The 53,644-nt window shown below is 35.5% G+C and carries 81 protein-coding genes and 1 pseudogene; 9 read left to right on the top strand and 73 right to left on the bottom strand.

The window, feature by feature from the left end:
- The 9 genes from AC1DKZ_RS27675 to AC1DKZ_RS27715 form a co-directional block, all read right to left on the bottom strand.
- A partial coding sequence (locus tag AC1DKZ_RS27675; protein WP_476997459.1) for a RecT family recombinase occupies positions 1-845 on the bottom strand: 845 nt, incomplete at its 3' end.
- Positions 838-1,083, bottom strand: coding sequence for a hypothetical protein (locus AC1DKZ_RS27680; protein ID WP_476997460.1), 246 nt, complete (start codon positions 1,081-1,083; stop codon positions 838-840). The genes AC1DKZ_RS27680 and AC1DKZ_RS27675, both read right to left, overlap by 8 nt.
- The gene (locus tag AC1DKZ_RS27685) at positions 1,073-2,164 is read right to left on the bottom strand and encodes an AAA family ATPase (RefSeq protein ID WP_476997461.1); all 1,092 of its coding nucleotides are present in this window, start codon (positions 2,162-2,164) and stop codon (positions 1,073-1,075) included. The genes AC1DKZ_RS27680 and AC1DKZ_RS27685 overlap by 11 nt, the downstream gene beginning before the upstream one ends.
- A 15-nt stretch (positions 2,165-2,179) precedes the next feature.
- A complete protein-coding gene (locus AC1DKZ_RS27690; RefSeq protein ID WP_476997462.1) occupies positions 2,180-2,608 on the bottom strand; it encodes an AAA family ATPase in 429 nt (142 codons plus the stop codon).
- A 111-nt stretch (positions 2,609-2,719) separates the two neighbouring features.
- Positions 2,720-3,439, bottom strand: a complete 720-nt coding sequence (locus tag AC1DKZ_RS27695) for a hypothetical protein (protein ID WP_476997463.1) — start codon at positions 3,437-3,439, stop codon at positions 2,720-2,722.
- Between the two features lie 220 nt (positions 3,440-3,659).
- On the bottom strand, positions 3,660-3,791 hold the full coding sequence (locus AC1DKZ_RS27700) for a hypothetical protein (RefSeq protein ID WP_476997464.1): 132 nt from the start codon (positions 3,789-3,791) through the stop codon (positions 3,660-3,662).
- A gap of 116 nt (positions 3,792-3,907) precedes the next feature.
- Positions 3,908-4,090: a hypothetical protein gene (locus AC1DKZ_RS27705; RefSeq protein ID WP_476997465.1), complete on the bottom strand. Its 183-nt coding sequence runs from the start codon at positions 4,088-4,090 to the stop codon at positions 3,908-3,910.
- Entirely contained in the window at positions 4,087-4,824 is a 738-nt protein-coding gene (locus AC1DKZ_RS27710) for an antA/AntB antirepressor family protein (RefSeq protein ID WP_476997466.1), read from the bottom strand. The genes AC1DKZ_RS27705 and AC1DKZ_RS27710 overlap by 4 nt, the downstream gene beginning before the upstream one ends.
- Before the next feature lie 17 nt (positions 4,825-4,841).
- Positions 4,842-5,063: a helix-turn-helix domain-containing protein gene (locus AC1DKZ_RS27715; RefSeq protein WP_476997467.1), complete on the bottom strand. Its 222-nt coding sequence runs from the start codon at positions 5,061-5,063 to the stop codon at positions 4,842-4,844.
- A 174-nt stretch (positions 5,064-5,237) separates the two neighbouring features.
- Here AC1DKZ_RS27715 and AC1DKZ_RS27720 point away from each other — a divergent pair, with 174 nt between their 5' ends.
- Positions 5,238-5,585, top strand: coding sequence for a helix-turn-helix domain-containing protein (locus AC1DKZ_RS27720; RefSeq protein ID WP_416493294.1), 348 nt, complete (start codon positions 5,238-5,240; stop codon positions 5,583-5,585).
- A gap of 35 nt (positions 5,586-5,620) precedes the next feature.
- Here AC1DKZ_RS27720 and AC1DKZ_RS27725 read toward each other — a convergent pair whose 3' ends face one another.
- The 3 genes from AC1DKZ_RS27725 to AC1DKZ_RS27735 form a co-directional block, all read right to left on the bottom strand.
- Positions 5,621-5,746 carry a hypothetical protein gene (locus AC1DKZ_RS27725; RefSeq protein WP_416493293.1) on the bottom strand — a complete coding sequence of 42 codons (126 nt, stop codon included), beginning with the start codon at positions 5,744-5,746 and terminating at the stop codon, positions 5,621-5,623.
- 153 nt (positions 5,747-5,899) lie between these two features.
- Positions 5,900-6,037, bottom strand: a complete 138-nt coding sequence (locus tag AC1DKZ_RS27730) for a hypothetical protein (RefSeq protein WP_476997468.1) — start codon at positions 6,035-6,037, stop codon at positions 5,900-5,902.
- A gap of 40 nt (positions 6,038-6,077) precedes the next feature.
- Entirely contained in the window at positions 6,078-7,262 is a 1,185-nt protein-coding gene (locus AC1DKZ_RS27735; protein ID WP_476997469.1) for an AimR family lysis-lysogeny pheromone receptor, read from the bottom strand.
- A gap of 569 nt (positions 7,263-7,831) precedes the next feature.
- Between AC1DKZ_RS27735 and AC1DKZ_RS27740 the strand changes: the two genes are divergently transcribed.
- On the top strand, positions 7,832-8,149 hold the full coding sequence (locus tag AC1DKZ_RS27740; protein ID WP_476997470.1) for a helix-turn-helix domain-containing protein: 318 nt from the start codon (positions 7,832-7,834) through the stop codon (positions 8,147-8,149).
- Positions 8,150-8,468: 319 nt separating this feature from the next.
- Positions 8,469-9,032 carry a hypothetical protein gene (locus AC1DKZ_RS27745; RefSeq protein WP_476997471.1) on the top strand — a complete coding sequence of 188 codons (564 nt, stop codon included), beginning with the start codon at positions 8,469-8,471 and terminating at the stop codon, positions 9,030-9,032.
- Between the two features lie 184 nt (positions 9,033-9,216).
- Here AC1DKZ_RS27745 and AC1DKZ_RS27750 read toward each other — a convergent pair whose 3' ends face one another.
- The 3 genes from AC1DKZ_RS27750 to AC1DKZ_RS27760 form a co-directional block, all read right to left on the bottom strand.
- Positions 9,217-9,411 (bottom strand): ABC transporter permease, encoded by a 195-nt coding sequence (locus AC1DKZ_RS27750; protein WP_476997472.1) that lies wholly within the window; start codon positions 9,409-9,411, stop codon positions 9,217-9,219.
- 134 nt (positions 9,412-9,545) lie between these two features.
- Complete coding sequence (locus AC1DKZ_RS27755; protein ID WP_098143951.1) at positions 9,546-9,752, bottom strand: hypothetical protein; 207 nt, start codon at positions 9,750-9,752, stop codon at positions 9,546-9,548.
- Between the two features lie 198 nt (positions 9,753-9,950).
- Positions 9,951-10,310, bottom strand: coding sequence for a hypothetical protein (locus AC1DKZ_RS27760; RefSeq protein WP_476997473.1), 360 nt, complete (start codon positions 10,308-10,310; stop codon positions 9,951-9,953).
- Positions 10,311-11,907: 1,597 nt separating this feature from the next.
- Here AC1DKZ_RS27760 and prgP point away from each other — a divergent pair.
- From prgP to AC1DKZ_RS27775, 3 genes are all read left to right on the top strand, one after another.
- A complete protein-coding gene (prgP, locus tag AC1DKZ_RS27765; protein WP_085313717.1) occupies positions 11,908-12,855 on the top strand; it encodes a ParA superfamily DNA segregation protein PrgP in 948 nt (315 codons plus the stop codon).
- Entirely contained in the window at positions 12,839-13,090 is a 252-nt protein-coding gene (locus AC1DKZ_RS27770) for a hypothetical protein (RefSeq protein WP_476997524.1), read from the top strand. The genes prgP and AC1DKZ_RS27770 overlap by 17 nt, the downstream gene beginning before the upstream one ends.
- Before the next feature lie 239 nt (positions 13,091-13,329).
- A complete protein-coding gene (locus AC1DKZ_RS27775) occupies positions 13,330-13,662 on the top strand; it encodes a hypothetical protein (RefSeq protein ID WP_476997525.1) in 333 nt (110 codons plus the stop codon).
- Positions 13,663-13,741: 79 nt separating this feature from the next.
- Here AC1DKZ_RS27775 and AC1DKZ_RS27780 read toward each other — a convergent pair whose 3' ends face one another.
- The 4 genes from AC1DKZ_RS27780 to AC1DKZ_RS27795 all read right to left on the bottom strand — a co-directional run bounded on the left by AC1DKZ_RS27780 (position 13,742) and on the right by AC1DKZ_RS27795 (position 16,735).
- The gene (locus tag AC1DKZ_RS27780) at positions 13,742-14,332 is read right to left on the bottom strand and encodes a MerR family transcriptional regulator (protein WP_476997474.1); all 591 of its coding nucleotides are present in this window, start codon (positions 14,330-14,332) and stop codon (positions 13,742-13,744) included.
- Between the two features lie 82 nt (positions 14,333-14,414).
- Entirely contained in the window at positions 14,415-14,903 is a 489-nt protein-coding gene (locus tag AC1DKZ_RS27785) for a hypothetical protein (protein WP_000190044.1), read from the bottom strand.
- Positions 14,904-14,922: 19 nt separating this feature from the next.
- Positions 14,923-15,468 (bottom strand): replication-relaxation family protein, encoded by a 546-nt coding sequence (locus tag AC1DKZ_RS27790; protein ID WP_476997526.1) that lies wholly within the window; start codon positions 15,466-15,468, stop codon positions 14,923-14,925.
- On the bottom strand, positions 15,440-16,735 hold the full coding sequence (locus AC1DKZ_RS27795) for an FtsK/SpoIIIE domain-containing protein (RefSeq protein WP_476997475.1): 1,296 nt from the start codon (positions 16,733-16,735) through the stop codon (positions 15,440-15,442). The genes AC1DKZ_RS27790 and AC1DKZ_RS27795 overlap by 29 nt, the downstream gene beginning before the upstream one ends.
- A gap of 300 nt (positions 16,736-17,035) precedes the next feature.
- On the opposite strand from AC1DKZ_RS27795, the gene AC1DKZ_RS27800 reads away from it, so the two are divergent.
- Both AC1DKZ_RS27800 and AC1DKZ_RS27805 read left to right on the top strand, forming a co-directional pair.
- Positions 17,036-17,269 (top strand): helix-turn-helix domain-containing protein, encoded by a 234-nt coding sequence (locus tag AC1DKZ_RS27800; protein WP_476997476.1) that lies wholly within the window; start codon positions 17,036-17,038, stop codon positions 17,267-17,269.
- 89 nt (positions 17,270-17,358) lie between these two features.
- Complete coding sequence (locus AC1DKZ_RS27805) at positions 17,359-17,712, top strand: YolD-like family protein (RefSeq protein WP_476997477.1); 354 nt, start codon at positions 17,359-17,361, stop codon at positions 17,710-17,712.
- A 32-nt stretch (positions 17,713-17,744) separates the two neighbouring features.
- Here the strand turns inward: AC1DKZ_RS27805 and AC1DKZ_RS27810 are convergent, their stop codons facing one another.
- The 23 genes from AC1DKZ_RS27810 to AC1DKZ_RS27920 all read right to left on the bottom strand — a co-directional run bounded on the left by AC1DKZ_RS27810 (position 17,745) and on the right by AC1DKZ_RS27920 (position 40,386).
- Complete coding sequence (locus AC1DKZ_RS27810; protein WP_476997478.1) at positions 17,745-19,826, bottom strand: right-handed parallel beta-helix repeat-containing protein; 2,082 nt, start codon at positions 19,824-19,826, stop codon at positions 17,745-17,747.
- Positions 19,827-19,914: 88 nt separating this feature from the next.
- Complete coding sequence (locus tag AC1DKZ_RS27815) at positions 19,915-20,979, bottom strand: N-acetylmuramoyl-L-alanine amidase (protein WP_476997479.1); 1,065 nt, start codon at positions 20,977-20,979, stop codon at positions 19,915-19,917.
- Positions 20,958-21,158, bottom strand: a complete 201-nt coding sequence (locus AC1DKZ_RS27820; RefSeq protein ID WP_476997527.1) for a holin — start codon at positions 21,156-21,158, stop codon at positions 20,958-20,960. Before AC1DKZ_RS27820 ends, AC1DKZ_RS27815 begins: the two co-directional genes overlap by 22 nt.
- A 58-nt stretch (positions 21,159-21,216) precedes the next feature.
- Positions 21,217-21,450, bottom strand: coding sequence for a hemolysin XhlA family protein (locus tag AC1DKZ_RS27825; RefSeq protein WP_426940673.1), 234 nt, complete (start codon positions 21,448-21,450; stop codon positions 21,217-21,219).
- A 36-nt stretch (positions 21,451-21,486) separates the two neighbouring features.
- Entirely contained in the window at positions 21,487-21,924 is a 438-nt protein-coding gene (locus tag AC1DKZ_RS27830) for a hypothetical protein (RefSeq protein ID WP_426940672.1), read from the bottom strand.
- 37 nt (positions 21,925-21,961) lie between these two features.
- Positions 21,962-23,935: a phage tail spike protein gene (locus AC1DKZ_RS27835; protein ID WP_476997480.1), complete on the bottom strand. Its 1,974-nt coding sequence runs from the start codon at positions 23,933-23,935 to the stop codon at positions 21,962-21,964.
- A 65-nt stretch (positions 23,936-24,000) separates the two neighbouring features.
- A complete protein-coding gene (locus tag AC1DKZ_RS27840) occupies positions 24,001-25,074 on the bottom strand; it encodes an SGNH/GDSL hydrolase family protein (RefSeq protein WP_476997481.1) in 1,074 nt (357 codons plus the stop codon).
- A gap of 54 nt (positions 25,075-25,128) precedes the next feature.
- Positions 25,129-26,814 carry a hypothetical protein gene (locus tag AC1DKZ_RS27845; protein WP_476997482.1) on the bottom strand — a complete coding sequence of 562 codons (1,686 nt, stop codon included), beginning with the start codon at positions 26,812-26,814 and terminating at the stop codon, positions 25,129-25,131.
- 13 nt (positions 26,815-26,827) lie between these two features.
- A complete protein-coding gene (locus AC1DKZ_RS27850) occupies positions 26,828-27,637 on the bottom strand; it encodes a distal tail protein Dit (protein WP_476997483.1) in 810 nt (269 codons plus the stop codon).
- Positions 27,634-31,590: a tape measure protein gene (locus AC1DKZ_RS27855; RefSeq protein WP_476997484.1), complete on the bottom strand. Its 3,957-nt coding sequence runs from the start codon at positions 31,588-31,590 to the stop codon at positions 27,634-27,636. Before AC1DKZ_RS27855 ends, AC1DKZ_RS27850 begins: the two co-directional genes overlap by 4 nt.
- Positions 31,591-31,831: 241 nt before the next feature.
- Positions 31,832-32,194 (bottom strand): hypothetical protein, encoded by a 363-nt coding sequence (locus AC1DKZ_RS27860; RefSeq protein WP_476997485.1) that lies wholly within the window; start codon positions 32,192-32,194, stop codon positions 31,832-31,834.
- Between the two features lie 4 nt (positions 32,195-32,198).
- Entirely contained in the window at positions 32,199-32,771 is a 573-nt protein-coding gene (locus AC1DKZ_RS27865; RefSeq protein ID WP_137059801.1) for a major tail protein, read from the bottom strand.
- The gene (locus tag AC1DKZ_RS27870) at positions 32,772-33,101 is read right to left on the bottom strand and encodes a hypothetical protein (RefSeq protein ID WP_476997486.1); all 330 of its coding nucleotides are present in this window, start codon (positions 33,099-33,101) and stop codon (positions 32,772-32,774) included.
- Positions 33,098-33,454 carry an HK97 gp10 family phage protein gene (locus AC1DKZ_RS27875; protein WP_476997487.1) on the bottom strand — a complete coding sequence of 119 codons (357 nt, stop codon included), beginning with the start codon at positions 33,452-33,454 and terminating at the stop codon, positions 33,098-33,100. Before AC1DKZ_RS27875 ends, AC1DKZ_RS27870 begins: the two co-directional genes overlap by 4 nt.
- A complete protein-coding gene (locus AC1DKZ_RS27880; protein ID WP_476997488.1) occupies positions 33,447-33,746 on the bottom strand; it encodes a phage head closure protein in 300 nt (99 codons plus the stop codon). The genes AC1DKZ_RS27875 and AC1DKZ_RS27880 overlap by 8 nt, the downstream gene beginning before the upstream one ends.
- A complete protein-coding gene (locus AC1DKZ_RS27885; RefSeq protein ID WP_476997489.1) occupies positions 33,743-34,015 on the bottom strand; it encodes a head-tail connector protein in 273 nt (90 codons plus the stop codon). The genes AC1DKZ_RS27880 and AC1DKZ_RS27885 overlap by 4 nt, the downstream gene beginning before the upstream one ends.
- A 2-nt stretch (positions 34,016-34,017) precedes the next feature.
- Positions 34,018-34,308, bottom strand: a complete 291-nt coding sequence (locus tag AC1DKZ_RS27890) for a hypothetical protein (RefSeq protein WP_476997490.1) — start codon at positions 34,306-34,308, stop codon at positions 34,018-34,020.
- Positions 34,309-34,344: 36 nt separating this feature from the next.
- Positions 34,345-35,508 carry a phage major capsid protein gene (locus tag AC1DKZ_RS27895; protein WP_476997491.1) on the bottom strand — a complete coding sequence of 388 codons (1,164 nt, stop codon included), beginning with the start codon at positions 35,506-35,508 and terminating at the stop codon, positions 34,345-34,347.
- Positions 35,509-35,521: 13 nt separating this feature from the next.
- Positions 35,522-36,106, bottom strand: a complete 585-nt coding sequence (locus tag AC1DKZ_RS27900) for an HK97 family phage prohead protease (protein ID WP_476997492.1) — start codon at positions 36,104-36,106, stop codon at positions 35,522-35,524.
- The gene (locus AC1DKZ_RS27905; protein ID WP_476997493.1) at positions 36,072-37,292 is read right to left on the bottom strand and encodes a phage portal protein; all 1,221 of its coding nucleotides are present in this window, start codon (positions 37,290-37,292) and stop codon (positions 36,072-36,074) included. Before AC1DKZ_RS27905 ends, AC1DKZ_RS27900 begins: the two co-directional genes overlap by 35 nt.
- A gap of 15 nt (positions 37,293-37,307) precedes the next feature.
- Positions 37,308-38,996 carry a terminase large subunit gene (locus AC1DKZ_RS27910; protein WP_476997494.1) on the bottom strand — a complete coding sequence of 563 codons (1,689 nt, stop codon included), beginning with the start codon at positions 38,994-38,996 and terminating at the stop codon, positions 37,308-37,310.
- The gene (locus AC1DKZ_RS27915; RefSeq protein ID WP_476997495.1) at positions 38,993-39,367 is read right to left on the bottom strand and encodes a hypothetical protein; all 375 of its coding nucleotides are present in this window, start codon (positions 39,365-39,367) and stop codon (positions 38,993-38,995) included. The genes AC1DKZ_RS27910 and AC1DKZ_RS27915 overlap by 4 nt, the downstream gene beginning before the upstream one ends.
- 131 nt (positions 39,368-39,498) lie before the next feature.
- The gene (locus tag AC1DKZ_RS27920; RefSeq protein ID WP_476997496.1) at positions 39,499-40,386 is read right to left on the bottom strand and encodes an HNH endonuclease; all 888 of its coding nucleotides are present in this window, start codon (positions 40,384-40,386) and stop codon (positions 39,499-39,501) included.
- A 100-nt stretch (positions 40,387-40,486) separates the two neighbouring features.
- Here AC1DKZ_RS27920 and AC1DKZ_RS27925 point away from each other — a divergent pair, with 100 nt between their 5' ends.
- Positions 40,487-40,630 (top strand): ribbon-helix-helix domain-containing protein, encoded by a 144-nt coding sequence (locus AC1DKZ_RS27925; protein ID WP_476997497.1) that lies wholly within the window; start codon positions 40,487-40,489, stop codon positions 40,628-40,630.
- Position 40,631: 1 nt separating this feature from the next.
- Here AC1DKZ_RS27925 and AC1DKZ_RS27930 read toward each other — a convergent pair whose 3' ends face one another.
- The 31 genes and pseudogenes from AC1DKZ_RS27930 to AC1DKZ_RS28080 form a co-directional block, all read right to left on the bottom strand.
- Complete coding sequence (locus AC1DKZ_RS27930; protein ID WP_476997498.1) at positions 40,632-40,934, bottom strand: HNH endonuclease signature motif containing protein; 303 nt, start codon at positions 40,932-40,934, stop codon at positions 40,632-40,634.
- A 143-nt stretch (positions 40,935-41,077) separates the two neighbouring features.
- The gene (locus AC1DKZ_RS27935; protein ID WP_476997499.1) at positions 41,078-41,293 is read right to left on the bottom strand and encodes a hypothetical protein; all 216 of its coding nucleotides are present in this window, start codon (positions 41,291-41,293) and stop codon (positions 41,078-41,080) included.
- 56 nt (positions 41,294-41,349) lie between these two features.
- Positions 41,350-41,598, bottom strand: coding sequence for a hypothetical protein (locus AC1DKZ_RS27940; protein WP_476997500.1), 249 nt, complete (start codon positions 41,596-41,598; stop codon positions 41,350-41,352).
- Positions 41,599-41,644: 46 nt separating this feature from the next.
- The gene (locus AC1DKZ_RS27945) at positions 41,645-41,848 is read right to left on the bottom strand and encodes a hypothetical protein (RefSeq protein WP_476997501.1); all 204 of its coding nucleotides are present in this window, start codon (positions 41,846-41,848) and stop codon (positions 41,645-41,647) included.
- A gap of 321 nt (positions 41,849-42,169) precedes the next feature.
- Positions 42,170-42,364 (bottom strand): hypothetical protein, encoded by a 195-nt coding sequence (locus AC1DKZ_RS27950; RefSeq protein ID WP_476997502.1) that lies wholly within the window; start codon positions 42,362-42,364, stop codon positions 42,170-42,172.
- Between the two features lie 44 nt (positions 42,365-42,408).
- Positions 42,409-42,591: a hypothetical protein gene (locus tag AC1DKZ_RS27955; RefSeq protein WP_476997503.1), complete on the bottom strand. Its 183-nt coding sequence runs from the start codon at positions 42,589-42,591 to the stop codon at positions 42,409-42,411.
- Positions 42,592-42,852: 261 nt separating this feature from the next.
- Positions 42,853-43,086, bottom strand: a complete 234-nt coding sequence (locus tag AC1DKZ_RS27960) for a hypothetical protein (RefSeq protein ID WP_476997504.1) — start codon at positions 43,084-43,086, stop codon at positions 42,853-42,855.
- On the bottom strand, positions 43,083-43,253 hold the full coding sequence (locus tag AC1DKZ_RS27965; protein ID WP_476997505.1) for a hypothetical protein: 171 nt from the start codon (positions 43,251-43,253) through the stop codon (positions 43,083-43,085). Before AC1DKZ_RS27965 ends, AC1DKZ_RS27960 begins: the two co-directional genes overlap by 4 nt.
- Before the next feature lie 105 nt (positions 43,254-43,358).
- Positions 43,359-43,685: a DUF1878 domain-containing protein gene (locus AC1DKZ_RS27970; RefSeq protein ID WP_476997506.1), complete on the bottom strand. Its 327-nt coding sequence runs from the start codon at positions 43,683-43,685 to the stop codon at positions 43,359-43,361.
- 936 nt (positions 43,686-44,621) lie between these two features.
- On the bottom strand, positions 44,622-45,041 hold the full coding sequence (locus AC1DKZ_RS27975; RefSeq protein ID WP_476997507.1) for a hypothetical protein: 420 nt from the start codon (positions 45,039-45,041) through the stop codon (positions 44,622-44,624).
- Between the two features lie 14 nt (positions 45,042-45,055).
- On the bottom strand, positions 45,056-45,439 hold the full coding sequence (locus AC1DKZ_RS27980; protein WP_476997508.1) for an ArpU family phage packaging/lysis transcriptional regulator: 384 nt from the start codon (positions 45,437-45,439) through the stop codon (positions 45,056-45,058).
- Positions 45,440-45,771: 332 nt separating this feature from the next.
- Entirely contained in the window at positions 45,772-46,188 is a 417-nt protein-coding gene (locus tag AC1DKZ_RS27985; RefSeq protein WP_476997509.1) for a RusA family crossover junction endodeoxyribonuclease, read from the bottom strand.
- On the bottom strand, positions 46,181-46,522 hold the full coding sequence (locus AC1DKZ_RS27990) for a permease (RefSeq protein WP_476997510.1): 342 nt from the start codon (positions 46,520-46,522) through the stop codon (positions 46,181-46,183). Before AC1DKZ_RS27990 ends, AC1DKZ_RS27985 begins: the two co-directional genes overlap by 8 nt.
- Positions 46,523-46,553: 31 nt before the next feature.
- Complete coding sequence (locus AC1DKZ_RS27995; RefSeq protein WP_476997511.1) at positions 46,554-46,814, bottom strand: PadR family transcriptional regulator; 261 nt, start codon at positions 46,812-46,814, stop codon at positions 46,554-46,556.
- 18 nt (positions 46,815-46,832) lie between these two features.
- Positions 46,833-47,006 (bottom strand): hypothetical protein, encoded by a 174-nt coding sequence (locus AC1DKZ_RS28000; RefSeq protein WP_180226843.1) that lies wholly within the window; start codon positions 47,004-47,006, stop codon positions 46,833-46,835.
- 34 nt (positions 47,007-47,040) lie between these two features.
- A complete protein-coding gene (locus tag AC1DKZ_RS28005) occupies positions 47,041-47,367 on the bottom strand; it encodes a hypothetical protein (protein WP_476997512.1) in 327 nt (108 codons plus the stop codon).
- 36 nt (positions 47,368-47,403) lie between these two features.
- Positions 47,404-48,060, bottom strand: coding sequence for a hypothetical protein (locus AC1DKZ_RS28010; protein WP_476997513.1), 657 nt, complete (start codon positions 48,058-48,060; stop codon positions 47,404-47,406).
- A 39-nt stretch (positions 48,061-48,099) separates the two neighbouring features.
- Positions 48,100-48,432, bottom strand: a complete 333-nt coding sequence (locus AC1DKZ_RS28015) for a nucleoside triphosphate pyrophosphohydrolase family protein (protein WP_476997514.1) — start codon at positions 48,430-48,432, stop codon at positions 48,100-48,102.
- Positions 48,433-48,549: 117 nt separating this feature from the next.
- Positions 48,550-48,753, bottom strand: a complete 204-nt coding sequence (locus AC1DKZ_RS28020) for a hypothetical protein (protein WP_476997515.1) — start codon at positions 48,751-48,753, stop codon at positions 48,550-48,552.
- Between the two features lie 13 nt (positions 48,754-48,766).
- Positions 48,767-49,003: a glutaredoxin family protein gene (locus tag AC1DKZ_RS28025; protein ID WP_476997516.1), complete on the bottom strand. Its 237-nt coding sequence runs from the start codon at positions 49,001-49,003 to the stop codon at positions 48,767-48,769.
- Between the two features lie 66 nt (positions 49,004-49,069).
- Entirely contained in the window at positions 49,070-49,264 is a 195-nt protein-coding gene (locus AC1DKZ_RS28030) for a glyoxalase (protein ID WP_476997517.1), read from the bottom strand.
- Positions 49,264-49,668 (bottom strand): YopX family protein, encoded by a 405-nt coding sequence (locus tag AC1DKZ_RS28035; RefSeq protein WP_476997518.1) that lies wholly within the window; start codon positions 49,666-49,668, stop codon positions 49,264-49,266. Before AC1DKZ_RS28035 ends, AC1DKZ_RS28030 begins: the two co-directional genes overlap by 1 nt.
- Positions 49,655-49,795, bottom strand: a complete 141-nt coding sequence (locus tag AC1DKZ_RS28040; protein WP_086415118.1) for a Fur-regulated basic protein FbpA — start codon at positions 49,793-49,795, stop codon at positions 49,655-49,657. Before AC1DKZ_RS28040 ends, AC1DKZ_RS28035 begins: the two co-directional genes overlap by 14 nt.
- 8 nt (positions 49,796-49,803) lie before the next feature.
- Complete coding sequence (locus tag AC1DKZ_RS28045; protein WP_476997519.1) at positions 49,804-50,523, bottom strand: hypothetical protein; 720 nt, start codon at positions 50,521-50,523, stop codon at positions 49,804-49,806.
- Between the two features lie 11 nt (positions 50,524-50,534).
- Positions 50,535-50,804, bottom strand: a complete 270-nt coding sequence (locus AC1DKZ_RS28050) for a hypothetical protein (protein ID WP_476997520.1) — start codon at positions 50,802-50,804, stop codon at positions 50,535-50,537.
- Complete coding sequence (locus tag AC1DKZ_RS28055) at positions 50,801-51,088, bottom strand: helix-turn-helix domain containing protein (RefSeq protein ID WP_098810639.1); 288 nt, start codon at positions 51,086-51,088, stop codon at positions 50,801-50,803. The genes AC1DKZ_RS28050 and AC1DKZ_RS28055 overlap by 4 nt, the downstream gene beginning before the upstream one ends.
- Positions 51,003-51,266, bottom strand: coding sequence for a hypothetical protein (locus tag AC1DKZ_RS28060; protein WP_476997521.1), 264 nt, complete (start codon positions 51,264-51,266; stop codon positions 51,003-51,005). The genes AC1DKZ_RS28055 and AC1DKZ_RS28060 overlap by 86 nt, the downstream gene beginning before the upstream one ends.
- A gap of 12 nt (positions 51,267-51,278) precedes the next feature.
- Complete coding sequence (locus AC1DKZ_RS28065) at positions 51,279-52,160, bottom strand: AAA family ATPase (RefSeq protein WP_476997528.1); 882 nt, start codon at positions 52,158-52,160, stop codon at positions 51,279-51,281.
- A complete protein-coding gene (locus AC1DKZ_RS28070; RefSeq protein WP_476997522.1) occupies positions 52,111-52,971 on the bottom strand; it encodes a conserved phage C-terminal domain-containing protein in 861 nt (286 codons plus the stop codon). Before AC1DKZ_RS28070 ends, AC1DKZ_RS28065 begins: the two co-directional genes overlap by 50 nt.
- Positions 52,972-53,196, bottom strand: a complete 225-nt coding sequence (locus AC1DKZ_RS28075) for a hypothetical protein (RefSeq protein ID WP_476997523.1) — start codon at positions 53,194-53,196, stop codon at positions 52,972-52,974. It abuts the gene before it with no gap.
- A gap of 169 nt (positions 53,197-53,365) precedes the next feature.
- A pseudogene (locus AC1DKZ_RS28080) lies at positions 53,366-53,644 on the bottom strand (RecT family recombinase); the annotation flags it as partial.

The following is a 53,644-nucleotide window of genomic DNA, read 5'->3' on the forward strand; positions in this document are numbered from 1 at the left end:
AGGTCGATGAATTTAGAAAGTGCAGTGATTTGTTGTAATGTTAGTTCCGCTGGTTTTTGATTGAACTTTTCTGCAATGATTGATTTCAAATCATTTTTAGTCATTCCGAAACCTTTAAGTTTCTTATTAATTTCTTCCCATTTGTTTTTCAGTACTTCTTCTGGATCAACCGTTTCACCATCTTCAACCTGAATCTGATTTGGTTTATTTGGCGTGATATCTACACGTTTTTCTGAGTCATAAGATTGAACATTATCCATAGGACTTGATGAGACTGCTTCGTCTTCGTTAATTTCAATGCCGTACTGTAATTTAGCCGCACGTTTCATTGCATGTTTCTTGAACATATCGTTGAACCAGTTATTCCACATATGCTTGTTTGTGCCGTTCTTCATGTGAATTACTTCGTCTGTTTCCATCATGACTACAACATCTTTGAAACCATCACGTTGAGCTACTGCATAGCAACCAATTACTTTTCCACGAGGGAATTTAACTTGGTGCTTTCTAATAATCCATTCACCTTCTTGAGAACGATCAGCTTCAAACTCATCGTTTTCATGAACCGTTTGAACATCGATACCTTTATATCCGTTCTTTTGTCTTGCTAGGTGAAGCACACCTTCCACTGATACTTGGATACTCATTTTCCCGCCGTACACGATGCAATAAATGTGATTTAGGAAAGGATTAAGTTCTGAGTTAACGCAAGTTTGGACGAATAAAGCAAATTGTTCATTGCTTGTACCTGTTGCGATTGTACTTTTGATTGTGTCTAGCTCCATTTTCGTAAAGTTACCGATTACCTTTTCTGTATTTGGCGCTGCCGTTACTTGATTAGTCATTGATTACTTCCTCCAATTCCTCTTTCAAATCTTCTATTTCGCTTGTTAAAGAATCGATTTGATCTTGTTTTTCGCTTAATTCATTTTCAACGTGGTCATCAATTTCTTCCGCGAGCTTTTCTAAAGCTTCAATCATATTAATGCTTAAATCTTCCTTGTTATAATCGATAAAAGATTCTACTAGTGAACCTACGTCTGTACTGCGACTTTGTGCCGAACCAACTAGATTAATTGTCATTGTTCATTTCCTCCTTTTGGATACCTTCTGATTTAATCGTGAACTCTGTATCTTCAACCTTCGCAATGATTAGCTGTCCTACTGGCTTTGTGAAATGTAGGATACTTTCAGCGTTATCAACGAATGTTGGGAGCACTAATTGAGATTGCTTACTCAATACTTCAACAAGCTCTAGTCCTGCTTTAATCTTTTCTGCTGTAGAAAGTCTGCTGTATGGTTTCTCGTCCATTAGTATTTCAAATGTTGCTCTCTCTTCGCCGTTTTTAAGAGTTTCATAGAGCTGTACATCGATGTTTGTAAATAAACTTTGAATCTTGCTTACCATCAATTCAGAACGTTTTGTACGGAAGTCTTTAATCGCATCAATGATTGCTATCGATTCGTTCTTTTCTTTGCGTATCTTCGCTTGTACGTTTGCTGCATCATCAATTTCTTTCTGTAGTAGCTCTAACTGTTGAGATTGTTTAAGTAATCCGTTTAACTCGTAAATCTTTTCGTCTATTTCTCTTGTCTGAGTTGGATCTACTTCTTCAGCAGTCATTTCTTTTATAGAAGCTTCTAGTTCTTTTAGTTTCTTAACCATGTTTGAACCAATCTGTTTTGCTTCTTCAAAGCGATTAATTTTGTTCTGTTTAACCTGTTCAACTGCTTCATCTTGCAAGGCTTGTCCACATGTGTGGCAGGTGTCTTGTAATTCCTCGTCACGTATACCAAGTACTACATTCTTCTGATTTAAAACCTGCTGCTTCATACCTTCAATTTGATACTGTACTTGATTGAACTGTTGCTGTTTTTGCTGTGAATCTCTAACCGTTTTATCGATTTCTGAACGTTTCGCTTGTAATTCGGATAGTTGCGATTCAATTTCTTCTTTATTAACATCTGTACTTTCTGCTTTTTGCTTTTCGTACTGTTCTTTTAATGTGATAACTCGTTCACTTGCACGCTCATATGATTTCTCATGTGTTTTCTTACGTTCTATATGAACTTTCTGTAAGTCTTCTATTGAAAGTTTCTTTAAGTTTTCTTCTAATAACTCAACTTGTATTTTTGGTAACTCTGCGAATACTTCTTTTTTCAATGGTTCTCCAACATATTATAGAAGTTGTTCACGTTGTATCTGCCAATGTTGTGAACTGAAGAATCCAGGATTGAATAGTGATAGAAATGCTTGTTTATCAAACAACTCGTCTATAAAGGATTCGAATTCCTTTGCTTTCTTAGGAACTTCATTAATGAAGTATTTTGCTGCTTTCTTTTGAGCTTTACCAATCAAAATGTCTTTATCATCTACTTGGATAAGAAGTTCAACTTTCGTTTCTGCTTCTTCATTACCAATAGGTTTAGGTTCGTTCTTAGTTCCGTATGGATCAATACCGTATAAAACCCATGTAATTGCTTCACCTATTGATGATTTACCTGCTCCATTCGGGCCACTAATTGTTGTTATTTCACCGAATGCTACATTGAGACTGTCATGATTTTTAAAGTTAGCAATACGTAGTTCTTTAAAGTTGATTTTCATTATTTTTCCTCCTTGTTTTGAGGAGAAACCATTTGGTATAATAGAGGTGCGTTATGTTTTATAGTTTCTCCAAACCGTCCTAGGCGTAGGGCGGTTTTTATTTTGTTTTGATCAATCGTATTCTGGATTAGTTACTTCAAGCTCAACTGCATCTTCATCAATAATTAGCTTCGCTTTACGTGCATACATTTTAAATAAAGTTTGTTCCATTCCGTAAAAGCCACCCATGATTGTTTTTGCATCAAATTCTTTGAATTCTTTTGTATCTCTGTAGTGACGTCTTTGTTCACGAATTTTAATATTTTCAACAACATTGCTCTTTTGATTTACACAAATTTGGTATTTGCAATCGTATTTGTCTTTATCGGATTCTGCATCGAAGTACACATAAGTGAAGCAATAACTATTTTCTACATGCATCGACATTTCATGGTAGTCTTCGTAACCCATTTCATCTAAATCTTCAATTTCTTTCACTAGATCCTTCATAATCTCAGACAGCTTATATTCTTCTTTTGAATGTAGAAGCAGTTCATCTAACTGTTCCTTCATGCGATTAACGCCCTGTTCATGTAAAACCGCATTAAAATGGTCTTGAATAGTTGAAACAATAAAGTGGTTATAAGACGGGATATCTAATTCACTAAGATTAATTTGAAGTTGTTCTTTTACCTGTTTTTCAAGCATTTCGCCAAAATCGCTATAACTTCTTAAAGAACGGTCAATTACATTTTTAATCGTTTCTTCTAATTGAGCTTTTACGATTTTTTCAACATAACCTTCATCTTTTAACTTCGCTAAAGAGTCATTAATCATTAAATTTAAATCCATTTTCAATTCCCCATTTCTCTCATTTCTTGATGCTTTCACGCATCGGAATATCCAGGAACCCATTTGCTAGGTGGGGGATACCATTGAATTCCTGAATATTCCGACAAGCAAAGGCTTGCCTATATTTGTAAATTCGTGGTATCATCAGGTCATAAGGTTGGTGACTCGACCTTATACCCTTATACGATGAGTCTTGAGCTTCACACTCAAGGCTCTTTTTCTATTTTGCTAGAGTTATATAATGGTACTTCTCGATGACTGCCACGCAGTTATGTAACTCTTTAGCTTTTAACTCTCGTACCATTTTGATGATATTTGCTTTGTCTTCCTTATCCTTCTGCTGTTTATCCATCACTGTTCATCCTTCATAAATCTTTTGTCTATCCGATCCATCAAATACACGAACCCTTTGAAAACTATGACTGCCACCAACACCATGCATAATGAGAATGTGCTTTCTTCCATTGTTTATGCCTCCTCGTGTTCCCATAAATGATTTAAAGCCGTTTCAATCAATGATTCTAGATGCTCAGTTCTATTAACGATGCTAGGGAATGAACCATGTTCATTAGTGAGTGTTGCTGGATATCGTTCTCTAACATCTGAGAAAGCTGATTCTAATATTTCAATAGCTTCTTTTAGTTGACTCATGCTGTAGCACTTCCTTTATTTAGAAGCTTGTCAGCTACTCGAACCGCATCTTCTAACTGATTTGTCATTGATAAGTACTGTGGTCTTGTTAAATCTTTAAGACCATGCTTTTCTTTGTAGTTTGTGATGCGTAATTTCAAGTTAGTTTTGTATGCTGTGTTAAATGCATCTGTGAAAGCTCTCCATGCATTTGGGATAGTCATTTTCTCTTGTTGTGCATGTCGTCTAATCATTTTGTTTAAGCGTTGCTGCAAGTCACCAACTGTATCGATTCTGTCGATGTTGTCTAATCGGTGATTCACTGTTGTTACTTGCTGTTCTAGCTGAACCATTCTTTTTTCACTTTCCATATTTTGTTGAGCTAACATATAGATCAACTCAGCTGGTGACTTTACTTGTTGTTGGCGGAATCGTTTTTCTACTTCAATGAAGTATTTTCTGATTGCTCGTCCCGCTTCGTTATTTTGAACCATCGCAAACTCTTTTCCGGTGTCTAATGTAAGCCAATACTCATGTTTAGTAACATTTTGACGTTCCCCAATTTTGGTGAGCGTTAAATAGTAATCTTCATTCTCTGTAAATCCGTAATTTTTAATTCTTTCCTTAACCCATGTTGTGAAATCTTTCTTCACTAACATTTGTTCATGTAACTCTCGAGCATTTACGAATTTCTCACCATTTTCATTTTGATAAACCGGAAGCATTTCATTCGCGATTACCTTTAATTGATTCATTTTCTTTCCTCCTTTTATCAAATGATAAATTTTTTATCATTAAATACCGCAAAATATTCAGGGAATAACTCGGTAACACTTATATTAAATACATCCTGATACTTAACCATTATGTCAGGTCTAGGTAAATATCCATTTTCGATTTTACGAACATAAACCGTTGATATACCAAGCCTTTCAGCTAATTCACTTTGAGTTAATTTCATTGTTTTTCTTTCTTGCTTTAGATCGACTTTCATTTAACCACCTTCCGTTCTTAACACGTTTCTTTCGATGTCTTTAGTATAGATGATAAAAAATTTATCGTCAACAATTTTTATAAATTTTTTATCATTTTTACGAAAAGGGGTTTAAAGTGATAAAATTTGTATCTATAATGTAATTAAGGATTCACTGAGAGGGGAAAATTAAAAATGACTTTTGGAGATAAATTAAAACAATTGAGGGGAAAGCGTACACAAGGTGATATAGCTAATTCATTAAATATATCTCGTGCGACGTATTCACACTTGGAAAACAATCGAATAGAACCTAGTATGACTGTACTTAATGCGCTTGCTGATTTGTTTTGCGTAACATCTGATTACTTATTAGGGAGATCGTCAGACTCACGTTTAACTGAATCAGAGGATAAAGTTACTAATGATATGGCTAAACGTTTTGCAGAGTTAGTTGCGGATTTACCAGAGGATGAACAAGAAAATGCTTGGAAGCAAGCTTTAATGTACGTCAATTTCACAAAAGCAAAAGATAATGATTAATGTAAACAAAAAGCTAACCAAATGGTTAGCTTTTTTTATTTCGTTATTTCATTTTTATATGTACCTGAATCGAGGGATTTTAACACCTCTTCAGCGTTAGTTCCCTTATTTTCCAAAAACCACTTCACCATTAATTCTTTTGCTAATTGCTCTTTTGTCATTATAAATCCCCCTTGCATCCTCTTTTGTATATTTTTGGAATTAATTCGGTTTTTCTTCAAAAACCAAAATACCGAATTTTTCTTAAAAACACGAAATGCGACCGCCTAATTATAGACAATCGCATTTCATAATATATATTTAAATGTATTTAATTACCATCCTGTTCCCGGATCAGTCATATATGAAACAACATTTTTTGTTGGAGTAGCTTCTTTCTTCAATGGAACCGGATTAAAAATAACAGCTCCGACAAACGCTATAATTGGGATTAATACAAGAATTTTCTTCATTTAGAAAATCACCTCTCTTAATGATAATTATACCATTTATTCATATTAAGCCCAACTCTTTTTTAGGTAAAAATGAGAAAAATATGTTCCCATTCTCCTCACACATTCTAAGGCTTTTCTTCAGTAATTCTTTATCTGAATTTCGCGCTAAAGCTAATACAAATGTTTGCAAGTCAGAAAGTTTTCCGTTCTTTCTCTCTAAATCCAACAAAACATTTTCCGCTTCTGTGTTTCTTCCTTGCCTAACTAAGAATAAAGCTAATTCCATTCCTTTTAATACCTTTTCGAGATCCACAATATCCTTCCAATGGTACACCTTCAAAAAATGCAAAGTTTCAATAATTTGTTCTTTCTTTTTCTCTAACCCGATACTATAAGGCATACTATCTATTTTTTTTATAGCGACCTCTAAGTAATTTTTTGAAACAAAAAAATCCTCAAACAGATATGACTCTCCAAGCTTCCCTAAAGATGTAATTTCAGCAATCCTATAAGTCGTATCTGATTCGCAAATTTTCAATATTTCAAGGCAAGCTTTTCGAGACTTTTGGATTTCGCCACGTTGCAAAGTAACTACACCAATCGCATCTTGTAGTCTTACTTTGAAAGTCTTCTTTATATATTTATTCGTAATTGTACTTATATTTTTCTTTATATCCTTTAATCGTTCAGCAATTAAATTGTAATTCCCACATTGATAAAGAGCTTGGCAAAGAATTAGCTCAATCAAAATATTCATTTCAAGACTTTTTACATGTTTTTCTTTTTCTTTAATTCGTTTATACAGCCAAGTGTAATCCGCATCTTTTGTATATCTTTCTGAAAGCAAATCATAGACTTCTCCCCACTCTTTATTACCCTTAACCTTTACTTTTTCTATTACTTTATTTAGTGTTTTGAAATCACCACTTAAAGCTAAATATTCCATTGTTTCTTGAAGATTTTCTAATTTTGCTGATTTTATGTAATCTGAGATGTCACTCGCTTTACTATTGCTTCCCTTTTTTAACAAATCGTGTGTTCTAGATAAATAACAAAAACTCATTTGAGTTCTTCCTTTAAAAACATCTGTAACGACACTAGGACTAACTCCCCAATGTGTTGCTAAATCTTTCTTTTTAATACCAGCCACACAACGTTCTCCATCCAGCCTATTTAATAAATTACTCATTAATACTTTATTAAATTCTATCTCTTTCTGTTTTTCTGCTAATTTACTAGTCATTCGTTTGCTCCTCCTATGGAATGGAACAAAGACGCTTCGCTCTTTTTCTCAACTTTAAAAATAGGAAATTCATACCATGTAATGATTTAATAATATCGGCATGTTATAATGTAAGTGTTACTCGTGTAGTAACCGAAAAGAGACTTATGGCAGATGTTCCCCTTTGTGAGTCGGGCGAACGGTACAAGTAGTGCTCGCAACACTCTTGTACACGCTGTGAGTCTTTTTTTCGTTCCTTTTATTTTGTATTAATAATAACACAAATTTCCCAACATTCAGTCATAGAGTTATCAGATAAATGTTGATAAAGTTTGAGAAACGCTGTATATCAACGTTTCTCGTGTTTTACGGAATGAAATATGTAATCATGCATATTGTCATATGAAGAACCTATATGAATATTTTACCACAATAAACAGAACTTATGTTCTTTTTATTTTTATATGATTCAAAATAAGTCATATTAATAACCAAATGTTTCGTAATTAATCGTTTTATCCAAATATATACCATTCACTTCTCTTGTTCGCTTATAATTGTCAAAGATTATAAAGGGCGGTGAATAGTCATTGCTTAGCGAAAGACTAGTATATTTTCGTAAGAAAAATAAATTAACACAAAACGATGTTGCTCACCATCTAAATGTGGTTCGTTCAACTTATACTAACTGGGAAGCAGGTCGATCGGAGCCAGATATATCGACTCTTATCAAAATTTGCGATCTTTATAATATTTCTTTGGATAACCTGGTGGGTAGGACATATCGTATGCCACCGCAATTTGAAGTTATTTTAGATCAAATATCCGATTTAGACACGGAACCACAAAAGAAGGCTTTGAATCTGTTAGTCGAGTACACTTACTTGATTAAAAAGTATTTCATGTAGACTTCACACTCCTTATTTTAACGTACAAGCGTTTTAAATTAGATTGTAATCCGAAACTACTTAAATGAATCAGAAACAGAATACGTGGCATTGCAGTGCTTTGTATTCCGAATTTGGAATGTTGTATTTGATTTGATTGTAGAAGAAAACATTTCCAATATCTAGTGGTAAAATTTGACATAATTTGACCATTTCAACCATTGAGGGCTTAGGCTCTCTTTTTTTATTTTCATTCGACAAAATATGACAAAATAGTTGTAACTGTTTCTGTTATGATTTCTATAAATATTACAATTTTACATAATTGGAGGATGCATAAATGAAGAAACCGTTCTATAAAAAGTGGTGGTTCTGGGGAATTATCATCTTTTTTATTTTAGGAATAACTGGAACGCACGATAAAAAAGAAGAAGCAAAGAAAAACGCCGCAAAAGAAGTAGTAGCAGAAAATAAACAAGAAGTTAAAAAAGAAGACTTACTTGAGGATAAAGTTAAAAAGGCAGTGAATAAAAAGTTAGGAGAAAAGAATGTAGAATCTGTTAATGTTAGCGATAAACCAGACACTACAAATCCGAATGAGAAAATCGTGCTGATTACTGCTGGAGAGAATAGTAGTGTTACAATTAATCTTACAAAAATAGGAATGTGGAAAAACACCATAGATATACTAAAAGAATTAAAAAGCGAAAAAAATATTAGCGAAATTACATTCAATTATAAATTTCCAATGATAGATACATACGGGAATAAATCGAAAGAGATTGTTATGAAAATTACACTTGATCGTGAAACGCTTGATAAAATCAATTATGATAATCTCCCAAGAGAAAATCTACCTATAATAGCTAAGAAATATTGGATGCATCCAGGATTCAAAGACTGAAACTAATAAGTAATATAAATTATGGATTCATGCTATATTTCTCAATGACCAACATTGCTTAAAGTGGTAAAATAATATTCGGATGGGGATCCAACATATATTATTAAAATTAAAGTGGTTTAAGTCGGAGGAAGGCACCTTAGGGTGTCTTTTCTTTATACATAAAAACACGTCAAATTAACTTTTAAACGTGTTTTTCGGTAAAATGATATTTAATATAATCTATCCCTAGGCTAACTAATGGGATAAGTATTGCTAAACTTAATGCATAAACCATCGTTTTTAAACCTGTATAATTTAGAAATTTATCCGCTATAACTAACGCTAAAATAAATAATATTGTTGATTTAATAAATAGTTTAAAAAAATCAATCTTCATATTGGTTCCTCCTTTACATCATAAAAAGAAAAATGAAAAATTCTTCAAATGAGTGTATAATATACATTAGACAGAGGCACAATTGCAAGAGAACAGAGTGGTTGAGACACCCTGTTCTATGTAATACTCACTAATTAGTGAGTGAACGGAACATAACTAAAAGTAACTATCTTTAGCACTCTTAGCCACTCTACAGCTACGTTCATAGCTTGAGTGGTTTTTACATATGTAAAAATAGATAAATTCCGCGTTTTTTGTTCTATATATTCAACGAAAGGCTCAATTAAGTACCTTTCCATGAAAAACAACAATACAGCGCCTATCAATTCTTTCACATGCATCACCTCCTTCTGATAAGAACTAAAAATCAACAGCAATTGTTGTTTTAGATTGCTTGATTTTAGTTAACTTACCAGAGGTAGGCTGACAATCCCACTCGATTAACTATCATTACTGGAATAATGTAGCATATATTTGTAAATTTGTACATGTCAGAATTTTAAGCAAAAAGAAACATAAAACGCTTTAAATATGCTATATCAATACATTTGTTGTTTTGCTTCTTTATTTAATAAATCTTGAGAAACAACAGCCCATCGTCCATTGGGTAATTTAAAGATAGCTTCATCACCATCGTCTACCATATAACCCATTACAGTTTGTCCACCCTCTAAATCTTCTGTAGTAACTCTACCCATTTTTAATAATGTCTCAATAATTGCTTCCTTATCTTGATCATCAATAAAATAATACTTAAAAATAGCTTCATCATTTTCAAATAACATTATTTCTTCCCAATCTAATATATTCACATCGCATTCAAAATGATTAGAAATCACTGCAATATCATCTCTTGAAAATCCTTTTTCTTTAAGTTCTATTTCTAACAGCATATTCATTCGATCAATCCCCTTTTCTATTAATTTATCTAATAATAGGATAACACCCTCATATCAATTTTTGTTGACGATAATGGAAACTTATTTGAATAAATTTCACGTACTATATCTGATTGATAAAACACAATTCCGTAATAAGGCATATTCTAACCGGCCGTCCCCTTATCCTCTACCCAAGTAAGTAGTAAATCCCTTAATTATTCTTCTATCTTAGTAAGTAGTTCCCCCAGCTATTAAACAATCTCAAGTTTTTCATCTTTTCTTCGAATTTAATCTTGACTGAAGGTCTTGAGGGTTTTTATCATGTGGGAACGATTATGGAATACGGCTGGAAGGCAGATTTATCCCCTACTTTGAAAGACTACAAAAAAGTAATCAATCAAAATAGATGGATAAGCGTCTTGTTTTCGCCATGCGGTCACTTATAAGGTATCCGTATGTATAGACCCTGTTCACTCAGCGATCTTCACCGCATACATCCTTTTTCTATGGCTTGTCCTTGTAATATCGTCCCTACACGACAAACTGAATGTACTCCCTAGCACCGTAATGCTAACGATAACCACCCGAACCTTTTAGAGAATCGTCCCTGGGCAAGTTCTCGCCCTCCCTCACCAAAAGAACAGGATTCCAGTGAGGGGTGCTGTTTTTGTAGGCGTATACTTTGTACCCCCTGCACGACTAACAGCTAGCCACGCCGTAACACGTTCCCTCTATATAGAAGCACGGAATTACGGCTTATCAGTTTTTATCTACGTGGTATCAGGCAATTCCACGCGAACAAAAAAACAAAAAAGACATCTCCAATTCCTAAATGGCCTGTACATTCACAAGACTTCTAGGTTTAGTGATGCCCGGTATATATCTTTTGGACTACAAAATAATCAAAACTAGTATTTACTAGTTGATATTTATCCAAACAATAGATAAAATGGGTATATCAAAGAAGCCTCGTGAAAAGGCATAGTTGTTTAAGGCTAGTGATGGTACACTACTTAAACGTAAACACTGTGGGTTAATACAGTTCATTCTAGTAAGTGTTAGTAGCAATTACTAGAACTGAGTCACTCCGCTAAAGGTTGGTAGCCGATAGCAATTGGAGTGGCTTTTTTGTTTTCTGTTCATATTCAATTGTTGTATGAATCTTCGTTTATGTAAAGTATCAAATTATGTTTTGTTTTGTAGAATGATGCTTGTTGTGTACTACGTTACAACAAGCTTTTTTGTTTGTAAATGCCTCTATAATTGGGTTTATGGCATCCAAATAATTTAATTGAAGGATAAAAAGATACAAAGATAGAAAGATACATTTATCTTTAGATACAAAGATACATAGTTTACCTTCGTGTATCTTTAGATACAAAGATAAAAAGATACAAAGATAAAAAGATACATCAATTAACGTTGAATTCATGGGATTCTTATCATAATTTCTGTACACGAAAAATGAGGTGAATCTATTAAACATAAAAAAGATACATTTATCCTTTTACTTTTTGTACAAGCTCATGTTATTATCAATTCGAGAATAAAAAGATAAAAAGATACATTTATCCTTTGTTACATTTATATTACAATTTTAAAAGGAGCGATTCCTGTGAAAAAAGGATACGTAATAATCAACGCCCAACAAAAAGGTGGAGTTGGAAAAACAACTGATTCGTGTATGGAATCTCTTGTTGCTTCTTTAATCTTTAATAAGAAAGTTTTATTTATTGATACTGATCTTCAAGGGAACGGTACAACGTTCTTAGCAAAATCATTTAATATTACCGAAATGCAAAAGACATTAATGAAGTGTCTTGAAGAAGGAGACTTATCATCAGGTGTTGTGCAGCTGCATGAAAATCTAGATATGATCCCATGCGGATATGATATGAGGAAATACACTGACTTCTTAATCGAGAATTTCAACACGATTGAGGACAGAACTTTCTATCTTTCTAGGTTGCTAGAAAAAATTAAATTCAACTACGATTACATATTCATCGACATTCCACCTTCAACAGATTTAAAAGTGGATAATGCGATGGTGGCAAGTGACTATATTATAGTAGTTCAAGAGACACAACAATTTTCATACGAGGGAAGCCAACGTTTAATCTTTGAATACATCCAAACATTAGTTGATGATTTTGGATCACTTGTAAAGATGCAAGTCGCTGGAGTACTTCCTGTATTGCTACAACAAAAACGTGCTTTACACAAAGAAATTGTAAAAAGTACAATCACTACTTTTGGTGAAGAGAATGTATTTACTACGATTATTAACAATCACGCACGTTTAGAATGGTATCCACGAATTGGCTTACAATTTGAAGACCATCATGATAAAAGAATGCTAGCTTTATTCTGTGATATTTTCTGTGAATTAGAAGAAAGAATTCACCTTTTCGAAACTGAGGGAGATATAGAAGCTGGATATAGATATACTCCAAGGTATTTAGTGGACAACAAGCTGACGAAATTAGGGAAGGGGATTGACATAAGTGGCTTTAATCAAAAGGGAAACACCGCAAGAACCGAAGATAGCACAATCTGCTAATACGGAAAGAAATTTTCAAACTGATAGCAGTCCCAAAAAGAAATCGATGAAAGCTCATGAACGTAAAAATATAAAAGTCTCACCTGAAACATTTAGTAAAATCAAAACAATTTGTACAATGAAGAGCATGAAAAATTACGAATTTATTGATGAAATTTTAGAGTTTTACATCACTAATAATTTAACTGAACGTGAGCAACGTATACTTAAAAATATAACTTCTAGTAACAAGTAGCTATAAGGAAATCCCTTCCCCATAGCTTTTCTTTTTTGTATCTTTGTATCTAAAGATACATGTATCTTTTTTTGAAAAACACTAGTATTCATACTGTACATCAAATGAAGTTGAAGAAAGGTCAAAAATAGGTATAAGGTTTAACTTTATACCTATCTAAATACACACATTAATAATTTTATAAAAACTAAATAGGAGTGGTACCTGTGGAAAATAAGAGTAATTCTTTTGTAGTGACTTTGACGCCTATTACCGAAAGTTTAGATTTAACTATTCAAAGCGATCATACTGACATGGAAAAGGAAGAGCAAGACCGAACTTTCCCAGAAGAGGACAAGCTCTTTGAAAAGCCTAAGAGAAAACTTACTACGAAAGAGTTGCCGAAATCTTTCCGTGTCTCATTAGAAACACATACAGCTATTTCAACGCTTGCTACAATTGAAGATATGAAAATTTATGAAGTTATAAATATGTTAATCGAAGAAAAAGTTGCTGCATTACCTGTACCAAAACAAGAGCTAGTGAGAAATGCTGTAAAACAAGTACTTGAAGTAAAGAAAAGTCGAGAATAGGTATGGATTTATAAAATTATGTCTGTAAGAAAAGAAGCCCTACTTTTTGTAGGGCTTATCATTTTAAGCAATTAAATTTTCACCAAAACCTCCACCACGGCTTTTTCTTCTCTTTCGCAACAGCAACCTCATCCCGAAATTCCTGCATCATTTTCTTCGCTTCCTGCATCTCGCGAAGTGTCTTCATCAAAGTCTCATCTCGCGCTTCTAATCGTTTTTCTACTCGTTCATTATGCGCTTCTACACTCGCTTTGATTTCCTCGTTACTTTGCTTCGCCTGCTCGCTTAATCGCTTCTCCATCGCTAACATACCTTGATTCATTTCTTGTGCCATAACGTTGTACTGCTGCTGGAGCTGTTCTTGAATGTGGAATGGGATTAGATCAGTTCCCTGCGATTCCTCTGTCTCCGCATTAGGATTGGCGATTTCTAATCGCTGCGCAATCATCTTCGCTGCCTTCTCTAACGTCATGCCGTCATGCTTGCTAAGTTCAATCAACTTATCAATCACCATAACGTCATGCTCTGTGTATTGGCGTCTGCCACGATTATCCTTCTTTACAACGAATCCCTCTCGTTGCAATACTTCCATGTACTTTCTTAGGGTGCTATCACTTATTCCTAGTCGTTTGTATACTTCACTAGCGGAATAAACAATTTCGTCCGTCATAGCGTCACAACACCTCCTAGTGACAGTATTCCATGATGGTTAAGATTTTCCTGCAAAGAAAAAAGCCCCACAATAAGCAGGACTAAATAGCCTTTGCAATCTCAACAAGCAACCTCATAAATAACGGAATCATTTGGACCACTATATAACCAATCCCAGCGCGACTTATTAACGAAAAACCACGCTCCTGGCTACCAACCATAATGAACAGGCCACCGCATAACGCTACAACGGATGCTATAGGATATGATACTGCTTTAATCAAGAAGATAACCGGTTCGAATGCATTTACAATACGATTGTATAACTGACCATCTATATAATTCTTTATTGCTCCATCATTGGACTGCACATCTTTAAATACTTCATTTACATCCGGATTATTTCCATCAGCAAAAACATGAGGAATATCTATAATTTGGCTGAATATAATAGCACTACCGATCACAATACTTATTCGCGCCGCCACGGGTGCGTATTTTTTTGCTTTCTTTTTGAACAAGCTCCACTTCTTCTTTGCTCCGTAGTTACCATCCATAAAATCTTTGATGCTCATTGTCTCAGTTGCCATATGGACCATCTCCTTATTGTTAATGGAAATCAGTAACCGTAAATATGTTGCAATCCAATCCCTCGCAAAGTTTCTGAAGTTGTTTTCTGCGGTATTCTGTTGTTGTGTACCAAATAAATTTAGGTGCCTTCTCAAACACATTGCATTCCATCAATTTTCTATACTTCTGCATCTTGATACGGTTCGCGCTCATTTTTTGCTCATGATCCACCTCTACAATGTGATAACGGCCATTATCCGTGAATAGCGCATCCGCAATAATAGAGACGATACTTTTCACATTCATTTTAACTTCCTGCTTCCACGTCTTCGGGCATTCGTAAGCAATATAGATATCGTTCCTCATAATGTAATGTCGAAATTGATTCGAACGTTTGAGTATTTTCTTACTCCCGATACGTTCACGGCCCTCTTTGTTGAGATAATAAACCTTCTCACCATCCCTAAAGCTAGATACATATTCTTCAATTCCTTTCATTACACGAGAAGCATTCCTGTCACCGCCAAGATCATGAAGTACCTGGATTTGCTTTCTGCTAAGAAAGCCGAGTTTCTTCAAGCTCAAGAGTATACTTTCCGTTCTCGCTTCCTTCATGGCTAGTTTTTGCATCTTCATGCTCCTTCCTCGCTCTAATGTTGATATGTGGCTTTATAATGGTATCTATTTGTTTATTATCGATATAAACAGTTTGTAGGACCTTTTTCTCGTTTGTTTGGTATATAGCCCTTCCTTTTATGTTGGGAAGACTCTCTGCACCACCCTCATCAAGTACAGCACGGCTACCTGCTTCAGTCTGCAATCTAAAACAAACACGAGCACCGATGTTTTGTCGTAACTGTGATGGTAAAGCTTCATTAGTTGGATATTGGGTTGCATATACCAAGCGAAATCCCGCTGCCCTGCCACGGCGACCTATATCTACAACGATGTCCTTGCACTCCTGATATGGCGTCATGTCGGCTGCCTCATCTACAATTACAAAGTACCTTGTTGGGTCCCCGGCTTCTTTTATATCTTCGTATCCTTTTTCTAGTAAGTATTCGTTTCTATCATTCAGTTTGGTTTGCAATTCCCTTAGAGTCTCAAGGGCTTCCTCTGGATTCTTGGCAATTGATTCGACTTGATTTAAGAATCGGTATCGGTTAAAAGAGAGACCACCCTTCAAATCGATTAGGAATAGCTTTATATTTTCTGATTGGTTGCGTACCAGGGATGTGATTATAAGTTTTAATACATTCGATTTACCCATGTCCGTCATGCCAGCTGATATCATGTGCGATAGTTGATCAAAGTCGTGTTTTACTAATCCATCCCTCGTATAACCAATAGGAACCTCCCAACCTCTACATTGCTTCATCATGTCTTCTTCAAACTTCACAAAAACAGGAATCCCCTTCTCATAAACTCGTATTTTAAGTAACCCATCATAAGACAGCTCAATTTCCTTTCTAACGAGTTTTTTCTTGTTTATGATGTTTCGTATCTGTTTTAAGATATCTTTTCGCAAACCAAGAGATTTGAAGTCTGATAGTTTGAAATCATAAACTTTGTTCTTGTGATTTAATCCGTCCTCTAAATGCTGTATCTTTTGTTCGAAATCGGAGAAGCTAAGACCAAGCGGGATTCTATACGCATATTCAACTCCCCACTCATTTCTCGTTTTGCGAAGCAGCTGTATGGTCCTGGTCTCTTTTCCTTCTTTCACTTTCAAACCGCAATTAGCACAAATCCTTTGAATCTTGGAGGCATCATTTGTTGCTCCTTTTTGATGCATTTTTGATAGAAAGACTACACCACCGACTGCAGCTGAACTTACTAACTCAAATATCACAAACTCACACCACCTTTCTTTTCGTGTTCTGCAAGAATAGTCCCTAAAAATTAGAAGAGATAAAAACAGCTATGAATCATTGAAAAGACTAATCTTGTAATGTCTGAAGCAGTATTCTGTAAACGAATTCTATTTGGAATAGGCGAAACGAAGTTTTAAAAAGTAATTCGTTTGGAAGTGAAAATCGTAATTTGTTTGGTATGGTAAAGTGTATTTGTAACGGTTCGTTCTATATGCATACTTTTTTGCACACGTATAAAAAAGTTACGTAGTGTACATGCTGTTACAGAGGTGAAATACATGTTTAATTGGATGAAGTTAGGGAAAACAGACAGGACTAAATTTGGAAGATGGTTAGATAACCAGGGGATTTACCAAGCTGAATTGGAGAATAAATCAAAATTAAGTCGGGCCACAATTTCTAAATTGTGCAATGATCATACATATAGACCGAAGTTTTCAACTGTTGTAAAAATAACAAGGGGATTGAAGAAGTTAGGTAAAGATGTAAATGGAGATGATTTTTGGATGTAGCTTCGTTAAAACGGGGCTATTTTTAATACTTTTAAAAGAACGTACGTTCGTTTATAATAAACATAAATTACACGAATTGAGGGATCATCATGGAAAATCAAAGTTGGGGTGCACCAAAATTACGCGGAAGAGGTATGGTAAAATGGGCTCCATTCGCTTCGATGCCTGAACAATACGAGGGAATTAGAGATATACTTAGTGATTTAAACAAAATGTCCAAACCAATCGTTTCAGAAGATATGAAAGAACAAATAGAACGTAGTTTGATTCATTCGATGCAAAGTAAAGAAGAAATCAATATTTCATTTTATCGTGACGGTATGATTCAAGACATGTACATAAATGTACTACACATCGAACCAATGTTAAAAACTGTGTATTGTACGGATGCATTTGGATTAGACACTGAGTTTAAGTTTGATGAATTAGTGAATATAAACTAAAAAAAAGCTGACTCAAAAGAGCCAGCTCTAATTTATTGCAATGTGATATTTGTAAAAGTATTATTTGAATCAACAAAGTTACGTATGTGATTCTTATTTGTGTAGTATTTTAAGTTTAGTGGCGCTGGGCCCAAATAAACAAACTCATTTCCTTCTAGAATTAATTCATTCGCTGCATTAGCTGATCCAGATGCTAATAGCGCTGCGAATGCAGGGTTACTTATCGACACTCTACAATCATTTACTTTATAAGTTGTGTAAGGTCTGTTCGTATCTGATAAAAACAGGTTATTTTTTGTATTAATAACGATATCGCAGTCATCTAATAGTGTATATGATGCCTGGTTGTCCACATTTGTAATACCAACTTCACAAGTTGTATCTATAAGTTTTGATTTAGTAACTCTAATGTTCATCGGACGACCACTAAATAGATGATTCCTTAACTCGCAATTAAGAAATTCTGACCTAGTGAACTCGCAAACGTCTACATTTTGAGCGTTAGGGTTTTCTGATCTAACTCGTAAATTTTCGAATCTACAATTATCATATTCTTTAACTTTAAACGTCATTTCCCTTTGTGTAGGGATCGATTTAAAGGTACATTTGCTTATTTTATTTGCTTTTATCCACGGTGTAGTAACTGGGTTTTCTGTAAAAGTAAAATGATTATTATCAAATGTGCAATTATCTCCCAAAGCAACGAAGTCAGGGTTTACGTATTGATTGTTAGATAAAGAAACTCTATACGAATCATTAGTTACATTCATATTGCCACCTGCGAAGCTGTTACCTTCTATATTCACAAAAGCCGCACTAAAGTTAGAAGTCATGAGTCCGATGTTATTTTGACAGTTGTATAAGAAATTATCCTTAATAGTCGCATGGACTAAAGAGTAAAGATTGATTGCAATATAATCAATGTTGTAAATATGATTGTGCTCTATTAAAACATCGTAGCAACCCACTAAAATTCCGTGATAACTTCCATAGATATGATTATCTTTTATGGTACAACTTGCACCATAACTATCTTCCATGTTTATTGAGTAGCGTGTTGGATCGTTAAAAATAGGCTTTCCATCAATAAATCTTACTGATCCTTTTCCGTTATCTCTAATTGTGTTATTAATGATTTTGTTGTAATTTCCGCCAAGAGTAACGCCACCCCTATGACCGTTGAAAATTTCACATTTTTCTACAACGTTATGATGAGGAATGCCGCCAAACATAATTGTATATTGCAGGTTCTTATTTACATTATTCTCATTATAAAATTGGAGTCTAAATTTTGTTGCGTTTACAGGAATAGAAATGTCAGTGTAAATTCTTCTCTTTTTCATAACCCCTATAAATTTGTTGTTATTGTCATAAAAAAAGATGTCCAGTTCTTTACTGTTTAAATTGGTTGTTCTAGCATATCCAGAGCCAGCGATAAGGAAGGAAGTTATCTTAGGTGTTAAGTCTTGAGGTATGTTTAACATCTTTGTCGTGAGTGTATTCGTAGAGGTAATTGATTGTCCTGTGCTGTAATCTAAAGCGTTTAATGTAAGCCCTTGGTCGAATTCGCCGTAATTAAATATAGAATCTGAGCTGAATGAAATGTTATCACCCATGTAATCCCGAACTGTACAATTGGTAATTGAACAATACGCAGAACTTTTTTGAAAAAGAACGCCATATGTGTGCTCCATTGCTACTTCTAAAGGATTAGAGAAACTTCTGTCGTCCCTACATCCAATGATAGTTCCGCCAAATAAATTAGAATTGGTGATTTTGCTAAATACAATACTATTCCCTTTGAAGTTGTAATAATCAATGGCTGTTCTATTGTCAAATGGTGATTTTTTATTAGAATCATATATTACTTTTAGTGTTGAACCATTTAAATTAAAGTCTAAATTTGTAACCATAGCAATTTCTCGAGGGTAACATAGAGCGTAATTACCTTTTGGAATAATCACTTCAGAATAATTATTAGCCGCTGCAAATTGTAGTGCATTGTTTATCCCTTGTATATTCTTATCGGCTTGTATATAATCTGCATCTACATAAGGTTTAGTTGGTAATCCTTCTTTTATTCCCCATCTTGATAAATCAATAACATATATCATATTTTTCCCACCTTATTTTAAATTTTTAGATTTTTTATTAGAAAAATAAAAAGAGCATCTTCGTGAAAAGACACTCTTTTGTTTATTCTCACTTCACATATACATAGGCTTCATTTGCAGTTACATAGTATGTTTTACCTTTGCTATTGTGTACTTTGTACTGTGGTGATCCATTGACATTTACTTTGTCATCAATCGTAAATCCTAATCCTACAACTACAGAGCCAGCCACATCTTTATCTTGCCAAGATGGAGCATCATAGAAACGTAGGTTGTCCACATTGGACACAACATGCTTCCCTACAATAGAAGAATCCACTGTACTCTTCTTATTAAACTTTACATAAGATGGATCATTCTTAATCCATTGCTCTCCGCCAAGATTTAACCAGCCATCCTTTTCGCCCCACACAACATATGATTCTGGTTTGTTTAGCTGACGAATCTTAGAATAGCTTGTACCAGGTCCTTTACGTAAGTTAACGTTGTAACCTTCAATATAAGCGATACCGTCTGTGATAACCGTTGGAACTTCTGCTGGTTTAGATGGCTTCTCAGGAACAGAAACTTCAACACTAGAATTATTGTATGCTCGTTGTACATCCGCTCTAAATTGAGCTTCAGAAATACCGTGACTACGTAAATAGTCTAATGGGTCTTCGTGGTCTGTACCGCCTAAATAATGCGTTACATCGCTATGTGTCCACAATCCTTTTTCTACAGATAAACCGCGGTCACGAAGGATTTTAGCAAGTAGCTTCACGTATTTATCATAGCTGCGTTTGAACTTATCGTAATCAGCTGTTTCGCAAAGTTCAACATGTACAAAGCGTTTATTAGCAGAAGGTCCACCACCATAAGCGATGTATTTTGTGTCAGCAATTTGGATTGTTTCATTCCAATCTACTGCATAATGAACGAATGCGTTTCTCCATGTACGAGACTCATATTTTTGGATATTGATAGCTGGAGCTTCTGGAGTCGCTGTACTATGCGCCACAACGCCCTCATAAGCACCGACGCCATAACGGTATGGTTGTTTTGGTAAGTCAGGAATAATAAGTGTTCTATCAGCAAAAGCCCCTGTTGTGAAACTTAACAGGAGCAATAGAGTCATAAATACAGAGGAAGCTAGTTTAATTGTTTTTTCCATTTATTATCAACATCCTTTTTCGTTATTTTGGAGTGGTCGTATAATCCACTAGCTGATAAACCGATGATGATTCCCTGAAATACGTTCATTTTTATGTCGAATGGCAAAAATAAAACGCCTAGCATAATGCCAAGCGTTAAATTAAGCAATGGAATGTATTTAGTTTGTAACCCAAGCATTTTCGCCACTTGAGATAAAGCTACAACAACCGCAATTATTACACTGACTTCAACCAACTTATACACCTCCTTTCAAGAGTAATCCAATAAGCGCTGTTACAATCGCACCAATAATGATTCGGAGAATCCATGTTGTATTGGCGCTAATCTTCTCAAGCTGTTTGTTTATATTAACGATATCCTTTTCATTGACAGTGGTACGTGTTTCTATGTTTCGGATATCTCGTTGTATATCTTTTTGATCTAGCTTTATTTGTTGGATCTCTTGCTTTAAATCTTGAATTTCTTGCATTGGTTCAGCTCCTTTCAAAATAAAAAGAACAATTTATTACTGTTCTTTAGGTTCTGTTGGACTTTTAGTTAATGTTTCTGTCGGATGCTCCGGTTCTGTAACTAGAGGTTCTTCTTTCACAGGGACAACTTGTTTTACATCAATTCGAGAGAAAATGTAATCGCCAATTACGACTGTAATTGTATTATTATTGTTTAATTGTTCATTTAGATAGATTGGATCATAATCGTTAGTTATAATTTCGATTTCTTTTCCAACGTTTGTATGAACTTTCAGCTTTGTAGTGCCTTCCACAGTAGGTAAATTGATTGGTAAAATACGTTTTACATCAATTCGTTGAATAATAAAATCACCGATTAGCACGGTGATTAGGTCATTACTATTTAATTTTTCGTTTAGTGCCTGTGCATCGTAATTTTCAGTTTGTACCGTGTGTTTTAATCCGCCTTGTGTATGGATTTCAATTATTTGCATATGTTATCAATCTCCTTTTATATTTTTATCGTTTATCTTAATACGTGCCACCACTTCTCGACTGGATAAAGAGTCTCCCTGTAACAGTAGCGTTAATTCTAGCTAAACTATTCGGTGTAATTTTAATTTCAACATAGCGACCGCGTTGCAGTTTCCCCTCGTTATCCTTCGCTAAATATGGAATCAAATTAATATCTTGTCCTCTTATTGAATCAAACGGCAATGTATTCCCATCTACTTCGATCGTTACTTTTGATGGAGTCTGATATAACTCGAAAATACCAAACTCAATTTCGTGTGTATGGTCTGGTAAAGTTATATCGTGTGTATGATTTGGAATACTGATGTCATGCGTATGGTTTGGAATACTGATGCTATGGCTATGATTCGGGATACTGATATTATGCGAATGGTCAGGTAATGTAATGTCATGTGTATGACTTCCACTGGAACCGTGTGTATAGAAACTAGATCCCGTTCCTTTTGCGTAAAATGAAGCCGCTGTATTTCTTCCGGGATCAGAAAAAGCTGTATACAATCCTATTGTTGTAGGTTCAGCAGGGACAATCCCGCCACCATGAAACATCTTATGAACATGATCTCCTCCACTACTTGATGCCCTAACCGTACCACCACCAGCACTTGTTGAGCTAACCGTTGCTCCACCTGATGAAGTAGAACCGACAGTAGCTCCACCAGAGCTAGTAGAACCAACTGTTGCTCCACCTGATGAAGTAGAAGCAACAACAGCCCCTCCACCTTTAATAGCACGCTCATAGGCTCTAAATCTTAACGTTTCAAATGTCAGTATCAATTGATTCACATTCTTAACATCGTTAGGTATTTGAAACCTAATAATAGCCGGATGGTCTGGGTCGCAGTTATCTTGGAAAGGTTGACTATCAATATTAGTTGTCCCTTGAGAATATACTTCGTTGACTTTCTGTCGTTTCTCAATATCCGCCTGTATTGTCCCTAAATCAGTCACTTTATTTTCTAATACAAGCTTTACATCAAGTGGATTACCAGTAACATCATCTTTTTGACGGTCCATTACTCGTAAATCAACAAATATATTAAAATCCTCATCATATAAGCGAACTAACTTACCTGTCTCATATTTTTCTATTTTGTATGGATCTATTAACTCGTAATCAATTGCATCAATTTCATACGTAACTTTTGGCATACACGCTTTTAGTAACATCGATCGTGCGGAAGCATAAAGCGATTGAGCGTCTTCGAATCGTCTATCCACCCAAATATAATCAAACCCATCATGCAACTCTCTGACAAAATCAGGAGCATCAATATATGGTAGACCATTGTTAACGCTTTTGATTGTAAGCTGATTAACTCCCTCACCATAACCAAGTGGATAAATTCTTGTCATAACATCTTTAGCTTCTACTTTTCTCTTAATGCCCTTCATGTTCTTCCGGTATCGTAGTTCGCCAGTAATCTCATCAGAATATCGCACAAGGTTTAAAGTCCAAGGATAAGATGAATCGTCCCATGTCCATTGAAACTTCTCATCAAACGGTTTCGGTATACTATATATCGGGCCTAATATGGTATCTTCATTTTCCCAACTATATTGAAAATATTTCACGAAATCGCATTGACCTAGTTTCCAATGTTTTATTCTTTGTTTGCTAAGTAGATATTCAATGTTCTGCCTTGTGGTTAAATTAATTCTTTCGTGATAACCAAAAAGCACGCTGTCCATCAATGTGGATAAAACGTGCTCGCAGTCATAAGTTATTATTTTTTCATGTACTTCTCTTTCTTCATCACTATCCATAATGCGGAACATGCCGATACGTTTACCATTATCAAATATCTCCACATAATCAAACGTTTCAATTTCTTCTCGCTTCGGATCGGTAAACGGTAATGAAAAACCCGCCGTCCAAAGTTCATTGAGTGGCGGGTTGTATTTTATATTATATGCATTCTCAAGATATGCCTTGAGCTGCATTTGCTTGTTGTAGAGTTTTATATGTCTCAATGTATCACCTCGCTTTTTTCAAAAACAAAAAGCCTGCTTGTGCACGCTTGTCATTTGAAATATTCCTATAATCTAAGAATAAATTCATATATTAGTTTCGCTAATCGCTTATGACCTTCGTTGTTAAAATGTAATGAGTCGGTGCTATACAATGTTTTTTGTGCTTCAACTTCAAGATTAAAACCACCACTATGATATAAATTCAGTAATGGTATCGAGTAATATTCACATACTTCTTTAGTCGCTTTAACATAATCAGATTTGATTAAACCGAAAGAATTTTTTTCTGCGAAATAACCAGTACCAAAGTGATGTAAACTAATAAAACCAATTTTTCTATCAAAATATTTATTTAGCAATCCAGTTAACAATACGTGCATCGCTCCATAGAACGTATCGTTTGTTCTATCTGCCATTGTTCCTAATGGTTGATTTCGTCCAAAATCATTCGTCCCACCAAACACTGTAATAACATCAGCGTTCGAATCCATTGCAGCATAACGTTCTGACATTGGATCGTGTTTATTTCCTACTGTGCTCCCACTAATTCCATAATTATTTACTTTTATCCCTAGCCAATCACCTATCCAGTCGTGATATCGTTTTGTAGCAGTAGCGTTTACAGATGTGAGACTGTCTCCAAGGACATTCAAAATTTTAAAAGGGTGTAATTCAGTAACTACGTGTCTATCTTCACGAATGATACATTCATAAAAATTGCCGCCAGAAATATAACTTAATCGATTATCTTTATAAGATTCCATATTATTTCTACTATAAACAATTGCGACTCGTATCTTGTGTTCTTGAATATCATAAAACTTAGTGATTACATCACCTAAAACCGTTACCGTACTATCCGGAATATCTGTAATTTTAAAAATAGATTTATACGAATTAGCATCTACTTTCCCTGATGATAACCTGTCAAAGCATCCAATAGTAACCCCATACCTTGGTGAACCGCCTACTATAAACCCATCATAGATTGTCTCAATTGCGTACAACTTATTAGGTTTAGCGCCAAATATCTCTACTGATAAAATCGCTCCCATATGAGCACTATTAGGTGTAGGATTTAAAAGTTTATTATTCAAAATTGTAATAGAATCTAATGGATATAAATCTTGTGAATTCATTAAAATACCTCTTATTCTTTCTGTATTTTTTTAAAACAAGAGACCTATATTAAGCTAATATAGAGGATTCCATTTCGTCCCGTCATATCCAAGATGTTTTTTTTGGACTGCATCATATCGGATAGCGCCTTCACGTTCAACTCCCGCCCATCGACCAGCATCCTCAAATACAACCGCTGACACTTCCATTCCACCTGCTTTCGTCTGGTTACCTACTAATTTAGGTCTGAAGAAATCTGCTTCTCCAAGTCCAACCATACTTGCTTTTCCTGGTTCATATAGTTTAAATTCATTTGAATTATAATAAGCTGATTTTCCAATGAATTTTAATCCGTTGTTTGTCCGAATCGCTTCAACAGCTAAATTAATTAGTACATTTGCAGAAAAATCATTAACAAATTTAACTTCATCAGCGGAACTGAATTTCAAACAAGCTTTCCATAAGGAACCGTTTGATTGTAATGAAGAAATTTGGAGTCCGTAATTACGTAAGAATGCTTCATAAACCATATTTACTGCTTTTACGTTGGATTGAATATATAAATCATGTCGATCTAGCCCTTTCAGATGTTCCACATGTTCACCGAAGGTAAGCCCAGTCCCTCGCTCCCACTTCTTATTAACTCCAGAGTAATAGATATAATAAATTCCATCTATTTTTGTGATACTAGATCGATATATGCCACGGTTGTCCCACGTAAATTCTTGAATCGAAGGACTCAAAATTTCTTTAGCAGTAGAGTAATTCACATTGTCATTTGATTTCGAATGGAACAAACTCATAGTATTTCTATCTTGTCCATCTTTAAAAGCAACAACAGCCATTTCATACCCTTGATCTGTATGAATAACATCTAAATGCCATGGATTCATTGGACTTTCAAATGGTATGTTGATTTCTCTAAAGGTTCCCCAATTTGTTCCTAAAGCACTTTCTGCGTAAATCACTTTATATCCGTTACCTACAGCCCACATTTTATATTTATTATCTTCAAAAATAATAGCTGGACTTAAATAGTCTTGTTTATTTCTGTCATCTTGCAACGCTATTTCCTTTTGCGACCAGTTCACACCGTTAGTAGAAGTCTTTCTATAAATAGTAACGGTTCCAAGTGAATCATCTACATATCTCCAATACACTTCAATTCTATTGAAGTTCGGGTTGTAGACAATATGGGTATCGCTCTGATACTGTTTATCAGATGTCCCCGGTGGTTGTGGCTCCAATGGGTTTTTATATCCTGTAGGTTCTACCCAAGTGATCATATCGTTGCTAGCCAACACATGTGGGTTTTCTTTTGCTTGATCCCCACCAGGATACGGAGTATATGCCATCCAATAATAGTAACCATTCCACTTTGAACCAAAATTAATGACTTTTGGGTGATATGCTTCAATATCATCGTAAGCACTCAATATAGTTAATCGGAACTGTGCGTTTGTAGCGCTTATTTTATTTATTTCACGGTCTTTATAATCTAAGCGATCTTTCAGTGTATTGAATTTCCTTCTATCTTCATCTACCCTTGCTTGAGCTGCTTCAACAGATGAATCTCCTTTAATAACAAGTTGATCTAACTGTTTTTTTAAATTATCAGCAATATTGATAGCATTTGTAGAATTATAATCTGCAGTAAATGATTTATTCAACGCTTCATTCGCATTTGTTATTCCTTGGTTAATCTTCGGATAACCTACTTTCAGGGAATCCGTTGGTAATAATTTAGGCGCATCAGCCATTTATTCCACCACCTTATATATATTTAGCGCGGTATTTAAATGCAATGTTTATATCTAGGTTTGAACCGCCTATTCGTATTACATTTGCGCCTGGTTTCAACTCTAACTTTTCTAAATCCCCTTTTAATTGGAATAAGAAATTACTTCCATCCTTAATCGCTGCATATCTTTCTCCATCAATTACAAATGAAGAATTAGTAAATGTCCCAAAAGAAAAACTCTCGCCATTTATAGTGAGAGTTAAGGATGTTGCGCTTCCCGATATTTCTACCACTGGTCGTGATACTTTCGAACCTGCATTTTTGACACTTAAATTCTGTGGTGTGGTTATAACAAAAGAAGAATCGCTACCACCAAGAAGAATATCTGACATAAATGGAATATTATCTCCCCACAATACATCTTCAGTGCTTTCTACAATGGAATAAGCATGAGGATCATAAGCTATCATAGGTAATTCAAACTTACCCATACTTAAATAACGCTCGATTGGCATTGAACCACTATATCTAGCTAGATAATATTTATCAGGCTCGTAATCATAAATTAACTTCACTTCTTTTGGTTTACCGTAATGGTCAATAAAGGCAGCTATCATTTTTCTGATAGCTGTCGCTAATTCAAATCTACTTTCTTGCGGTTTAACAAGTAAAGGCAGGTTAAACTCCATAGGATCTATATCTGAACCAAAGTAATAAGCGCCTGGACGACCAGGTATAGAAACTGTGTAGTTACGAACTGGTGGAGCTGCTGGATGTTGGAATCCTGGTAAAAGAGCTAATTTAAGTTCACTTATTCGTTTTCCGTCTATCGTTAAACTCACAGTTGTCCCACCTTTCTCCCTGATGTCTTAATATGTTTCCCTAATTCTACTGCTAACTTTTGCACATCGGCTTCTTCCCTAACCACAAATGTAGATCCCCTAAACATGTCAGCAAAGTTATATGAATCTGATTTATTTGCATTTGAAGAGGAATTTCCGTCCACATTACTTTGAATAGCATTTCTACTCATTGCTTGTGAGCTGTTAGCCATGCTGCCATATACATTGCTCATGACACTTTTTAAACCGGATAACTCTTTCATAGAACTAGCCATCGAATAACTCATATCTCCAATTAATCGGCTCATAGTACCAGTAATACCAAGTGATTTTTCATTTGATGATAAAGGCGTAACAGATACACGATTACCTCTCTTGGTAAATAACTCTGGTCCAGCTTCACCAGCAATAAATGAACCATCTCCGAGAACATGTCCACCTGTTGCTAACATTGGGATTGTAGGGATATTTGGTTTTCTTCCACCGACGAATGGAACCCAATCTGGCATTTCTATGCCGTTAATCCCCTCAATCAATCCATTGATCATAGATGCTACAGCATTTAATGGTGCTTTGGCTGCCGCTTTAATGCCGTTGAAAACCCCTTCAAAAATTTGTACAATTCCTCTCCAAGCTTTGTCCCAGTTTCCTGTGAAGGCACCTGAAATAAAATCGATAATTCCATTTAGAATTGGTTTTAACACTGTATCCCACACCATTTTTATCCCACTAAATGCATCCGATACAACACTACCAATAGCGGTGAATACAAATTTAAAAGCTGGTAAAAGAACTGTTTTGATAACGGAACCAATTAGTGAAAAAACAGGTGCTAATATTTCATTCCAATAACGTTGTATAATTGCAAACGCATCTTGAACAATATCTTTTATAATTGCAAATCCTTGTTCAAAAACAGGCTTTAAGGTTTCCGTAATCATGGATACTATTTGATCTATTGTAGGCTTGAAATATTCATTGTATATAGCCATGATTTTGTCGCCGAATAATACCCATATGGCAATTAGGCCTGCGACGGCGGCAATCACTAAACCAATTGGACCGGTTATAAAGCCAAGAATCCCTGTTAAAACACCCAAAGCTCCCGCCCAAGTCATTGTTCCAGCTGTAGCTAGGAATATTAATGGAGCAAGAGCTGCACACAAACCAATAACTATCCCTAATACAGTGACTATGGCTGCAATAGCGGCTGCTAACACTGGATGAGCTGAAATAAAACCGGCAAAAGCGGAAACTACATCGGCAATTACAAGTAATACCGGCTTAAGAGCTAATAGTAATTCATTCATTGCTTCTTTCAATTTAACAATTGCTGTAGCGTCTGTTTTACTTACAGATTGTTGTAAATCATCCATGCCTTGTTTTAAGTCCGCTTGTTTACCTTCGGTTTTTAATATTGTATCTATGATTTTTTGCCCTTGATCTTCAAACATTGTGCCAAAAATCTGTACGCCTATCGCTTCACGTAAAGCGGCATCATCGATATCATTTAGCCATTTAATCATATCTACAAATGCTTGTTTACCTTCTTCTCCACCTTTAGCAATAGCCTTACCCCAACCTTCCAGTTGAGAGAATATTTCTTTTACAGCTGCGCTATCAGGTGGATTTTTCGCAAGCTCAAGTTTCTCTGCATTCATTTCTTTAAAAGATTCTAACTCGGCTCTATGTGATTCGCGAACAGCGTCCATTTCATCACTTAAACGTTCACTTAACGCTTGTTTGCGGTTATTCTGACTTTCTTTTAAAGACGATAAGTTCGCTTGATTGACTTCTCTTAATGAATCAAGTTGTGCTTTATTTGATTCACTAATTGACTTTAAGTTCTCTTGTTTGTTTTGCTGGAAAGCTTCTTTTTGTTCTTGTTGTCGTTCTTTCAGAGCTTCCTTTTCGTTGTTTATTTGTTCTTTAACTTGCTCTTTTCGGCTATCAATCTCTGACTTCAGTGCTTCTTTCTTTGCGTCAGATGCTTCTTTGATACCGTCTTTTTCTTCCTTTAATCTATCAAGCTGATTTTTACGTTCTTCACGTATTTTATCAAGCTGCATTTTCTCTTCGAGATCTCGCAATGCTTTGATTGCCGCCTGTCGTTCTTCTTCATTTTTCGCTTTGCTTATTTTAACTTTTAGATCAGCACGTTTTTCAGCATTCTCACGGTCTTTAAAATATTTATCTTCAGCTGCTGTTTTTGCATCCAAAGAATTAATTTGATCGTCTACCGCTTTAAGACGATTGTATTTTTCCTCATCGATTAATTTCATGCGTTCCATGTATTCTTTATCGATGAGCTTTAATTTCTGTTCAGAAGACTTTTCAAATGCTTTAACTTCCGCATCTAGTGACTTCTCAAGTGCTTTTTGTTGTCTATCATAATTTTTTGATGCTGCATCATATTCAGCACTAAGTTTCTTCTCTAAACTCTTTTGTTGATTTTCATAACTTTTAGAAACTGCATTGTATTCAGCATCAAGACTTTTAGCTAATACGTTCTGTCTTTGACTATGGCTTTTAGAAAGTGCTTTTTCTTGATTACTAAATGAGTTCGCAAGTGCAGATTCTTGTTTAGCAAATCCTTTTTGCATCGCTGATATCTGTTCATCAGACATTTTTTCAGTATCATCCGCAACATCACGGATAGCATCTTTCATACTGTTGTTTAATCCACGTCCCATTTCAACAGCCCGAATACGTCCTTCTTTTAAACCATCTAGTAAGTTATCTATATTCCAAGATTTTTCCTTAGCTGCACTTTGCATGATACTTTGTACTTCTTGTGCCGTATATCCAACCCGTCTTAGTTGAGCGCCATATTCAGCAATAATATCAAGTTGTCCAGGTGGAAATCCTATCTTTAAAAGTGAATTAACTAAACCTAATGCTTCTTCATTTGAAATTTCTAATTCACTGCCGACTTCATTCGTTTCTTGTATCAACTCTGTAAAGTCAATACCTGCATATGAATTAGCAACTACAGCCGCTCCCTTTACTACCGCCGCATTAGATTCATCAGACGCTTCCTTATTTAAGGCCCATTGTAGACGTACACCTTCTAAAGCCTCTTCTGCATCACTGCCATAAGCTGTAACAGTTCTGACCGCGTCTTCCACAGTTCTTTTTGATGATTCTGGAACATCAAAAGTAATATCGATTTTAGTCTTTAACTCATCCATGTTTAGAGACTGTTCGATCACTTCTTTAAGCCCTAGACCCGCACCTATTCCAGCTACTACGTTTTCTAATTCAACGCCTAATCCTTTAACGCTTTCGCCCGCTTCCTCTGCTTCTTGAGAAAGTTGATTTAAATCGTTTCTGATGTTTTGAATAGAATTACCATCATCAACAGAACGAAGTGCCTGTTGTAACTTCCCAATATCCGCTTCAGCTCCAAGCGCTTCCCTTCCAATTAGCTCAATTGCCTGATCTAATTGCCTACTTGATGCCGTACCATTTTTAATTGCATTCACAAGACGATTCCCTAATGCATCCGCAAAATCATCAACACTTTTTCCTGTGGCGCTAAATAAAGTCTCTAATTGTCTTGTTGAACTTGCTGCTTTTTCTTGCTCAGCCTTTAATCCTGCAAGACTGTTTTTGAATCCATTAAGTTGCCCTTCTGTAAATTCAATTTCACGTCTAAACGCTCGATATTGTTCTTCATTAATTGCGCCACTTTCAAATTGTGCTTGAACCTGCTGTTGAGCTGACTTTAAACTATCTAATTTTTTCGTTGTATTCTCAATTTGTTGAGTAAGTAATTGTTGTTTTTGAGAAAGTGCCTCAATATTACCTGGGTTGAACTTCAAAAGTCGTTCAACATCTTTTAATTCTTTAGTTACAGCTTCACTTTGTTTGTTTACATCTTTTAAAGCATTCTGTAACGGTTGAGTGTTCCCGCCGATTTCTATCGTTATCCCTTTAATTCTTCCTGCCATGTTATCACCTCGCTTGCTTAGAAATTGTTAAAGTCATCTTGTGTAGCTGTTCTTGAATTTTCTTGTTCTTTCTTCGGATTTCGCAATTCAACATACTCATCGATATAATCCAAACAATCACCTATAGTCATATCTTCTAAATCTTCTTTTGAGAGTTTGCATGAATAACAAAGAGCAAGGAATGTATCAACGGAAAATCCACCTTCACCATTGTTACGCCCTTGCCCTTGTTCATTTTCTGTTATTTTTTTTTTGACTGAACCGTACTTTTAATTAAGTCTTGAATTTCATTGATAATTTCAGCAATCGGAAATTCTCCGAATGTATCAAGCCAAGTTAGCGGATCTGGAACCTCTTTATTTGCTGTTTTAGCAAATGCCCATACTAAGTTATAAATAACTTCAAAATCTAATTTACTTAAATCAACTTGTGAAAGGTCAATATTACTTTGGTCACCATCAGCTGAGATATATGAAGAAAGTACCCCTAAACCAAGGATATCCGCAAACATATCACGTCTAAATTGCGCCTTATAGCGAATTGCCGTGCCAGCGGTACTTTTCAAAAGCACATCTTTCTCATCAATTGTGATTGTTTTTTCCATCTAGTTACGCCCCCACGACTTTCTCATATACTTTTGTATACCATGCATCATAAATACCTGCTGGTGTACCTACTGTTGTTGAATCTTTCACTTTTAATGTTCCTGGATGTTGTGATGCTACGAACTTTAATTCTGTTGTATTCGGCTCTGTTTTATCACTTTTTGTGGAAGAACCAAAGCCAGGACGAGATACAGATACGTTATACAGTACATGACGTGTCGCTTTTACATCTCCATCAAATTCAAACATTAAAGCAATTCTTTTCACTTTTGCATTTGAAACTTCTGAAATTACCTTGTCTATTTCATCTAAAATTTCACCTAATACGTCAGTACGAAAAGCTTCTGTAAGCTTAGCGAGATTTAAAGTACCTTCATATCCCTGATTACTTGATTCTGTATAATAGTTCATGTCATCAGCGTAGAAGTCTGATTGTTCACCTTTCGGATCTAGCTTCATTTCTACTGCACCAGGCAATCTCACTGGCTTAGCAAATGTGATTTTTCCTGTTTCATCTTCTGAAATTACACCATAATGTACATTTTTTAGACCAAAAGTAACTTTGTTTTCATTCATTTATATCAACCTCGTTTCATATATTTTTTGAAATAGTTTCTCGGAATCTATATAAATTTCAGATGACTCGTAAGGGATCTCATTGTCATCTAATACTTTTTCAAGTTTGGCTTCTGCAACCAAGTCTTTTTTTGCTGTATAAAGCTCGATGTTTACATCGTTTATTTTGAAATGTACTTTACTATCAGCAATCATATTTGGTGAACCAGTCACAAGATAACAAATGAAAGGCGGTTTAGGTACGGGATTGCCTATTGTAGCCGTGAAATGCGAATAAGCCACAGGATAACCTGTAGCATCTAAAATCTTCTTTAATTCAATTAAATTCATTGTTGAATCGCCCTTTCAACTCGCTCTGAAAGTTCATTTACTGCTTTTTCTTCAGCTGGAGCAATATGAACTTTAGCTGGTACACGACCTCCATTTACCTGCGCGTGCCCATTCTCCAATAAGTGTGTAAGCTGAGGCTTTAATGCGTTATGGACAATAAAACCATTGCCTTCCTTCTTCTTACGCCATCCCTTCGCGTATTTACCTGTATTTTTAGGGCTATTCTCTTCCAGGTCACTTACTAGATCATTTGCAACTCCTTCTTTTTCAACTTCTAATTTTTCTTCTACTTCTTTTCCATACCTTTGTAGTTCTCTAGCAATATCATTTGCTAGACTATCGATACTAGCCACCAGATACCACCTCACAGTACAATTCGATTTTTTCATCTTCACGTTCGTATGTGCGGTATATGTTATATTCTTTTTCGCGGTACTTAACTTCACGTTCTTCTTGATAATCAAGAACATGGACGATTAAAACACAACTCGCTTTAATGTCACTTTGACCAGCTTGAAAGAATTCTGATTGTGGAACAGATTTCTTTTCACAAAATACTTGTCTATTAAACGTTCTTACTTCCTCTTTTTGTCCTAATTCATCTTCAATGACTGTAACTATTGGGAAGTGTACAATATCGTTCATTTATAATCACCCGCTAAAGTAAGATGATTCTTAAGCATGTTATACGATAATTGGAATCGCTCTGCTTCCTTAACGTCAGCAATAAAATTAGCTTTTGCATACATAATTATTGCTCGTTTAATTAACGGATCTGTATCATCATTTGATTTAAAACCAGAAACGCCTGATATCTTCAAATCAGTTCGGGCCGCTTCAATCAAATCATCAATTTCATCATCCAAAGCATTATGTGAGACACGCAATGCCTTCTTTACCACTTCAAGCATCATGTTTATTCACCAACTGGTTCGAGTTCTTCTAACGCTTTAAGCGCTGCTTCTTTTCCTTTAACCTTTTCCCCATTAGGAAGCTCATAGTATCCGCCACCTACATGGACAATTTCAGGGACGACGGGTTTGTAACCATCAAGTGGCTCAGTTTCCAAGAATCCTTCTTTTTGTAGGAAATCTACTCTTTCTTGGTCATCTGTTTTATATGATTCTCCAACACTATAATGCACATAGGAGAACTTATCGCGAAACGCTGTAATTACCTTGAATTCTTGCGTTTTATTTTCAGACATAAACATACCTCCTTATTTCATATGAAAAAGCGGCTATTAAACAGTAGCCGCTTTTTTAACACGTAAGAATCCATTTTTAGAAATTACATTACCACCAGCAAATACTGAACCTCTATGAGCGATCATACCTTGCTTGAATTTGAAGTCAGTTGAACGTTGTACATCCATATCAGAGAAGATAGTAAGTTGGTAGTTTGATAGTGGGCCGTAAGCCATATTGAATTGACCAGCTGTTGTTGCTGCATCAGATACCGCTTTACAAGCACTATTGATAATAAACGGTACGCCATCAATTGTTCCATAATTACCATTGGATACAACGTTGTAAACCTTTTTGCCATCATCTGTACGAAGTTTAGCGAATGCTTTTAAATCTTTTTTATTTAAGATTAATACCGCTGCATCTTCAACATCCTCATCGCCACCATAGCTGTAGATAATTTCATCTAATGTAGAAGCGTCAATTTTAGAAATTGATAAGTCTGTCGCTGCATCGATTGCTTTAGCTGCTGTTGAGAAGATACCAACTAGACGATTTGTAGCACCTGTTCCAATAAGGATTTCACGAGTGATTTTCTTACGTGTTGCTACAGTGATACCTTTCATTACCTCGTTATCATAATCAGCTGCAGGTAGTTTTTGAAGCTCTTCAGTATCTTCAGAGTATGCTGTAATTTTAGCTTTAGTAATATCAGCATATCCAAACTTTGTCTCGGCATTAGCGTAATCACTACCTTCAGTTGTATAATCACCTTCACCATAGCTTTCGAGGTATGGTTGTTGGTAGCTCTCTCCACCTTTTAATGTTTTTGTTAATACGCGATCAATTAGTGTAGAAACTTCATTAAATGTAGGTCGAATATCTGAAGCACTATGTTTTGGTAGTACTACATTTCCACTTCCTACAGTCACAGCGCGATTTTCCATCAATGCTTGTCCACGTTTCTCTGAAGCTTCTAACTCCACATTTTGTTGTGGCGGCTCATTATTAAATGTTTCTACTACTGTACGTGTTTCTGGTTCAGCATTATTAATAACTTCCGCTTCTTTCAGTAAACGCTGACGAGTTTCGATTTGTTTTTGCGCTTCGTCAAGTTCACGTAATTCAGTTTCAAATGCTGCTAAGTCTACCTCTTGATCACCTTGTAGTAAAGAACGGATTTCTGCTTTTCTAGCTAAAATTTCTTTTAATGTTTTCAAATAAATCTCTCCCTTATAAGTAAGTTTTTAAAATTAGTTTTTTACGTAGTTCAGTTTGGTTTCTTTCGTTTACGAATTGTTTATATGGATCATGACTTCTAGCTGATACTTGAGAATCAGGATAAGCTGGAAATGCAACAGGGCTAATTTCAAGCAATTTAGCTTTTGTCACACTACGAACTACATTGTCTGGATCTGACTCATCCCATTCTTCTTTCGCCATTTGGAACCCAAAAGAAACACCGTCAACATCACCGCGTTTAATCGTTTTGTACGTATCATCACCAAGTGTTGTATCAGCTAAATCTAATTCAAATCGAAGACCAACTTCATCTTCAAATAAGCGTAGGGTCCCATTCTTAGTTCTTCCTAACACCTGTGAGGTGTCATGGCTCCATAACGCTAACTGATCATCTTGAGTTAAAGAATCTGTAAAAGCACCTTTTTTAAACTGTTCTTTGAATCGTTGCCAATATCCCATCGTTACGGATTTCATTTCCCATTTAACTGCATATCCAGCAATTGTTCGAATACCATTTTCAGATTCTCTAATTTCAAGAGCACTACTCAGTAGTTCCCTCTTTTCCGTTTTGTTCATTATCATCACCTCCTTTATCAGTAACATTTCCTTCCTTAACTAGCGCTGTATCTAATCTGCGAATTGGTTTATCTCCGCCTTCTATTGGTCCAAGAGAAAGAATCGCTCTCCATTCATTCGGCACTAGCGCTCCTCTATCTACCATTTGAACAAGATCCATCTTCGTTTTCATTGAAGCATATTGAAGAGAAGAAGATTCAAAGATGATTTTGTTCCCAAATCCTCTTTCTTTACGTGAAAAAAGCTTCCTGGTGAATTCTCCAGCAAGCTGCATAGCCAATGGTTCTATCTCTGATTCGTAATATGCATTCCATTCGTCTTCGTTGTATTTACTTTGAATGATTTTTTCATTTGTATTAAAGAAGTTATAAATACGCTGAACTGTTTCTTGCATTTGTTTTGAATCTGGAACAAAGGCTTCAGGTTTAACTTGTTCTAAATCATATCGTGGATCAGAAGAAGCTGCGCCACCATCATTTGCGATATTTAAATAGTTATTAACAAAGTTTTTAACCTGCATATCAATATCTTCTTGTTTCAATACCGATTTAAATTTAAGAATCCACTTTACTACAGCGCTGTTTTTAATCGCTTTAACAATTCCTTGATCGGTAGTCGTTACAATTTCCATCAATTGCGACAACGCTTTACCAGGATGTTCTCCAAAGAAATCATTTTCATTAAAATCTTTACGCAAATGAATTACATCAGTATATGGAACAGTCATTTGTTTTCCGTTTCTAAAGTAAAACTTCAAAAAGATATCTCCATATGTCCCTTCAACAACCTCAACTGTTGTACAAGGTATAGGATATATTTCAGAGGCATAGCCCAAGTCATCTCGTTTAATATAAGCAAAGGCATTATGATTCAGTTCTAATTGATTTGTCATTTTCTCTTGAAACATTTGACCAGTCATCAATGGATTGGGCTCTTCTAATAAAAACCTAATGTATGGCTCTGGATTAACTTTGAATTCCGTTTTATTATCCCTGATGTGTTTGGAAACTAACTTACCAACAGCCTTAGCTTTAGGGCGTATGCAGGCGCGAATTATATCACTCTGATAAATATCTCCACTCCAAGAAAAAAAACCGCCCCCAGTATCGCTAATCATTTCATAACGATTGTAACTTTTTGCAGATGAAGCTTGTTTCTTTCCGAATATCTTATCAAATAACCCCAATTTCTCACCTCCTTCTTAAATCATATTGAGGTAATCATTTCGCTTTTCTTGAAGAACTACATACGCATTTAAAAGTGCTGCTGTACCATCAATACGACGTCTTTGGTTCTTTGTTTTATTTGGTTGGATGTTTAAATTCTTATCAATATCAACCGCGGTGTTAGACAAGCACCATTTGTCGATAGGATTATTGTTATAGTTAATCAATTTTGATTCTAAATCAGCTCCTAAAAGCTTCATTGGGCTTGATAATGTCTGTTTACCTTGTGCAACTGGAATCATAGCTTCCTTACCAAAATACCCTTCCATTTCCTCAACCCAATAATTCGCACTCCATCGGTCATAACCAATCCATGGCAAGTAAATACCATATTCATCACGAATTTCTAAGAACCATTCCGTTACATATTTATAATGAACTGAATTGCCAGGAGTAGTCCTTAGTAACCCTAAGTCATGCCAACGATTATACGGTATTTTATCTTCTGTACTTCGTTTTTCTAACAAATCTTCTGGAAGCCAGTACATCTGTTTAGCGTATATATGCGGGTCACCAGAAACCATAAAAATAACCTTCGCTGCTGTTAAATCGGTTGTTGAAGATAAATCGCAACCACCAATTCCATACGAAGGTTTTAGTTCATTGATATTATAAGAAGCTAAGTTATTTAATTGTTCAAATGTTAACCATGCTTCCGATGATGTTTCACGAATGTTAAAGTCTTTAGTCAATAGATTACTAACTAAAAGCGAATTAGCTTTAGCTTTATTAACCTTCGTCTCGAGATTATCTATTTTCTTTATAGTACCTAAACCCGGATTAGCCTTACCCCATTTGCTTTTGTCAGTCCATTCTTCCCTTTTATCAAGTTCATAAATAACAGGTAGAAAACGATCATCTTTATATCCCTCTTCATCATCTAATCCATTCAGTAACATTTCCGCTTCATCATACTTCATATCATAAACTGATTCTCTTACTGTTCCGGCTGTTGTAATCATAAGAATCAATGGTTGCTCACGTGCCGACGTACCATCGACAATTACGTCATATAAATTCTTATCTTTCCATGCATGAATTTCATCCAAGGAAGCTCCATGAACATTAAGACCATCTAATGTATCGCTATCACTACCAACCGGTTTAAACACACTGTCATTAAAATCAGCAGTTAATTCTTTAACTAAAGTTTTTATTCTCTTTGACAGAACGGGTGACTTTTTAACCATTCTTTTGGATTCTGACCAAACGATTTTCGCTTGTTGTTCTTTAGTTGCTACTGCATAGACTTCTGATCCGCCTTCACCATCTGCAACTTGTAGATACAAACATATACCAGACGAAAGTGTAGACTTACCATTTTTACGTGCAACCACTAAAAATGCTTCTCGGTACTTTCTGGTTCCATCAATTTTATGAACAAAACCAAAAGTGGCAGCCAAGAAAGCCTGTTGCCAAAGTTCTAAATCAATTGGTTTCCCTGCCCATTTCGCTTTGCTATGTTTACAAAAATTTTCGATAAATTCAATAACATGATTGGCTCGATTAGGGTCGTATTCATACTCTGAATCATCGTTATAAACATCATCCACAAGCTTCTTATAAATACGTTTAACTTTATAGCCTACTACAATTTCACCGGATTCGATTTTATTGTAATACTCTATTATAGGGTTATGTGATAATGGATATTGTTTTCTCATCGTTTCTGCACAAACTTATCAAATTCATCATCAATTTCTTCTTTTTTCTTTGGATCTGGTTTAGGTATGTAATCGCCCAACTGCTTCATTATAGTTTGGTAACTTTTATTCATAGAAATATAACGACGCGCTTGCGGTCGTTCTCTTTCATATGGTTCTTGATTCTCTGATTGCGAGAAAAGTTCATCATACCCATTCTCATCAAGGTCTTTTCGAATATCTTCCAATCGAACTCGCAAGTCTGCTGCCTCAACAATTAGCCCCTCTACTACCAAGAGGGTATCTTTTGGCATTTCTTTATATATCCGTTTAAGTCTGTTTATTTCCTTCTTAACTCGTTCTTCTTTTGTTAACTCTTTCTTTATCGCCATCAATAACACCTCGTTTCTTTCGTTTTGGGGTAGGGGGGTCACGCGAAATGACCTGTGTGTTACATGAAGCTTCCTCATCGGTCCTTATTGGGCATTAAAAAAGAAGCTGACCCAGGGGGGAGTAGCTCCTTTCAAATTGTTAGCTTTAGTTGTCCGTTCGGCTCTTTGTAAATATCTTTATTGCTTTTAATTGTATTGCAATAGTGATGTGCTAACCTAACGTTATCCCATGTATGCGTGCCACCTTTACTTATTGGTATTACATGTTCTATCGATGGATAACTAGCACCAACAACAAAGTATCCTTCGTTCGTTATTGTGTAGTCATTTGTATCACACTTATCACTGCATATATAACAAACGTTATGTTCAATCTTGGCTAACCTTTCAAGAGATATATCATTATCTATATCACCATTGATTGATATCATCTTTCTTCTTTTTAATTCTTTCACTCTGTTGATATGTTTCTTCTTACATGTATCAGAACAATACTTAACGCCTAACCTATTAGCTTTAAATGTATTGTCACATTCTTGACATGAAGCAATTAAAGCTTTGTCTCTCTCTTGCTGTTTAATAAGTAGTGACTGTTGCTTTTCCTTTTCTTTTATAACTCTTTGTGTTTCTCTTTGTGTTTCTCTTTCTTGTGCCTTTTGTTTAATTAATAAAGACTTACAGTTATCACATGTCAATAGTTTATCTTTCCTAGCTATCTGCGCGCTTCTTGTAAACTTATTACCACAATCCCTACACTTTATTAATACTGGAGATTCGCTCCCTTTAAACCCAGATACATAAATGAACCTATCACCATGTCTGCTGTTAAATCCATTTATGAATTTATCATAGGCTTCATCCACAAAAGGATTATGAGCGATAACCCCTCCTAGATTATGTTTTGTGCAATGATATCTCACTGACTTACGAGATACATTAAGCTCTTTAGCTATGGCATTTGTGCTCATACCGGATATTCTAAGTTCTATCATTCTTTTAATTGTATGTTCATTTAACATTTCCCCACCACCTTATGCAATATCTTACCATACTTATATTGTATCGCAAAAGTATTGCATTTACAATATAAATAACGTATATTGTAATTGAGGTGATAATATGAAAAAACGAATTACTTTTACATTTGATGAAGAATTAATCGAACAGTTAAAAAAGCTATCAGAAGAAACAATGATTCCACAATCTAGGATAGTTGAAACTGCAATAAAAGAAAAAATGGCTGAAATGAACAAAGACCGCTAATTTATAGTGGTTCTTTTTGTATCAAATCACCATTCTCATCAAACATCACCCCTTCAACAACAGGACTGTTCTTCTCATGATGTTCACGGTTGTGACAATCCTGACACAGTAGCTCTAAGTTACTGAAGCTTAACGTAATCTCTGAATCATTAATATTCTCAGGTGTAATGTAATTCTTATGGTGAACAATCTTCCCTGGATCTTTACATCTTTCACACAACCCATGCCTGAAGTTAAAGTATGACTCTCTGCACTTCTTCCATGCTGTTGATTTGTAGAACTTCCGACTGTAATCTTTAGCCATTCACCCACCCCACGGTAATCCCTATTTAATTTATTAGAAAACTTAAACTATCTATTTACAAATAAATACAAGTTGTTATAATAAGGTTAACATTGTCATCGGACGAGACTTGAAAGCCAACAAGTTTCGTCCTCTTTTTTTGTCTACTCCTTCAAAAACTCATCAATAGTTTTATCTAACACACTGATAAGCGCCTCTCGCGTTTCTTTAGTTGTTGTATTGTCGTTCATTTCGTTGTACATTGATACAGCTTTTTCTAGCTTATTTGGATCAATACGTTCCTTTGCTAATTCCACTCCAAGGATGTTATTAATTAACCTCCCTATTACTACTGCTTGTTCTTGTTTAGTTAGTTTCATTTGTCTAATTCCTCCTTATGGTAATTCCTCTATAAAATAAAAAAGCAGCGGATTCGCTACTGTAATTGTTCAACTATCTCATTAAATAACTGTTGTCCTTTTTCCGGATATCGTTCTAACCCACCATCAGCAAAGTATTCACCTTCGTTACAAATCATCTCAATCAATACGTCTCCCTTTTCCCAAACCTGCAGGGAAAACGCTACACATGATCCGAATGCTTTTAGTGCTTCTTCTCTGTCTGTGGTAGCTAACATAATATCCGTATCAGCATGGTCCCACATCACAACTGTATAGATCAGCATGAAATCACCTCACACAAAATAAAAAAAGCAGCTGTTTAGGCTACTTTTACAAAATAACTTCAAATTTTTCATACTCTTCTTTTGAAATGGATTGGAAACTAACTATTCTATAATCTTTATCATCCTGCCACTTCACTCGCTTATACCACTCTGATGGATGTTCATTTATCACTGCATGACATGGAGTCCAACTCATACCTTCTTCAGTGTTTTCTCGCATATAAGAAACAAAATAGAACTTCTCATTCATAGTTACCTCTCCTTTTCTTCCAGAATAACACAAAAGAATCTTATTTTTAAAAATACATAACGAAAACTAATTTATACAGGGAAATGAATAATATACACAATATTACTGCGTATAACATGCATTATGTAAATTAGGCAACTGGGAAATACCTTGGTATCAGCGGTTTGCTTACTTCCACTGAATAAGAGGTATTCATAATTTTATACATTGGCTTAAAAACGCCGTTTTCAGCACCTAATCACCGTTATTTCCTGCATAAACTTCACTTTGTTAACTATCTGTATTTTTGTTCAGAAATAATACATTGCAATCGATATCCTTCTAATTTTGTTGCATACCACTAATCAGCATGCCTTTAATTAACTCAAGAGCTTGTTCTTCGCTAAAACCAGCATCTACATATGATTTATACAAGATGTACATTTGTTGTGTTGGTAATCGTAAGCCTTCCTCAAATTCGTTTAGCGCTTTTATTTCTGTTCTTACATCAGTTAATATTTTTTCAAACAAACTCATTCATCTTCCTCCTCTATTTTCGTTCGTTGTGTTCGTTTGTTTTGTTAGAAATCAACCGATACAATTTCATCTGAATTTAACAAAGTTACTCTCCAGTTTTCTCCGTCATAATAATGTAGTTTAATAAAACGAGATGAATTAAGCATTTGTAACAACTCGATTTCTTCCATATCAGTGTACAAACCCTGTTTTTTATTATCCTTCAAATACACAGTAATATCTGTCATGTTATTACCTCACCCCTTATCATCCCTTATCGCCTTCAACTGTTCCATTTCCTTTAACACTGATTCATCATGCCAGTCTTTGTCATTCTTGTTCATCTCGCCAATCAGATAACCTGTATAGATTACCAATACAGTTACAAGCGTACCTACAAGACTCCCTACGAGACATCCAATCCAAAACATCTCATCACTTCCTCCGCACAATAAAATAAGACGCTAAACCGATCACGGCAGCGCCTACGATAATTGCTATTGGTTTAATCAATACTCAACTGGATCAGCAGACATTCGTTTCATCATTGGTTTAAGAATAGGAGGAAATTTAACCGGTTCTTGACTGGTAAACTTACCTAATACTTTATCCAATTTTTCTAACGCATCTACACACTCATTAGCTGCAGCAGTTAATTCTTTAATCTTTTCATGTGCTTCATCAGTATCTACATTAACTTCGATGTCTAATGTATTTCTTAGTTTCTTCTGTTCATCCATCATTCATCACCCTCCACAATCAAATGTTCAAGTCCTTTTACCGCTGTATCATCCAAACGAATTTTTAATAATCCAACAACCTTAATTACATCGTCTAATGTTTTGATTTTATTTGCATCAATCTCATGTGGATGTGTAGGTTTAAAAACCATGCTTTCTGTTTTATCCATTATTCATCCTCCTATCCAAATATCCATTTCATTCATATTCACGTTTAATGTGTAATTTCTATATAACAAAGAAAAAAGCACCCGTTATGGATGCCCTTTTCTTCATTATACTCTGCTTGCATATAAAGTTCGGAAAACTTCTTCCCATCTTCCTAAGTCGTGAAATTCTTGTGCTAATCCTTCAGCGAAATGGTATTGTCCACGATGACTCGGTACAGCTTCATATATTTCTTGTTCAAACATATGGTTACTTACTTCTTCTCTTCTACTGATTTTCTCGCGATAAGAATCCATAACATCCATAATTGCACGGTATTCTAGTTTTGTTACATTACATTCAAATAAGAATCTTGAAAGACCTGTATTCTCAAATAATAACTGTTGTCTAAACTCAATAAGTGCTAAACGTTCTTCTAATTCTGTGTTTTCCATTTCTCCATCTCCCTTGTTCTATTTTATGCAAATATACATATTCGACATAATTAGATACAATCCTCTTCACAAAACAAAAAGCCATCACCGAAGTGACAGCTCTCAAAGGGATGGGAGAAAAGAGAGAAAACAAATGGCAATAAGTATCTCTTAGATCAAGGCTGAGTACTCTCAACCTTCTCCAAGCCACCGCATCAACTAGTATGGCTACACGCCCTGTGTTCGGTGACTGGGAGAAGAATAAGAATCTTCTCGTTTATACTCCGTAGAGTCGGCTACTTAATGTCATTTTCACCATTTACGTTTGCACAATGTGATTATATCCAGACGCATATGTTTCTTCCTACGCCTTGTTTGAACCAATACATATGACTGAGGGGAATGTTCAGCTGTATTGGCTCAAACAAAGAGCGGAAGCTCTCTGCTCGTTTAATCGTTTAGAAGAAGAACCTTGACTTACATCAGTTATTGTCGTGAGCAACTCCTAATAAATCAATTGATACTTCTCTTATAGCATGAAGTTCATTCAATCGAACGAACCATCATCCCATCGGTAAAACGATCCAGTTTTAACATAGAAATCAAGAAACCACATGACAGGGTGGTTTTACTACCTATGAGCCTACAAACGAAAGGCGGTACGTTTATACACTCAATGAGAAGTAAAACAGCATGACGAATGCGAGTTATCTCACACCCGCCACACTGGAATATGTCTTAATTAGTTTTAATTATTTAAGGGAATCTTACCACCCTTACGGCGAGATTCTTACCGCCCATGCCCGCCCTTCCGCGGTATACGTTAAGGAGTACTAATCCTCTTCGTTATGCGGTTTTCAAAGAGCTGTCCAAAGCTCTTTAATGAGCTTGTAAGATAATGATAATTCGAATTGTTCATTTGCTTATCCGCTCCTTTATCGTTAATTTATCCGCATTTTATCCGTGTTTTTCATGGAGTCTATTATCTTTTTTGAAGTCATAAATAAATGATTCCATTTTCTTTTTATTAAATTGATACAACCTTCCACTTTCTAAAGAAGGTCTTTCAATGGATAACCCATTTTGAATTATCGTAAGATACCCATTATTATCTAATTTCCTGTCATAATACTCGTAATAATCACTACCTAAACTATCAGCATCTTTTGGACTTAAGCCTACCCAAGATTTATTAGAAATAGTTTCAATGTACTGTAGTAATTCATTAAACACTTCAGGAGCAAATTTAAATTCAAAATTATATTGTACCTTTAGTTGTTGTGTATTCATTTGTTCCATTTCAAATATAACCGCTGACTTTCTACTATTAATGATTAACTCTAACCCGTTTGTACTTGTAAATGTTCTGCTTTCCATTATTACATCCCCTTTTATATAATCCGTAATGCTGTAGCAATTGCCATAATCGCATTTTTCTTCTGAGCATAATACCAATTGTTCTCTAGAAACATTTGAGCTTTTACATTCTTATCACTTACCAGTCCGCTTTTAAGATACTTCCGCTCAATGATTTCCCTTTGCTCTGGATCTAACGCATGTTCCAACGCTCGCTTAATTTGAGTGTATTTGTAATCATTGATTTTCTTAGTGTCACGTAATTCAGGGAACAAAGAGATATTTTGGTTAGCACACTCCTCTTGGTTTTGCATACGAACCTTTAAAACTCTGTAACTAAATAACTCTTTTGCTACTTCTTTTTGTATCTGCTTGTACTCCTCATTTGTGATTTCTGGAAAGAATGCTAATTGCTCCATCTGTAATCCCCCTGTTTCGAATTTGTGTTTTTAAAATTGTATACAGTATGTGAAATTTTACTGTCTCATTGTTGAATAAGGGAACGATGCATAGTAAAGTAGCCCCCACCAATCTACTCTGCATGGTTCCGTTATCCATTAAGCTGATACCTTTTTATTCATGGCCTCTATCTTCTTATCTTCATCATGAATTCTCCAACCATCATTAAAATGGTCTATTAGCTCCTGATACTTAAATACATCGAATATCGTAACGTACTGATTATCTCCAAACCCTGGTTCTTTTCGGAATAACGTGTATTCTCGTGTACCTTCGTATCTTTTTATAACACTCACCCCTTAATTTCTTTTATGAACACCTCAACACGCGGTTTCTCTGAATACCATTTACTAACCTTTAGATCCACAACTTGACTGTCATCGTTCCATATAACCTTGTTGAGTGCATCCTTTACACCTTTTACGTAATTATCAACGTCTGGCTTTGTTGTAGGTCTCAGCAACCCTTCCTCGGCTGCTAATACTTTCTTTTTAGAGAAGGACTTGAGAGAAGGCTTGTACACCTTCACCTCAAGTTGTAATGGTCCTTCTAGTAATTTCTCTGGTGCATACTGCGAAGCTACTAATCCAACATACTGCTTAAAGTTTCTTGATTTCATTGGATCTCTCATGCTTATTTTTCCGTTACGAATTCCCGCTCTTGGTCTGCCTTGGGCCACTGGTTCTCCTAGTACTGTGAATTTAATCATGTTGTTCCTCCTCAACGTAATACTGTCTCATCCAATAAACGCATATTACAATTGATGCTATATCCCAAAGTGAACCTGCGTAATCTTGCGATAGAAATTGATTAGCTACCTCTAATCCATTTTCAATAGCTGTTACTGTGAATAGTATCGCTGACCATTTATTGACCTTACCCTCCTTTGCCACAAGTACTATAGCTATTAATAATGTAGCGCTTCCTAATAAACCTGACACACTCCACCATTTTTGTTGTATTGCTGATATAATTGCTAACCCCACATTAAGTGCGATAAGTAATGAAAATAAATGTTTATAAATCTTGTTATTTGCTAACATATTTGTCTCACTTTCTATTAAAAGGATTTTTTTAGTTCTCTTTCCAACTCTCACCCTTACGCAAATGAACATCCCATGCTTGTTGTGATGTAAAACCTATATCTTGCAGTTCTTTTATATTTTTAGGTTTTTCAAAAGTACAAGGTACACTTATTTCCCTACTAAAATCGAAATCCGAATCAACCACCTGATCAGAATCAAAGCTGACCTCTTGAACTCCACCCTTTATTTCCACACTTTCTCCATCTGTTGTTTCTATAAAGAATCTCGCATTTTCTAAATTAACTCCCATTTCTCCTAACCTCACTTTCTATTCCATTTGCTCTTTGCACTCTTCAAGGAAATCAATAACTTCCTGAACATGCTCCCTTGTTGTCATACTCTCTATTACGTATCCTTCATCGTTATAAACATTGACCTTATTTCCTGTAAACTCCATTCCACACATTCCATCTGCGCCTAATAGCTTTACGTTACCTTCCATTCTTTTAACCTCCCTTTCTATTCAAATAACGATTTTATAAAAACTTAACGTATATAAAACGATTCTCGTTAATGTGCTGCGTGTAAATATCATGGTTTCTGAATAATAAACTAATAACATTCTTTAACACGTATCTTTTAAAAGATTTCTTTATATGCGGTAACCTTTCCCAATCTTCTTTTTCTTTATCTAACTGACTTTGAACAAACTTCCATCCGCCCCTAAGATCAATAACATGTGTTGAAAAGCATGCTCTTATCTCTTTTACTTGAAACTTCCAATCCAAAACTGCAACGTAATGAGGCAAAGGCGACGGCTTTACAATTTCTCCATTATCAAACTGAAAATATAACTTGTACAAATAATCACCCCTTTTCTATTCAAATAACGCTTTTATTCAGTTTTCTAATGCCGCACAAAGTACTTTGTAGCGAGTTCTTCCTTCTCTTTTTACTTTCTTCGTACCTTTGTAATTCTCACATGGTGGAATCATATGCACTCCACCATAATAGCCACTATTATAAATACATTGGCACTCATGCAATACAGGATTTTCTCTTCCTTTAGGAACTGATAGATACTTATTACGCTCACGTTGTGTATCTTTCCGTTTAATTGGGCAATCCTCTACTAACACATGCACATCTTCTGTACCATCTGTTCCAAATGCACAGCAACTCGAAATAATCTCTTTTTTCATCAACAGTGATAAATCATAATTGGATTCAATAAACTTCATGCATAATTTTCTATTCACATCGTTTCCTAAGCGATCGTAAATCAGTAACATTTCTTTTTTTGTGAAGTTTGTCCCTAATAACTGATTAAAGCTTTTTAGGATTTTTCTAGACTTATAATCACTCAAACTTTTACTAATTGGTCTTGATAACCATGCAAACATCTTGCATAGAAAATCCAAATGATTTTCTACGTCCTCTAATCTGAAATAAAGGTTGCTTCTAGGGTCAAATATTAATTCGTTACTACTATTTACAAAAGCCTTTGGGAAGCATCCCTGTGTCTTTTTCACTAAGCTTTGTACCTCTTCATTCATTTCTCGTTCCCCATTTCTTAATAAAATTCAAATTTGGTCTTACTTCGTATCCACTCGTTTCTTACTGTCTTCTTCTCTAAATCCCTCTGGATAACGTTTCACCAATTTATAGATGTTCTTTTCTGCAATTACACTCAAATCCAAATGGTGCGTTTCTGCTGTTGCTGCAATGTACCAAAGAATGTCACCTAATTCCTTTTCCACTTCATCTTCATTTAATGGATGATCATGATAGATAGCTTTCTTTAGGTGGTCCACAACCTCGCCAACTTCACCAGCTAGTCCCATAGCAAAGTTAGATGCATTCTGTTCGTAAGTACGTCCTTTTGGAATAGTTCTTGTAACTGCTGTTTGATATTCTTTAAAATTCATTCTTCAATTCCTCCAACTCTGATTTTGAAATAAAATGGTCCTACACTCACTTCTATATATGTCTTCTTAAAATCGATTGAAATACCTAATCGCCACTCATGATGTCTGAATCCTAAACTAAATCCTATTCCCATCCGTTTTCCCCTTCCATCTCACAACTAAGTTTTGTAATCTATCTCTTTCTTCCGTATGGTGCTTGTAATGTGACTTCGCTATTTGTAATTGCGCTTCTAAATTATTAACCTCGCAAAACCATTTACTAGCTTGTCCTTGTTCGTGATTCAGCGCTTGTTCATACAGTTCGATATGTTCATCCTTCATCCAAACACCCCTCCTAAAATCCTAATTCTTCTTCAAACTCTTTCCTTTCAAATCCCGCAAGTACCCTTCCGTTAGGGAATACCGTCACTGGTGCCGCACTATATCCGTAAGTATCAAACTCTTTTCTGTATTCTTCCTTTTCCTCTATGTTTCTCTCTTCAAATTCCACCTCTGCTGCCTTTAATCCAAATTTCACATGCATGCAGTTAGGACAATTATGCTTCGTATAAACAATGATCTTAGTTGCCATTCTCTTCATTCTCCTTCGTTTCTGCTAATAGTTGAGTTACTTCGAAAGTGCCGTGTTCTGTATGTTTCATTGTTCTTCCCCCTCATGATCAGATAATAAGTCTTCTAATGCGATTGCTGTTCCTTCAAACGTGTGCCACTGTCCTTTATGGAATCCTGATAAACCTAAATCTCCGCTATCAAAAGCTTTGTCAGCTTCTTTTCTACTCTCTACTGCCGATTCACGTAATCCATTTATAAACTCCTCAATCGCTTCTCGCATCACTTGTTACCCCCTTGTAGTAACTCTGGATTTTCAAACATATTTCCCTTTATATGGTTTAAATTCAATTCGCTCCATAATCGCACTGCATCATTTACCTCGTTATCAATCCACCAAACTCCCTCTTCTTGCTTAACTACACCAGTAAGTCCATGCGCTGTTTCTACACGGTGGTCATAAAATTCTTGATAAACAATATCCCCTTCGTAAATTTCATTTCCGTGCACGTCTTTTTCTCCTGCGTATTGAATTAACTCCACTTGTTCAAAATTGAAATATTCCGTATCAATATGTTTTGAATATGTCGCTGGCACTTCTACCTTTTTGAAATCAAATTGTATTGAAAGTACTGGTAATACCAAATTCAATTCCTTTACATATGCTTTATACTTAATCTCTCTCATTCTCCCCATCCCTTTCCAAAAGCCCCGCCAGTTCCTCGCAACTCCCCTCAAAGAGATCGCGCCCATCCGGTAGCTTGAATATGTGATTATCGATTAATTTGTTGATTAAAACGTCTTGCCTGTCCATGTTGCCTCCTAGCTTATCTGCTGTACTTTCTTTCGGCTTACCACCGGCTTCGTCGCCGCTTCTAACGGTTCCATATTTCTTTCTACTCTTTTATAGAACGTTTTAGGCGCTATACCGTTTTGCTCTGCTAACGTTACGTACTCGATGTATTTCTGTTCTTTAGGTGTGCTTGCTGCTTGATATGGCGTCATACCACCTCTTATCCTTCTATAAAATGTGGATTCGCTAATTCCTGTTTTCTTAGCTAACCTCAATAGTTGTGTATGTTTCTCTTGCCCTTCATAACTAGTCCCTACCGGATAGCTAATTGCACGTCCCATTGTCCATCCATTACGTAGCCTTTGATTAAGTAAGGTTTTTCTTACTCCAATTGCTTCAGCTTGTTTAATCTCTTCTTCAGTAGGAAGTTGATAATTCATTTTTACCGTTCTCGGCCTTCCACCTTTTGATAGTGGAGTCGTTGCCGCTTCTTCTGGAGTCCATTTTTTAGAAGTCTTTTTTGTCAATCTTGAATGAAATGTCGCATATCTAATTCCATTTTGTTTTGCTAAATCAATGTATTCCTGATATTTTCTTGAGAAGATTCTATTTTTTAATGGTTCAGTAATCGCTTGCTCTACTGTCTTCCCTCTGTAATTGATACGTTGATACACCGTGGATCTGCTAATACCATTTTTCTTTGCTACTTCATAATCTTCATATGTTGGTACTGGATAATAATCAGCCATCCCATTCCCTCCTAATCCAATGCCATGATTTCATCTCTCGTACGATCAGAACGAGTTATCCCAATCTTCTGAATACCTTTACCATGTTCTTTCACTGCCACACTCCATGCTTCGCTCTCGGTCTTAACATCAAACCAATCAATGCGTTGCTTTTCTTCCTTGTCATAGAACTCCACAGCGTATGTCGTTATGACGGGTGTCTTTGCTAAGAATCGCTCTGATGTGCTTGTTGCCGCATAATCAAAACTTCCCACAACATCCTCAAGTGTTAGTTGTTTCATGCTCCTAACCCCATTGGACGGGATTTAATTTCGTTTTTATCCGCTTGATCCATTATTAATGCTGCGATTTCTAATTGGTGTCTTCCCAGTTCTTTTGCAATTTCGATAATGTTTTTGTTCTCTTTCCACATTTCTTGTAATCGAATCACTTCGCTTTCATCAAACACCAGGTCCAGTTCTTCTAAAGCGATATACATGTTACGACGCGAGTTCTTCATGTACTTCCTTTGTTGTGCTGCTATTGTGTAATTCTCCTTTTCCAAATCCGTTCCAAGTCTTGGCATCCCATTTCCCCTCCAGTTGTAATTGATGAATTTCTCTTAGTTCCGCCATAACAGCATGGCGCTTTCTATCCACTTCTTCAGGCGTTTGATTCGTTGCTTCGCAAATACATGGTGCGAATTGATACATACCCGTTCCAATGTCGTTCTGAATTACTCCCATTCCTTCACATACACACATCTTAATTCCCCCTTAGAATCCTAAATGTTCAATACGTTTATCTGATGTTTCCTTAAATACAATTGCTTCAGCTTTATTTAAAATTCGGCTTCCTAACTTCTTGTCGTATTTCTTGAATATGTCTCCGCTCGATAAGTTAGTTGTTGTGATAGTTACTTTGCCTTGTCTTCCATTTGTCACTGCATACAGTACACGTTGGATAAAGTTGCTTGCTTCGTCCGTTCTGTTCATTGATCCGCTTTCTGCTCCTAAATCATCCAGTACCAGGAAGTCAACGCTTGTTAAAAGCTCCACACAATACTCTTCTGTATACTTAGAATCTTTGTTGTTAAAGGAATCCTTGATAAGTCGCATAAGTTGCTCAATCTCTACATACAAGCAACTTTTCATTTTTTGATAGAGTAGCTCGTCATTATCCTTCTCACCATCTGATATTTCATAGAAATGACTTCTTAATTCTCTTAGGATTGAATAAGCTAAATGACTCTTACCTGCACCTTGTACTCCTACAATAAATACGTTCTTAACCTCTCCTGCTTTTAGACTATCTAGAATGCCCTCTACACGTTTTTTATTCGTTCTAGTCTCATTGCATTCAGTTCTATAATTAGAAAGCGTAGCTTCGAGTATTTCCTCGTTACTAATGATGCTGTGCTTTGTAAGCATATTGAATTTCTTAGCTCTATCGATTTTCTTATAATGATTGTCCGCCTGTTCTTTTAACACTCTGTCGTTTTCCTCAACAACACATCGTGGGCAGACAACTTGTCCCTTGAATTCGATCATCTGAACAGGTTTAATGAATTTTTGGCCACCTTTTTCATAAGAATGGTTCATGCATTTATCAGAATGGAAGTTCACCTTTAAATCCAGGGATTTGGCTACCCTTTGCATTGCTGTTACCGACATTTTTATTCGCTCCTTTTTCATTTAAGTAACCTTCAAATTTAGTTCCAAACAATGTTTCTGGTCGCAAGTACTGGTTCATATTCGAATCAGTTAGCCATTGTGCTGTTTTAATATCAATCACCTGTTTAAAATCTTCTATTGTAAAGCCATCCTTAAACCTAGCGTTGATTAAGGTTCTTGTTTTGGCTGTTTTATGTTTAAATGATTTTCCTGCTTTTCCATTAAGATAAGAAACAATATCCTCATAAGGGATTGGCGATTCCTTGTCGTCTTCGTCAGAAGAGGACGTAGTATTATTTTCTTTTTCTTTTTCTTTTTCTTTTTCTTTTTCTTTTTGTCCCCGTATCGTGGACGTATCGTGGCACGTATCGTCAAGACCCGCATAAACACTGACTTTTTGTACTAACGAGGTGTTTTCTGTTCGTTCTAACACTAGTCTTACTAACGACAAATCTTTAATGCTTTTAAGTTCTTTTTTGATACAATCCTCAATCGGCTTGCCACCTTTGTTAAGGTTGTATTTACCCCAGTTAAGTATGCAAAGTTCTCTTGTTTCGTCGTTATAGACCACCAAATCATGATGATTAATAAATCGATCCAATAAAGCTTTTGCACTTTCAATTGAGTAACCTAATTCAAAAGCCATTTGCTTTCTGGTTATCTGATAAACTCCAATTTGGTTTGTGTGCTCGTTTGTCATTAGATAGAGGTAAAAGTATTTATCCTCTGGTGTCATTTCTTCTGAAACTCTTGCATCTGACCAAAATGAAGTCTGTACGTGTCTGTATTTAGCCATTTAATTCACCTTCTTCATCCAACATTCATAGCTGACATTATCCGTGTAGCCGATTGCTCTAAATTCATGTTTACCTTGAAAACTTCTACCACTTTGTTCATAAAACTTACCGTTTTTATATACTGGTTTGATTGGTGTTAAGAAATCAAAACCTCTCTCAATCAAATCGTTTGTAGCTATTAACATTTCTTTTTGCGTTTGTCTTCTCACGGGTACTTGGAACATCATGCATTCTCCCTTTCGCATATCGCAAATCCTTTCGATACTTTCAGGACCCTATAACCTGGGTAGCGTCTTGGATTTATATATTTCAGTACGTTTTGTTTTACTTCGTCTGTTGAATTGGCATCCTTCCAGCACCAAGCCGGAAGGAGTACCCTTGTCTGTTTATCAATCATGCGATTTCCATTTCCATATTTTCAAAGTCGATTTCTTCTTGAGCTGGTTCCTCTTGTGCTATAACTTCAATTACCTCTACTTGTTCTACAACCACTTCGCTTTGTTTTTGTCTTTTTGCGTGCTCAAGGTCGATGAATTTAGAAAGTGCAGTGATTTGTTGTAATGTTAGTTCCGCTGGTTTTTGATTGAACTTTTCTGCAATGATTGATTTCAAATCATTTTTAGTCATTCCGAAACCTTTAAGTTTCTTATTAATTTCTTCCCATTTGTTTTT

Source organism: Bacillus sp. 05T21, assembly GCF_056396785.1.

Coding starts and splice junctions, on each gene's coding strand:
- AC1DKZ_RS27680 (WP_476997460.1), bottom strand. CDS start 1,083: ATGACAATTAATCTAGTTGGTTCGGCACAAAGTCGCAGTACAGACGTA.
- AC1DKZ_RS27690 (WP_476997462.1), bottom strand. CDS start 2,608: ATGAAAATCAACTTTAAAGAACTACGTATTGCTAACTTTAAAAATCAT.
- AC1DKZ_RS27695 (WP_476997463.1), bottom strand. CDS start 3,439: ATGGATTTAAATTTAATGATTAATGACTCTTTAGCGAAGTTAAAAGAT.
- AC1DKZ_RS27700 (WP_476997464.1), bottom strand. CDS start 3,791: ATGGATAAACAGCAGAAGGATAAGGAAGACAAAGCAAATATCATCAAA.
- AC1DKZ_RS27705 (WP_476997465.1), bottom strand. CDS start 4,090: ATGAGTCAACTAAAAGAAGCTATTGAAATATTAGAATCAGCTTTCTCA.
- AC1DKZ_RS27710 (WP_476997466.1), bottom strand. CDS start 4,824: ATGAATCAATTAAAGGTAATCGCGAATGAAATGCTTCCGGTTTATCAA.
- AC1DKZ_RS27715 (WP_476997467.1), bottom strand. CDS start 5,063: ATGAAAGTCGATCTAAAGCAAGAAAGAAAAACAATGAAATTAACTCAA.
- AC1DKZ_RS27720 (WP_416493294.1), top strand. CDS start 5,238: ATGACTTTTGGAGATAAATTAAAACAATTGAGGGGAAAGCGTACACAA.
- AC1DKZ_RS27725 (WP_416493293.1), bottom strand. CDS start 5,746: ATGACAAAAGAGCAATTAGCAAAAGAATTAATGGTGAAGTGGTTTTTG.
- AC1DKZ_RS27730 (WP_476997468.1), bottom strand. CDS start 6,037: ATGAAGAAAATTCTTGTATTAATCCCAATTATAGCGTTTGTCGGAGCT.
- AC1DKZ_RS27735 (WP_476997469.1), bottom strand. CDS start 7,262: ATGACTAGTAAATTAGCAGAAAAACAGAAAGAGATAGAATTTAATAAA.
- AC1DKZ_RS27745 (WP_476997471.1), top strand. CDS start 8,469: ATGAAGAAACCGTTCTATAAAAAGTGGTGGTTCTGGGGAATTATCATC.
- AC1DKZ_RS27750 (WP_476997472.1), bottom strand. CDS start 9,411: ATGAAGATTGATTTTTTTAAACTATTTATTAAATCAACAATATTATTT.
- AC1DKZ_RS27755 (WP_098143951.1), bottom strand. CDS start 9,752: ATGCATGTGAAAGAATTGATAGGCGCTGTATTGTTGTTTTTCATGGAA.
- AC1DKZ_RS27760 (WP_476997473.1), bottom strand. CDS start 10,310: ATGAATATGCTGTTAGAAATAGAACTTAAAGAAAAAGGATTTTCAAGA.
- AC1DKZ_RS27780 (WP_476997474.1), bottom strand. CDS start 14,332: ATGACGGACGAAATTGTTTATTCCGCTAGTGAAGTATACAAACGACTA.
- AC1DKZ_RS27785 (WP_000190044.1), bottom strand. CDS start 14,903: ATGGCAACTGAGACAATGAGCATCAAAGATTTTATGGATGGTAACTAC.
- AC1DKZ_RS27800 (WP_476997476.1), top strand. CDS start 17,036: ATGTTTAATTGGATGAAGTTAGGGAAAACAGACAGGACTAAATTTGGA.
- AC1DKZ_RS27805 (WP_476997477.1), top strand. CDS start 17,359: ATGGAAAATCAAAGTTGGGGTGCACCAAAATTACGCGGAAGAGGTATG.
- AC1DKZ_RS27810 (WP_476997478.1), bottom strand. CDS start 19,826: ATGATATATGTTATTGATTTATCAAGATGGGGAATAAAAGAAGGATTA.
- AC1DKZ_RS27815 (WP_476997479.1), bottom strand. CDS start 20,979: ATGGAAAAAACAATTAAACTAGCTTCCTCTGTATTTATGACTCTATTG.
- AC1DKZ_RS27820 (WP_476997527.1), bottom strand. CDS start 21,158: ATGCTTGGGTTACAAACTAAATACATTCCATTGCTTAATTTAACGCTT.
- AC1DKZ_RS27825 (WP_426940673.1), bottom strand. CDS start 21,450: ATGCAAGAAATTCAAGATTTAAAGCAAGAGATCCAACAAATAAAGCTA.
- AC1DKZ_RS27830 (WP_426940672.1), bottom strand. CDS start 21,924: ATGCAAATAATTGAAATCCATACACAAGGCGGATTAAAACACACGGTA.
- AC1DKZ_RS27840 (WP_476997481.1), bottom strand. CDS start 25,074: ATGAATTCACAAGATTTATATCCATTAGATTCTATTACAATTTTGAAT.
- AC1DKZ_RS27845 (WP_476997482.1), bottom strand. CDS start 26,814: ATGGCTGATGCGCCTAAATTATTACCAACGGATTCCCTGAAAGTAGGT.
- AC1DKZ_RS27855 (WP_476997484.1), bottom strand. CDS start 31,590: ATGGCAGGAAGAATTAAAGGGATAACGATAGAAATCGGCGGGAACACT.
- AC1DKZ_RS27860 (WP_476997485.1), bottom strand. CDS start 32,194: ATGGAAAAAACAATCACAATTGATGAGAAAGATGTGCTTTTGAAAAGT.
- AC1DKZ_RS27865 (WP_137059801.1), bottom strand. CDS start 32,771: ATGAATGAAAACAAAGTTACTTTTGGTCTAAAAAATGTACATTATGGT.
- AC1DKZ_RS27870 (WP_476997486.1), bottom strand. CDS start 33,101: ATGAATTTAATTGAATTAAAGAAGATTTTAGATGCTACAGGTTATCCT.
- AC1DKZ_RS27880 (WP_476997488.1), bottom strand. CDS start 33,746: ATGAACGATATTGTACACTTCCCAATAGTTACAGTCATTGAAGATGAA.
- AC1DKZ_RS27885 (WP_476997489.1), bottom strand. CDS start 34,015: ATGATGCTTGAAGTGGTAAAGAAGGCATTGCGTGTCTCACATAATGCT.
- AC1DKZ_RS27890 (WP_476997490.1), bottom strand. CDS start 34,308: ATGTCTGAAAATAAAACGCAAGAATTCAAGGTAATTACAGCGTTTCGC.
- AC1DKZ_RS27900 (WP_476997492.1), bottom strand. CDS start 36,106: ATGAACAAAACGGAAAAGAGGGAACTACTGAGTAGTGCTCTTGAAATT.
- AC1DKZ_RS27910 (WP_476997494.1), bottom strand. CDS start 38,996: ATGAGAAAACAATATCCATTATCACATAACCCTATAATAGAGTATTAC.
- AC1DKZ_RS27915 (WP_476997495.1), bottom strand. CDS start 39,367: ATGGCGATAAAGAAAGAGTTAACAAAAGAAGAACGAGTTAAGAAGGAA.
- AC1DKZ_RS27920 (WP_476997496.1), bottom strand. CDS start 40,386: ATGTTAAATGAACATACAATTAAAAGAATGATAGAACTTAGAATATCC.
- AC1DKZ_RS27925 (WP_476997497.1), top strand. CDS start 40,487: ATGAAAAAACGAATTACTTTTACATTTGATGAAGAATTAATCGAACAG.
- AC1DKZ_RS27930 (WP_476997498.1), bottom strand. CDS start 40,934: ATGGCTAAAGATTACAGTCGGAAGTTCTACAAATCAACAGCATGGAAG.
- AC1DKZ_RS27935 (WP_476997499.1), bottom strand. CDS start 41,293: ATGAAACTAACTAAACAAGAACAAGCAGTAGTAATAGGGAGGTTAATT.
- AC1DKZ_RS27940 (WP_476997500.1), bottom strand. CDS start 41,598: ATGCTGATCTATACAGTTGTGATGTGGGACCATGCTGATACGGATATT.
- AC1DKZ_RS27945 (WP_476997501.1), bottom strand. CDS start 41,848: ATGAATGAGAAGTTCTATTTTGTTTCTTATATGCGAGAAAACACTGAA.
- AC1DKZ_RS27950 (WP_476997502.1), bottom strand. CDS start 42,364: ATGAGTTTGTTTGAAAAAATATTAACTGATGTAAGAACAGAAATAAAA.
- AC1DKZ_RS27955 (WP_476997503.1), bottom strand. CDS start 42,591: ATGACAGATATTACTGTGTATTTGAAGGATAATAAAAAACAGGGTTTG.
- AC1DKZ_RS27960 (WP_476997504.1), bottom strand. CDS start 43,086: ATGATGGATGAACAGAAGAAACTAAGAAATACATTAGACATCGAAGTT.
- AC1DKZ_RS27965 (WP_476997505.1), bottom strand. CDS start 43,253: ATGGATAAAACAGAAAGCATGGTTTTTAAACCTACACATCCACATGAG.
- AC1DKZ_RS27970 (WP_476997506.1), bottom strand. CDS start 43,685: ATGGAAAACACAGAATTAGAAGAACGTTTAGCACTTATTGAGTTTAGA.
- AC1DKZ_RS27975 (WP_476997507.1), bottom strand. CDS start 45,041: ATGGAAAGCAGAACATTTACAAGTACAAACGGGTTAGAGTTAATCATT.
- AC1DKZ_RS27980 (WP_476997508.1), bottom strand. CDS start 45,439: ATGGAGCAATTAGCATTCTTTCCAGAAATCACAAATGAGGAGTACAAG.
- AC1DKZ_RS27985 (WP_476997509.1), bottom strand. CDS start 46,188: ATGATTAAATTCACAGTACTAGGAGAACCAGTGGCCCAAGGCAGACCA.
- AC1DKZ_RS27990 (WP_476997510.1), bottom strand. CDS start 46,522: ATGTTAGCAAATAACAAGATTTATAAACATTTATTTTCATTACTTATC.
- AC1DKZ_RS27995 (WP_476997511.1), bottom strand. CDS start 46,814: ATGGGAGTTAATTTAGAAAATGCGAGATTCTTTATAGAAACAACAGAT.
- AC1DKZ_RS28000 (WP_180226843.1), bottom strand. CDS start 47,006: ATGGAAGGTAACGTAAAGCTATTAGGCGCAGATGGAATGTGTGGAATG.
- AC1DKZ_RS28010 (WP_476997513.1), bottom strand. CDS start 48,060: ATGAATGAAGAGGTACAAAGCTTAGTGAAAAAGACACAGGGATGCTTC.
- AC1DKZ_RS28015 (WP_476997514.1), bottom strand. CDS start 48,432: ATGAATTTTAAAGAATATCAAACAGCAGTTACAAGAACTATTCCAAAA.
- AC1DKZ_RS28020 (WP_476997515.1), bottom strand. CDS start 48,753: ATGAAGGATGAACATATCGAACTGTATGAACAAGCGCTGAATCACGAA.
- AC1DKZ_RS28025 (WP_476997516.1), bottom strand. CDS start 49,003: ATGGCAACTAAGATCATTGTTTATACGAAGCATAATTGTCCTAACTGC.
- AC1DKZ_RS28030 (WP_476997517.1), bottom strand. CDS start 49,264: ATGCGAGAAGCGATTGAGGAGTTTATAAATGGATTACGTGAATCGGCA.
- AC1DKZ_RS28035 (WP_476997518.1), bottom strand. CDS start 49,668: ATGAGAGAGATTAAGTATAAAGCATATGTAAAGGAATTGAATTTGGTA.
- AC1DKZ_RS28040 (WP_086415118.1), bottom strand. CDS start 49,795: ATGGACAGGCAAGACGTTTTAATCAACAAATTAATCGATAATCACATA.
- AC1DKZ_RS28045 (WP_476997519.1), bottom strand. CDS start 50,523: ATGGCTGATTATTATCCAGTACCAACATATGAAGATTATGAAGTAGCA.
- AC1DKZ_RS28050 (WP_476997520.1), bottom strand. CDS start 50,804: ATGAAACAACTAACACTTGAGGATGTTGTGGGAAGTTTTGATTATGCG.
- AC1DKZ_RS28055 (WP_098810639.1), bottom strand. CDS start 51,088: ATGCCAAGACTTGGAACGGATTTGGAAAAGGAGAATTACACAATAGCA.
- AC1DKZ_RS28060 (WP_476997521.1), bottom strand. CDS start 51,266: ATGTGTGTATGTGAAGGAATGGGAGTAATTCAGAACGACATTGGAACG.
- AC1DKZ_RS28065 (WP_476997528.1), bottom strand. CDS start 52,160: ATGCAAAGGGTAGCCAAATCCCTGGATTTAAAGGTGAACTTCCATTCT.
- AC1DKZ_RS28070 (WP_476997522.1), bottom strand. CDS start 52,971: ATGGCTAAATACAGACACGTACAGACTTCATTTTGGTCAGATGCAAGA.
- AC1DKZ_RS28075 (WP_476997523.1), bottom strand. CDS start 53,196: ATGTTCCAAGTACCCGTGAGAAGACAAACGCAAAAAGAAATGTTAATA.